This window comes from Sunxiuqinia elliptica, assembly GCF_900113005.1.
In the GTDB taxonomy this organism is placed as follows: Bacteria; Bacteroidota; Bacteroidia; order Bacteroidales; family Prolixibacteraceae; genus Sunxiuqinia; species Sunxiuqinia elliptica.
Map to the genome: position 1 here is coordinate 115,344 of NZ_FONW01000002.1, position 57,671 is coordinate 173,014.

41 protein-coding genes (2 of these 41 cut by a window edge) are annotated in these 57,671 nt (G+C 42.1%); 33 read left to right on the forward strand and 8 right to left on the reverse strand.

Annotated features, from left to right (window positions below):
* The 23 genes from BM156_RS05180 to BM156_RS05290 form a co-directional block, all read left to right on the forward strand.
* Positions 1–872, forward strand: the 3' portion of a protein-coding gene (locus BM156_RS05180) for a dihydrolipoamide acetyltransferase family protein (RefSeq protein WP_093918784.1). It extends 457 nt beyond the left edge of the window; the window shows 872 of its 1,329 coding nt (coding positions 458–1,329); the start codon falls outside the window, past its left edge; the stop codon is at positions 870–872.
* Between the two features lie 61 nt (positions 873–933).
* On the forward strand, positions 934–2,295 hold the full coding sequence (gene lpdA / locus BM156_RS05185; RefSeq protein ID WP_093918785.1) for a dihydrolipoyl dehydrogenase: 1,362 nt from the start codon (positions 934–936) through the stop codon (positions 2,293–2,295).
* A 34-nt stretch (positions 2,296–2,329) separates the two neighbouring features.
* Complete coding sequence (locus BM156_RS05190; protein WP_093918786.1) at positions 2,330–2,719, forward strand: four helix bundle protein; 390 nt, start codon at positions 2,330–2,332, stop codon at positions 2,717–2,719.
* A gap of 136 nt (positions 2,720–2,855) precedes the next feature.
* Positions 2,856–5,327 (forward strand): alpha-ketoacid dehydrogenase subunit alpha/beta, encoded by a 2,472-nt coding sequence (locus BM156_RS05195; protein WP_093918787.1) that lies wholly within the window; start codon positions 2,856–2,858, stop codon positions 5,325–5,327.
* 212 nt (positions 5,328–5,539) lie between these two features.
* The gene (locus tag BM156_RS05200; protein WP_093918788.1) at positions 5,540–6,070 is read left to right on the forward strand and encodes a hypothetical protein; all 531 of its coding nucleotides are present in this window, start codon (positions 5,540–5,542) and stop codon (positions 6,068–6,070) included.
* 85 nt (positions 6,071–6,155) lie between these two features.
* A complete protein-coding gene (locus BM156_RS05205) occupies positions 6,156–6,890 on the forward strand; it encodes a hypothetical protein (RefSeq protein WP_093918789.1) in 735 nt (244 codons plus the stop codon).
* A 323-nt stretch (positions 6,891–7,213) separates the two neighbouring features.
* Positions 7,214–7,666, forward strand: coding sequence for a hypothetical protein (locus BM156_RS05210; protein WP_093918790.1), 453 nt, complete (start codon positions 7,214–7,216; stop codon positions 7,664–7,666).
* A gap of 91 nt (positions 7,667–7,757) precedes the next feature.
* Complete coding sequence (locus BM156_RS05215; RefSeq protein WP_093918791.1) at positions 7,758–8,486, forward strand: aspartate/glutamate racemase family protein; 729 nt, start codon at positions 7,758–7,760, stop codon at positions 8,484–8,486.
* A gap of 78 nt (positions 8,487–8,564) precedes the next feature.
* Entirely contained in the window at positions 8,565–9,581 is a 1,017-nt protein-coding gene (locus tag BM156_RS05220; protein WP_212733424.1) for an adenosine deaminase, read from the forward strand.
* 135 nt (positions 9,582–9,716) lie between these two features.
* Positions 9,717–10,979 carry a DUF438 domain-containing protein gene (locus tag BM156_RS05225; protein WP_093918792.1) on the forward strand — a complete coding sequence of 421 codons (1,263 nt, stop codon included), beginning with the start codon at positions 9,717–9,719 and terminating at the stop codon, positions 10,977–10,979.
* Complete coding sequence (locus tag BM156_RS05230) at positions 10,972–11,496, forward strand: DUF1858 domain-containing protein (protein WP_093918793.1); 525 nt, start codon at positions 10,972–10,974, stop codon at positions 11,494–11,496. Before BM156_RS05225 ends, BM156_RS05230 begins: the two co-directional genes overlap by 8 nt.
* 112 nt (positions 11,497–11,608) lie before the next feature.
* Entirely contained in the window at positions 11,609–12,838 is a 1,230-nt protein-coding gene (locus BM156_RS05235; protein WP_212733425.1) for a PHP domain-containing protein, read from the forward strand.
* 138 nt (positions 12,839–12,976) lie between these two features.
* Positions 12,977–14,944, forward strand: coding sequence for an SDR family NAD(P)-dependent oxidoreductase (locus tag BM156_RS05240; RefSeq protein WP_093918794.1), 1,968 nt, complete (start codon positions 12,977–12,979; stop codon positions 14,942–14,944).
* A gap of 82 nt (positions 14,945–15,026) precedes the next feature.
* Entirely contained in the window at positions 15,027–16,298 is a 1,272-nt protein-coding gene (locus BM156_RS05245; RefSeq protein ID WP_093918795.1) for a zinc-binding dehydrogenase, read from the forward strand.
* Between the two features lie 81 nt (positions 16,299–16,379).
* Positions 16,380–17,045: a transaldolase family protein gene (locus tag BM156_RS05250; protein ID WP_093918796.1), complete on the forward strand. Its 666-nt coding sequence runs from the start codon at positions 16,380–16,382 to the stop codon at positions 17,043–17,045.
* Between the two features lie 278 nt (positions 17,046–17,323).
* Positions 17,324–17,902: an RNA polymerase sigma factor gene (locus BM156_RS05255; RefSeq protein ID WP_093918797.1), complete on the forward strand. Its 579-nt coding sequence runs from the start codon at positions 17,324–17,326 to the stop codon at positions 17,900–17,902.
* Positions 17,903–17,930: 28 nt separating this feature from the next.
* A complete protein-coding gene (locus BM156_RS05260) occupies positions 17,931–19,100 on the forward strand; it encodes a FecR family protein (protein ID WP_093918798.1) in 1,170 nt (389 codons plus the stop codon).
* Positions 19,101–19,252: 152 nt separating this feature from the next.
* A complete protein-coding gene (locus BM156_RS05265; RefSeq protein ID WP_170846869.1) occupies positions 19,253–22,462 on the forward strand; it encodes a SusC/RagA family TonB-linked outer membrane protein in 3,210 nt (1,069 codons plus the stop codon).
* A gap of 205 nt (positions 22,463–22,667) precedes the next feature.
* The gene (locus BM156_RS05270) at positions 22,668–23,834 is read left to right on the forward strand and encodes a FecR family protein (protein ID WP_170846870.1); all 1,167 of its coding nucleotides are present in this window, start codon (positions 22,668–22,670) and stop codon (positions 23,832–23,834) included.
* 164 nt (positions 23,835–23,998) lie between these two features.
* Positions 23,999–27,046, forward strand: coding sequence for a SusC/RagA family TonB-linked outer membrane protein (locus BM156_RS05275; protein ID WP_166642779.1), 3,048 nt, complete (start codon positions 23,999–24,001; stop codon positions 27,044–27,046).
* Positions 27,047–27,058: 12 nt separating this feature from the next.
* The gene (locus BM156_RS05280) at positions 27,059–28,630 is read left to right on the forward strand and encodes a SusD/RagB family nutrient-binding outer membrane lipoprotein (protein WP_093918802.1); all 1,572 of its coding nucleotides are present in this window, start codon (positions 27,059–27,061) and stop codon (positions 28,628–28,630) included.
* Between the two features lie 339 nt (positions 28,631–28,969).
* Positions 28,970–30,616: an OmpP1/FadL family transporter gene (locus tag BM156_RS05285; RefSeq protein ID WP_139218217.1), complete on the forward strand. Its 1,647-nt coding sequence runs from the start codon at positions 28,970–28,972 to the stop codon at positions 30,614–30,616.
* Positions 30,617–30,734: 118 nt separating this feature from the next.
* Positions 30,735–32,105 (forward strand): C1 family peptidase, encoded by a 1,371-nt coding sequence (locus tag BM156_RS05290; protein WP_093918804.1) that lies wholly within the window; start codon positions 30,735–30,737, stop codon positions 32,103–32,105.
* Between the two features lie 88 nt (positions 32,106–32,193).
* Here BM156_RS05290 and BM156_RS05295 read toward each other — a convergent pair whose 3' ends face one another.
* From BM156_RS05295 to BM156_RS05305, 3 genes are read right to left on the reverse strand one after another with little or no spacing between them, the layout of a single operon-like run.
* Entirely contained in the window at positions 32,194–32,748 is a 555-nt protein-coding gene (locus BM156_RS05295) for a hypothetical protein (RefSeq protein ID WP_093918805.1), read from the reverse strand.
* Positions 32,741–33,415 (reverse strand): hypothetical protein, encoded by a 675-nt coding sequence (locus BM156_RS05300; RefSeq protein WP_093918806.1) that lies wholly within the window; start codon positions 33,413–33,415, stop codon positions 32,741–32,743. Before BM156_RS05300 ends, BM156_RS05295 begins: the two co-directional genes overlap by 8 nt.
* Positions 33,408–34,652 carry a serpin family protein gene (locus BM156_RS05305; protein ID WP_093918807.1) on the reverse strand — a complete coding sequence of 415 codons (1,245 nt, stop codon included), beginning with the start codon at positions 34,650–34,652 and terminating at the stop codon, positions 33,408–33,410. The genes BM156_RS05300 and BM156_RS05305 overlap by 8 nt, the downstream gene beginning before the upstream one ends.
* Positions 34,653–34,883: 231 nt before the next feature.
* Between BM156_RS05305 and BM156_RS05310 the strand changes: the two genes are divergently transcribed.
* Together BM156_RS05310 and BM156_RS05315 are read left to right on the forward strand one after the other, a co-directional pair.
* Positions 34,884–35,438 (forward strand): RNA polymerase sigma factor, encoded by a 555-nt coding sequence (locus tag BM156_RS05310; RefSeq protein WP_243745369.1) that lies wholly within the window; start codon positions 34,884–34,886, stop codon positions 35,436–35,438.
* Positions 35,435–36,883 (forward strand): outer membrane beta-barrel protein, encoded by a 1,449-nt coding sequence (locus BM156_RS05315; protein WP_093918808.1) that lies wholly within the window; start codon positions 35,435–35,437, stop codon positions 36,881–36,883. Before BM156_RS05310 ends, BM156_RS05315 begins: the two co-directional genes overlap by 4 nt.
* A 126-nt stretch (positions 36,884–37,009) precedes the next feature.
* Here the strand turns inward: BM156_RS05315 and BM156_RS05320 are convergent, their stop codons facing one another.
* On the reverse strand, positions 37,010–38,833 hold the full coding sequence (locus tag BM156_RS05320; RefSeq protein WP_093918809.1) for a fasciclin domain-containing protein: 1,824 nt from the start codon (positions 38,831–38,833) through the stop codon (positions 37,010–37,012).
* Positions 38,834–39,113: 280 nt separating this feature from the next.
* Between BM156_RS05320 and BM156_RS05325 the strand changes: the two genes are divergently transcribed.
* Positions 39,114–40,643, forward strand: a complete 1,530-nt coding sequence (locus BM156_RS05325; RefSeq protein ID WP_093918810.1) for a carbon-nitrogen hydrolase family protein — start codon at positions 39,114–39,116, stop codon at positions 40,641–40,643.
* Between the two features lie 2 nt (positions 40,644–40,645).
* On the opposite strand, the gene BM156_RS05330 is transcribed toward BM156_RS05325, so the two are convergent.
* Positions 40,646–41,266, reverse strand: coding sequence for a hypothetical protein (locus tag BM156_RS05330; RefSeq protein ID WP_093918811.1), 621 nt, complete (start codon positions 41,264–41,266; stop codon positions 40,646–40,648).
* A 465-nt stretch (positions 41,267–41,731) separates the two neighbouring features.
* Between BM156_RS05330 and BM156_RS05335 the strand changes: the two genes are divergently transcribed.
* The 4 genes from BM156_RS05335 to BM156_RS05355 all read left to right on the forward strand — a co-directional run bounded on the left by BM156_RS05335 (position 41,732) and on the right by BM156_RS05355 (position 48,593).
* A complete protein-coding gene (locus tag BM156_RS05335) occupies positions 41,732–43,510 on the forward strand; it encodes an SH3 domain-containing protein (protein WP_093918812.1) in 1,779 nt (592 codons plus the stop codon).
* Positions 43,511–43,555: 45 nt separating this feature from the next.
* A complete protein-coding gene (locus BM156_RS05340) occupies positions 43,556–46,114 on the forward strand; it encodes an NHL repeat-containing protein (RefSeq protein WP_093918813.1) in 2,559 nt (852 codons plus the stop codon).
* A gap of 423 nt (positions 46,115–46,537) precedes the next feature.
* Positions 46,538–47,287, forward strand: coding sequence for a hypothetical protein (locus BM156_RS05350; protein ID WP_093918815.1), 750 nt, complete (start codon positions 46,538–46,540; stop codon positions 47,285–47,287).
* Positions 47,288–47,300: 13 nt separating this feature from the next.
* On the forward strand, positions 47,301–48,593 hold the full coding sequence (locus BM156_RS05355; protein WP_093918816.1) for an LVIVD repeat-containing protein: 1,293 nt from the start codon (positions 47,301–47,303) through the stop codon (positions 48,591–48,593).
* 93 nt (positions 48,594–48,686) lie between these two features.
* On the opposite strand, the gene BM156_RS05360 is transcribed toward BM156_RS05355, so the two are convergent.
* From BM156_RS05360 to BM156_RS05370, 3 genes are read right to left on the reverse strand one after another with little or no spacing between them, the layout of a single operon-like run.
* Positions 48,687–49,655: a glycoside hydrolase family 130 protein gene (locus tag BM156_RS05360; protein WP_093918817.1), complete on the reverse strand. Its 969-nt coding sequence runs from the start codon at positions 49,653–49,655 to the stop codon at positions 48,687–48,689.
* A 35-nt stretch (positions 49,656–49,690) separates the two neighbouring features.
* A complete protein-coding gene (locus BM156_RS05365; RefSeq protein WP_093918818.1) occupies positions 49,691–50,989 on the reverse strand; it encodes an MFS transporter in 1,299 nt (432 codons plus the stop codon).
* Between the two features lie 24 nt (positions 50,990–51,013).
* A complete protein-coding gene (locus BM156_RS05370) occupies positions 51,014–53,263 on the reverse strand; it encodes a GH92 family glycosyl hydrolase (RefSeq protein ID WP_093918819.1) in 2,250 nt (749 codons plus the stop codon).
* Positions 53,264–53,693: 430 nt separating this feature from the next.
* Between BM156_RS05370 and BM156_RS05375 the strand changes: the two genes are divergently transcribed.
* The 3 genes in view from BM156_RS05375 to BM156_RS05385 are tightly spaced (at most 19 nt apart) and all read left to right on the forward strand, a layout consistent with a single transcriptional unit that may run on beyond the window.
* A complete protein-coding gene (locus tag BM156_RS05375) occupies positions 53,694–54,626 on the forward strand; it encodes a lytic transglycosylase domain-containing protein (protein ID WP_093918820.1) in 933 nt (310 codons plus the stop codon).
* Positions 54,627–54,631: 5 nt separating this feature from the next.
* Positions 54,632–57,496 (forward strand): excinuclease ABC subunit UvrA, encoded by a 2,865-nt coding sequence (gene uvrA, locus BM156_RS05380; RefSeq protein WP_093918821.1) that lies wholly within the window; start codon positions 54,632–54,634, stop codon positions 57,494–57,496.
* Between the two features lie 19 nt (positions 57,497–57,515).
* Positions 57,516–57,671: the 5' end (the start) of a nucleoside kinase gene (locus BM156_RS05385; RefSeq protein ID WP_244525712.1), read on the forward strand. The gene runs 1,560 nt beyond the window's last position; 156 of the gene's 1,716 nt are visible here — the first part of the coding sequence; its start codon is at positions 57,516–57,518; its stop codon lies off the right edge, out of view.

Genomic DNA, 57,671 nt, shown 5'->3' on the forward strand with positions numbered 1-57,671 from the left:
CTCAGGGACGCATCATTGCCCGTGATATTGAACAGGCAGCAGCAGCTCTGCCGCAGATGACTCGCTTGGCGCAAGAAAAGGCAGCGACGGAGAAATTGGTGGCTGGCGAGGCTGAAACAGGAATTGGCGGACGTATAGCAGCAGAAAACCTGGTCGAATATCAATCGGTTTATGGCGATGATTTTGAAGTGAAAAAGCTGAGCAATATGCGGAAGCTGATTGCCAAATCGATGCATCAGTCGCTACAAAATTCAGCTCAGTTAACGCACCATATGAGTGCCGATGCTCGTCGTATCATGGCTCTGCGCAAGCAGCTTAAGGCGAAACTTGAAGCAGGTGAATTGAACCAAAATATCACCATCAATGACTTGGTGTGTTATGCCGTTATTCAGGCATTAAAGAAATTTCCACAAGTAAATACCCATTTCCTGGGAGACAGCATGCGCTGGTTTAAAAAGGTGCATTTGGGCTTGGCTGTTGATACGGACCGGGGACTGATGGTTCCTGCAATCCGGCAGGCCGATGACTTATCGCTGGAAGGACTTTCGTCTCAATTGGCTGCAGTGGCGGCTCAATGTCGTAAGGGGAATGTTAATCCTGAACTGTTGAAGCCGGAAGCTGCAAGTTTTACGGTTTCCAACTTGGGGAATTATGGGGTTGAAATGTTTACGCCAGTGATTAACCTGCCGCAGACGGCTATTTTGGGTGTTTGTACCATTGTGCCGCGTCCGAAAGATTTAGGTGATGGCGTGTACGGCTTTGTTCCGATGATGGGCTTGTCTTTAACCTACGACCACCAAGCATTGGATGGCGGCGAAGCAACCTTGTTCCTTCGCGAGGTAAAAGACCAAATTGAAAACCTGACTATTTAGATATTCGGATATCAGATGATCTGAGAATCCAGAAATCCAATAATCTAGACAATCTAAAACAATGAGTAATAAATTCGATATAGCCATTCTAGGGGGCGGTCCTGCGGGTTACGTTGCAGCCGAACGGGCAGGAGCCAAAGGAATGCGTGTAATACTATTTGATAAAAGAGCTTTAGGGGGAGTCTGTCTGAATGAAGGATGTATTCCTACCAAAACGTTGTTGAACTCGGCCAAGGTGTTGGAGAATGCGAAGGAGGCAAGTAAGTATGGGATTCAGCTCGAAGGCTCAATTATGGCCGACTTTGGTAAGATTATGAAGCGGAAAGATAAAGTTGTCCGCAAGCTTGTTGCCGGAGTCAAAGCCAAAATGAAGCATGCCAAGGCGGAAGTTGTTATGGCCGAAGCTGTTGTTAAAGAAAAGCGGGGAGATGTTATTACGCTCGTGGCTGATGGCAATGAATATCAGGCGACTCGTTTGCTGGTTTGTTCCGGTTCTGAGGCAGCTGTTCCGCCAATTCCAGGGCTGGATTCGAGCAATGTTCTGACGAATCGTGAGATCCTACAATTGAAAACCTTACCCCAAAGCCTGGTAATTATTGGTGGAGGGGTTATTGGATCTGAGTTTGCCGATTTCTTCAATGCAATGGGGACGAAAGTGACTGTGATTGAAATGTTGCCGGAGATTCTGACGGGAGTGGACGAGGATATTGCTGCTTTTGTTCGCAAAGAATTTACGCAGCGTGGAATTGACTACCACCTGAATGCTAAAGTAACCGAGTTAAAAGGCAAAGAAGTCTTTTTTGAAAAAGATGGAAAGCTGCAGTCCATCACTGGCGATGAGGTGTTGCTGTCGGTTGGACGCCGACCAAATGTGGCAGGTATTGGCTTGGAGAATATTGGCGTAGAGTTTACTCCTAAGGGAATTAAAATAGATGGAAACTGCCGCACAAACATTCCGAATATATATGCAGCAGGAGATGTTACCGGCTTTTCGTTGTTGGCTCACACGGCTAGTCGTGAGGCTGAAGTAGCGGTCAATCATATGCTGGGACGAAAAGATGTTATGCGTTACCAAGCCATTCCGGGAGTTGTTTACACCCATCCTGAAATTGCAGGTGTCGGACTGACGGAATCTGCTGCGAAGGCAAAAGGAATTGAAGTGGAAACCAGGCAGCTGCCCATGGCTTATGCCGGACGTTTTCTCGCAGAGAATGAAGGGAAGGATGGCTTTTGTAAAGTGATTGTCGGAAAGAAATACAAGGAAATCTTAGGAATCCACATGGTGGGCGGTGCCTGCTCTGAAATGATTTGGGGAGCTTGTGCCTTAATTGAAGCTCAATTCCGGGTTCAGGATGTTGAGGAAGTGGTGTTCCCACACCCAACAGTTAGTGAGATTATTAAAGAAACGATATTCCAGTTTTAGAGAGTTTTAAGTTCAATATTCCAAATTTCAAGTTATGGCGACGGTTGAACGTTTTGAAGACTTAAAAGTGTGGCAGTTGGCGCGTGAGTTTTGCAAGCTGATTCATCAGTTTACGTTGAACGATGAGTTCAGTAGCGACTTCAAGCTGGTAAGTCAAATTAGAGCTTCATCGGGCTCCATCATGGATAATATTGCGGAAGGATTTGAGCGGGATGGTAATAAAGAGTTCTGTCAATTTTTGTCTTTTTCGAAAGGTTCTTGCGGAGAAGCCCGTTCTCAGCTTTATCGTGCATTGGATGCTGGCTATATCTCAAAAGCCGGTTTTGATCAGGCTTATAATCAGGCTATGGAAATTCGCAAGATGCTGAGTGGGCTTATGTCCTATCTGAAAAAGTCTGATTTGAAAGGAAGGAAATTCAAATAATTGCCGAGCTTAACTTGGAACTTGGAACTTGAAACCTGGAACTTGAAATAAGAAGATAAAAGTATAAATGAGTCTTTGGTCAATAGGTTATTCAATTTTTGATAACTAAAAGCTAAAAACTGAAAACTAATTTAACATGCCTAAAGTACAATTTATTGATCCTAAGGAAGTGAGGAAGGCTGGAGAAGTTACCTTCAAGCCAATTCCTGTCAATCAATACAATAAAAGTGTTGAGGAGGAGAAAGCCAATTTCTCCAATGAGGATTTAGTTCGCATTTACCATGACATGGTTGTCATTCGGGAGTTTGAGACCATGCTTAACGATATAAAAACCAAGGGTGAATACAACGGGATTGCCTATAATCATCCGGGGCCAGCTCACTTGTCGATTGGGCAGGAAGCTGCAGCCGTGGGAATGGCTTACACACTTGGTGTTGAGGATTTTATTTTTGGTTCGCACCGTTCGCATGGCGAAATTCTGGCGAAAGGTTTGTCGGCAATTCACAAACTAACCGATGAGCAACTGACCGAAGTGATGGAAAATCACTTTGATGGAAAGACTTTTGCTCCGGTAAAAGCAAACTTTAAAGGAACGACCAAGGAGTTGGCAGTTCGGTTCCTGATTTATGGAACGTTGGCTGAGATTTTTGCCCGGGAAACTGGATTTAACCGCGGTCTGGGGGGCTCCATGCACGCTTTCTTTACCCCTTTTGGAGTGTATCCAAACAATGCGATTGTCGGAGGATCGGGTGATATTGCAGTTGGTGCTGCACTTTTCAAAAAGGTAAACCGGAAAGATGGAATTGTGGTAGCCAATATTGGTGATGCATCCATGGCCTGTGGCCCGGTTTGGGAAGGTTTGTCGTTCGCAACCATGGACCAGTTTAACCAACTGTGGGAAGGTGATATGAAAGGTGGTTTGCCGCTGATCATCAACATCATGAATAACCAGTATGGTATGGGAGGACAAACCTGTGGCGAAACGATGGGCTACCAGGTTGCAGCGCGTATTGGAGCTGGCTTGAATGATGACCAGCTGCATGCTGAGCGTGTGGATGGCTACAACCCATTGGCTGTTATTGATGCTTATCGTCGTAAACGCAAAATACTTGATGAAAAACGGGGGCCGGTGTTGCTCGACATTCTGACTTACCGGTTTAGCGGACACTCTCCGTCGGATGCTTCCTCTTACCGTTCAAAAGAAGAGATTGAAGCTTGGCAGGCTGTTGACTCAATTATCTGGTTTGGACAGGAGTTGGAAAAAGCAGGTGTTGCAGGTGCTGATGAGCTTAAAAAGATTCAATCAGATACAACAGACTTGATTTCATGGGGATTAAAGTTGTCGACTAACGATGAAGTTTCTCCTTTGATGGATATGGAAAAGTATCCGGAACTCATCGGTGAGATGATGTTCTCCGATGAGTCGGTTGATAGCATGGAGCCGGAAAGAACTCCGGAAGTTAATCATCCGATGGCGGAAAACCCAAGGGTTAAGCAGTTGGTTAAAAAAGAGCGTTTCGCTTTTGATGATCAAGGAAAACCATTTTCAAAGATTAAACAATATGGCTTGCGCGATGGCTTATTCGAAGCAATTGTCGACCGGTTTTATAAAGATCCAACCTTGATTGCCTATGGTGAGGAAAACCGCGATTGGGGAGGTGCTTTTGCCGTTTACCGCGGCCTGACAGAGGCATTGCCTTATCACCGTCTGTTTAATTCACCGATTGCCGAAGCTTCTATCGTAGGTACAGCCATTGGCTATGCCATGTGTGGTGGGCGTGTAATTCCGGAAATTATGTATTGCGATTTCCTGGGGCGCTCAGGGGATGAGGTGTTTAACCAGTTGCCCAAGTGGCAGGCAATGAGCGGTAATGTGATTAAAATGCCGGTGGTGCTTCGTGTGTCAGTTGGCTCTAAATATGGGGCTCAGCATTCGCAGGACTGGACTGCCTTGGCTGCTCACATTCCTGGTCTGAAGGTGGTGTTCCCAGCTACGCCCTACGATGCAAAAGGGCTGATGAATACGGCCTTGCAGGGAACGGACCCCGTTATCTTCTTTGAAAGTCAGCGTATTTATGATATTGGCGAGCAGTTCCATGAAGGTGGTGTGCCCGAAGGATACTACGAGATTCCATTTGGCGACCCGGATGTGAAACGAGAAGGGAGCGACGTAACGATTTTAAGTATCGGCGCCACCCTGTACCGTGCATTGGAAGCTGCTGATCAACTGCAGGATAAATATGCGATGAGTGCCGAGGTGATTGATGCCCGTTCTTTGGTGCCATTCAATTACGAGCCGGTGATCGAGTCGTTGAAAAAGACAGGACGACTTGTAATTACAGGTGATGCTTCGGCAAGAGGTTCATTTATGAAAGAAATGGCTTCTACAATTACCGAATTGGCTTTCGATGAGCTGGATGCTCCACCGGTGGTGGTTGGTTCTCGCAACTGGATTACCCCAGCTTATGAGCTTGAGGAACATTTCTTCCCCCAAGCCGATTGGATTATTGACGCCATTCATGAAAAGATTGTTCCGATTAAGGGACATGTTGTCAGCAATAATTTTACTACAACTGAATTGCTCCGCCGGAATAAAAACGGCATTTAATTGGTGCTTTTTCAGAGCTTTGGACCCCGTGCTGTTGCATGGGGTTTTTTGTTTTGAGGCGAAGTCATTCCTCTTTTCAATGATTTTTCTAAATTCATAGTCGAAATAGCTACTTAAAAATAGATCGGCTATCTTCCAGACTTTGGGTGCTAATTTTAAAGTTGTCTGGAAGTCCGAGTATCTGAAAATCGAATGCCTTAAATCTTAAAACGATGAATAATCTAGCAGTAGGAACAAGGGTGTCGCACCCGGTATATGGCGAAGGAATCATTGCTCGCTCCCATTTGACAATCTATGAGATTTTCTTCGAGCGTGGAGGAAAGTCGGAAATGAGTAAATACAACGAGGATCTGGAGGTGCTCGAAACGCCGGAAACTGAGCCTCGCACTGGATTGTCGCTCGATGAAATTGAAGAAGTGATGAGCTTTGTGCTGGAAAAATACCAGGGAATTACGCACACGGTGAAAATTGGAGAGAAATGGAAAGACGGCGTGATCGAATTAAAGCCCGGAAATCCGGAGTTGCAAGCGAAGGAAATTCCCATCGACACCTTCTTTCATAAGATTGTTATGCTGCGCGACCGGCTGCGGGTACTGGAGCAAAACATCAACAGCCACCCCAAGTTGGATGACGCGGACAAAGTCCAACTGCAACAATACATCTCGCGAGCCTATGGAAGTTTAACAACTTTTAATGTGTTGTTTGCCGAAAAGCAGGATTACTTCAAAGGGCAGGGGAAATAGTTCAACTCAAGAGCGAATCTCATTTGTTGTGCGTTGTGTTCTGTTTTCTTAACTTGAGAATTCATTCACATCAATAAATAAACTTATGGCTAGTTTTCAACCAACGCCCATTCAGATTGAAGATTTGCAGGCCATCTCGATCGAATCATTTAAGCGTCCGGCAATGCCTGTTTCGACTTATTTACAGGAAGCAAACGATTTGTATGTCTGGAGTCAGGATGATCGGGAAAAATTGTTGAGGTTTGATTTGTCTCCGACAATCTTTGATGAGTTAGTGCTTGGAATCAACTTGCTGAGTTATTATCAGGGAGAATGGACGAAAGAGCAGGGGCTAGTCAATCCGACGGTTGAGGCATTCGCAGCTAAAAAGCAGGAGGCGCGAGAGTTGCAACAGCATGTCGTTGCCAGTTTGCGCTTTGCTTTTAGGCGCCATCCCAGTTTGTTACAAAAGCTAAGTTTATCAGTGAGAAGAACACCTTACTCGGCCTGGTATCAATCGTTGAATGATTTGGCGGTCTTAGGAGAGGCTGAATCAGACCTTCTTCTGTCCATTGGTTTTAATCTAGATGAACTGGGGGTGTTACGGCAGTTGGCAACAGAGCTACCGGAATGGCATGCTTTGGCTTCGAAACAAGTTGCCCCATCCAAAGAGCTTCGCGATCGCGCTTACTGTTACCTGAAAAAGCGGGTGGATGACTTGCGTACTTGTGGAAAGTATGTCTTTCGTGAGGATCCTTCCAGGAGGGTCGGTTATGTTAGTCAGTTTATGAGAAGGAAATCCCAGGCTCAAAAACGATCCAGAAGTAATCAAGATAGGTAAGCAGAACGTTTTTTTTTGGCTGAGGAATCATTTTTTTATAAAGAAGAACCATTCTGCATTGCTAAATTTCTATTCTTCATTATGAAAAAAACGTTCTGCATATCGAAAAATGATGCAGGCCAACTTTTTCCTTTGCTGGGGGAGATGTTCCTAAAGCAAGTCTTTGGTTGACTTCAGGAAACTGCTTTCCCTCTGGTAAGTTACGATCCCCAAAATCATCTTTTCTCTAAAATTTAAGCTTGTTTTTACAAACAATTCGAATAAGAGGATGTTTATGTCCTCTAAAAGGGCTTGTGTTTTTTTAAAGAGCAAAATCAAGAGTTATGCAAAAGAGGGGAGCCGCATTTATTTTAGTGTTTTGGGCCGGTTTTGTCAGTGCAATCAGCTTTTTAGAGGCTTGGCTGAAGTTTAAGGCGCCTGGAATTACCCTGCCTTTGGGCTTGGGAATTGGGAAATTGGTATTTGCAGCAATGAATCGTACCGAGTGGGTTTTTTTGCTGCTCTTTGTGGTGGCTGTCGTTTGGTCTCGAAGATCGCCAAGGAAGATTAATCGAACCCAGTTGAGTTTGTTTGTAGGTTTGGTTGTGGTGTTGGCTGTGCAAACTTTTTGGTTGTTGCCGGTGCTTAATCACCGGGCCGATCTGATCATTGCAGGTCAGGTGCCGGGCGGATCGTTGGTGCATATTTTTTACGGAGTTGCAGAGATCTTAAAAGTCGTAAGCTTGTTTGTCTTGGCATTTGTTCTAACAAGGCAAAAAGCAGAAACACATAGATGAGTCGAATAATACTGTAACCAAAATTGCTGAAACTGAAAAAGGATAGTAGGATTTTATTGATCAGTAACCGGTAATTCTAAAATATTAACAGATGAAAACCATTGGAATTTTGGGTGGATTGGGCCCCGAAGCAACAGTCGGCTATTACAAGGAAATCATTAAGGGAGTAAATGAGCAAAGGAATGATGGGAGCTTGAATTACCCGGAAATGGTGATTTACAGTGTGAATATGGCCCGATTTATAGGTTTGCTGGAAAGTGGTAGGCAGGAAGAAGCCGCTGATTATCTGGCTGCTTGTATTAACAAGTTAGGCCATGCGCAAGTCGATTTTGCGGCGATGAGCGCCAATACTCCGCACCTGTTGTTTGAAAATATTCAGTCGAAGGTTACCTTGCCTTTGGTGAGTATTGTTGAGGCTTGCGCGCAAAAAGCAAAGGCTACAGGGGTAAAACGCTGCGGCTTAATTGGCACCCGATTCACGATGGAAGCCGGCTTCTTTTCCGATACTTTCAAGAAATACGACCTGGAAGTTGTTGTTCCCAAGGAGGCTGAACAACAGTTGATCCATGAAAAGCTATTTACCGAGCTGGAGCTGGGCATTTTTAAAGAGGAAACCAAGCTGAAGTTGTTAGCGGTAGTGCAGGAAATGATCGCACGGGATGATATTGATGCGTTGATTTTGGGATGTACAGAATTCCCGGTGATATTTACGGACGATTCATATTTAGGCATTCCGTTTTTGAATACCACAAAAATTCATGTTGATAAACTGTTGGCACTTTGTTACAACGAGGATGATTCGTATTTTACAAAAGCTTAAACCCGAATTTTCCGCTTGCTGTATGCCGATTATTCATAAAAAGAATCAGACCTTTGTAGCAACATTAAAACAGACGAAATGATTACACCATCAGAGTTTATAAAGGGATTGCCCAAAGCAGAATTACATTTGCACATTGAAGGAACACTCGAGCCGGAGCTGTTGTTTGAGCTGGCCGAACGGAACAAAATTCAATTGAAATATGAGTCCGTAGAAGCCTTGAAGGAAGTCTATAATTTTTCCAATTTGCAGGAGTTTCTGGATTTGTATTACGAAGGTGCAAATGTTCTTTTAACAGAGGCTGACTTTTATGATCTCACTTGGGCTTACCTGTTGAAATGCAAGGAACAGCATGTTGATCACACCGAAATCTTTTTTGATCCGCAAACGCATACCGATCGGGGTGTCCTTTTTGCAACAGTCATCAACGGAATTAACCGGGCCTTGCAAGATGGACAAGAGCAGTTGGGAATCAGCTATCGTTTAATCATGTGTTTTTTACGCCACCTCAGCGAAGCATCAGCTTTTGAAAGCTTGAAAGAAGCTTTAGACTACAAAGACCTGATCAGTGGCATTGGGCTTGATTCGTCGGAAAAAGGAAATCCACCAGCCAAATTTGAACGGGTATTTGCACAGGCACGTGCTGAAGGTTTTGATCTTGTAGCACATGCAGGAGAAGAAGGCCCAGCAGCTTATGTCAGCGATGCTTTGAACCTGCTGCAGGTAAAACGCGTTGACCACGGGATTGCCTCAATTAACGATCCGGCGCTAGTTGCTGAACTGGCTAAAACCAAAGTGCCTCTAACGGTGTGTCCGCTATCAAACCTAGCGTTGAAGGCTGTCGATCGATTGGAAGACCATCCGCTAAAAAAATTGATGGACCAAGGTGTGCTAGTTACTATTAATTCAGATGACCCGGCCTACTTTGGAGGATATATGAACGAAAACTACCAGGCTTCGGCTGAGGCGCTTGGGCTGAATAATATGGAGCTGTGTCAGCTAGCCAGAAATTCGTTTGAAGCCAGCTGGTTACCCGAGGAGGAAAAGTCAAAGCATATTCAGGCGGTTGAGCAGTATTGTCGGGAGAATGCTTAGTTGAATAAGAGTCAAGTTGCGGCTCTGGATTGAAGGGGTTTATTGGTTTTGATTTCGTAGGCTCTGAAGCGAGTTCCAAAAATAAACGTTCGCTTCGGAAGAAATGGTATTGAGAATCTTTTTAACAACAATACAATGAGTGAACTGATTAACAATTCCCGTTATCGTAAAGAGCGATTGAAAGAGCTGATTTTAAAGTTACATGAAGGAGAGTCGGCTGCAACAGTAAGAGCAGAGTTGGTCGCTACCCTAAAACACATCCCTTACGGAGAAGTGGTTGAGGTAGAGCAAGAATTGATTCAGGAAGGTTTGCCTGAACAGGAAGTGTTGAAGTTGTGTGATGTGCATGGTGAAGTATTGGAAGGGCACATTGACCTGAGTGCAGCACAGGAAATCCCGGATGGTCATCCGGTTGATGTTTTTATTCAGGAGAATAAAGAGTTGCTGGCCGTTTGCGTACAAGCAACGGAGTGGCTTAATCGCCTGGATGAAGTTGCGGATGCTTCATTTGATGAATACCGTATTCAATTACTGGCTTACTTCAATATGTTGATGGATGTTGATAAGCACTACCAACGCAAAGAATACCTGGTTTTTCCTTATCTTGAAAAGAACGAAATAACAGGACCTCCAAAAGTTATGTGGGGAAAACATGATGAGATCAGGGGACAGTTGAAAGGCTGCATTGATCTTTTACGCATGCCAGAATTAACGAAAGCGGATTTGAGTGACGCTTTGGATTTACTTTTCTTACCCGTATTGAAAGCTTTGACGGATATGGTTCAAAAAGAAGAGGAAATCCTTTTCCCGATGTGTATGGATGTACTGACAACTGAGGATTGGTGGAACATTCATAAGCAAACCTTAGAAATTGGATTTACCTTGTACGATCCTCAGGAAGAGTGGATCCCCGAGGGAATTGAATTGGCTGATGATGCCGGAAGTGCTGGCTCCTTAATGACTGACGGAACGATTCAATTGCCATCAGGTAGTTTCTCGGCGAAAGAGATCATGACAATTCTAAACACTATTTCGGCTGATATGACTTTTGTTGATAAAAACGATAAAGTCAAATATTTTACGCAAGGCAAGCACCGCATTTTTACCCGTAGTCGTTCCATTATTAACCGCGATGTTCGCTTATGTCATCCTCCGGGAAGTGTGCATATTATTGAAAAGATTCTGGAGGACTTTAAGTCGGGAAAGGCTTCTCATGCGCCGTTCTGGATTCAAATGAAAGGTAAATTTATTCATATTGAATATCATGCTTTACGGGATGAAAAAGGAGAATACCTTGGGACATTGGAAGTATCTCAAGATTTAACGCACCTTCGTGAGTTGGAGGGTGAACAACGGATTTTATCATATACTGACCAAAACAAAGAAGCTCATGAGTAAACTTACCATTACCCCAAAAACAAAGATCTATGATTTGTTGGATGCTTATCCGGAGCTGGAAGATGTATTGATTGGTTTGGCTCCACAATTTAAAAAATTGAAGAATCCGGTATTGCGGAAGACAATCACGAAAATTACAAGTCTCAGTCAGGCAGCAACAATTGGCGGATTGAACGTAGAAGAGATGATTAATGTCTTGCGGAAGGAAGTTGGACAAGAGGAAATTGGTTCCTTAACAGAATCAGGGGCAACTTATCAAACAGAGCAGCCCGGCTGGTTCGATGCGACAAAAGTAACTCAATCCATTGATATACGAGAAATGCTGCATGCCGGCGAACAGCCGGTTCATGAAGTGCTTTCAGCAGTTAAGAAATTAAAAGACAAGGAAATCCTGGAGGTCATTGCTCCTTTTATTCCGGCTCCCTTGTTGGACAAGTCGTTGAGCATGAATTATCAGCATTGGTTGAAGAAAGAATCCGCTGAAAAGGTGGTGATCTATTTTGCTAAAATTGACTAGATCGTTTTTGAGACTTGGCGCCTGATTGTTCATACAGGATACCCAAGGATGGCTTTTGTTTGGGATTGTTCTTCTTTTGTCGTAGAATCAAAATACGTAAACAAAGCGATTTATGGACGAATCAATTTTCGATAAATTTCCCGAAGAGCAAAAGTTGTTGGCCAATGCAAAAGAAGCTGACCAAGCTCTTTTGAATGTGAATGGGCATTTTCATACCCCGTATTCTTTCAGTGCTTTTACCGAAATCCGCCAAGTTTTTGAAATGGCCCGTGAGGAGCAAGTAAGCGTGCTGGGAATTAATGATTTCTACACGACTGATGGCTATTCCGAATTCAATGAGTTGGCAAGCAAGTTTAAGGTTTTTCCGCTATTCAACATTGAGTTTATGGGTTTGCAGAAGGATTTACAAGCTGAGGGAGTTCGGGTAAATGACCCCAACAACCCGGGGCGGACCTACTTTAGCGGAAAGGGCTTGAAGTTTCCGGTTGAATTGAATGCCGAGATGGTGGATCGCTTGCTGCGAGTGCAGGATGAGAGCAACCGCCAAACCGGGGAGATGATCGAAAAATTGAATCACTGGCTGAAAGAGTTGGGCGAAGACTTGTCGTTTTCATTTGACCAAATGAAAGCAGATTACGCCAAAAACTTGCTTCGCGAGCGGCATATCGCCAAAGCATTGCGCGAAGCTGTTGCTGCTAAATACCCACAAGCAGAGGACCAGAAAGCATGTTTTGAAAAGATATTTGAAGGGAAAGCACCAAAATCAGAAATGGCTGACTTTGCCGGCTTGGAAAATGAGATCAGGGGGAACTTGTTGAAATCAGGAGGAAAGGCTTTTGTTCCTGAAGATGATCAGGCTTTCCTGAGCTTGGAGCAAGTGATCGAGTTGATCGTTCGGGCAGGAGGAATTCCATGTTACCCCGTGTTGCTCGATAATCCAAAAGGAGAATTTACTGATTTTGAAGGCGATTACAATAAACTGTATGAAAGCCTGCTTGCTAAAAATGTGTATTCAATTGAGCTGATTCCAGGACGAAACAAGCCTGAGATTTTAGAGGAATTTGTCAATTTCTTTAATGAAAGAGGCTTTGTTATCACATTTGGGACAGAGCACAATACACCCAAGTTGGATCCAATTACTGTTTTTGACGGTAATGGACAAGCGCTAAATGCAAACTTGAAGCAAATTGGTTATGAAGGTACCTGCATTGTGGCAGCCCATCAGTATTTAAAAGCTTCAGGCGAAGAGGGCTTCCTGGATGCAGCTGGTAAAGCCAAGCTGGATCAACGTGCCGAATTTATTGCTCTTGGAAATGCCGTGATTCGTCATTTTGTAGATTAGTCAGGGAATTAATGGCTTGAAGATAAGAGTTAAGAACCAAGATGATAGACTTTCGAATTTTCAGACTTTGGACAATTTTGAAACAACATCAAACTTGGAACTTGAAACTCGGAACTTAGAATTTGAAACTTGAACGAAATGGAACAAGGAATAAAAGATCTTATCGAAGTATCGAAGTTTTATGGGCAACAAAAAGATTATGTGTTGGCCGGCGGCGGAAATACTTCTTATAAAAATGATAAATACCTGTGGGTAAAGGCCAGTGGCTTTGGTTTGGCTACCATTGATGAAGCTGGCTTTGCCAAGCTTGACCGCGCACAGTTGGCTGAAATGAATACGAAGACGTATTCGGAGGATTCACTGCAGCGCGAAGCTGAAATTGTAACTGATTTGATGAGAAGCCGGGTAGAGCCTGAAAAAGGGCAGCGTCCTTCGGTGGAGACTTCATTTCACAATTTGATGGACTTTTCGTTGGTGGTGCATACCCACTCAACCAAGGTCAATGGGCTGATGTGTAGCCAGCAGGCTGCTGAGAAAACGGCTGAGCTGTTTGGAGACAGCGTGCTTTACATTCCTTATGAAGACCCGGGTTATATTTTATTTAAAGTGGTTGAACAAGCCGTTTTAAACTACCGGAGCGAGAAAGGTCAGGAGCCAGCAATCATTTTCCTGCAAAACCACGGTGTTTTTGTTGGTGGAAATACGATTGAGGAAATCCACAAGAACTATAATTTGATTGAAGAAACGCTGGATGCTGTTTATGGTGGAGAGCCAGCCAATGAGGCGTTGGAACTTGCCAGCGAGGCAGACCAAATTGTCCCAGCCATCCGGATGATGGTGTCAGGCGATGAACTGAAAACGGTTCGTTTGGTAAACAGCAGCCTACTTAATAAATACTTGCAGCAAGAGAACCAGCAAGCCATTGCATCTCCTTTTACGCCCGATGGAATTGTTTATGCTAACTCATCTTTTTTGCATGTTGATTTTGCGGGTAATGTTGAAACGTTTCTAACTACTGTAAAAGAAGAAATTCAAAAATATACCGCAGAGAAAGGTAAAGCTCCAAAAGTAATTTTTGCTTCCGGATTGGGCGTGTTGGTTATTGCCGATCATGCTGAAGGAGCTGAAATTTTGGTTGATGTTGTGACGGACCATTGTCGGATTGCTCAATTTGCTGAGTCTTTTGGAGGACAGCATCCCATGACTTCAGCACAAATCGCTTTTATTGAAAGCTGGGAAGTGGAGCAATATCGTTCTAAGGTATCTTTAGGAGCTACTGCTGGAAGAGCTGATCGCAAGGTGATTGTTGTGACTGGTGGAGCGCAAGGTTTTGGTGCTGGAATTGTTGAGCAGCTGATGGAGCATGGTGCCAATGTGGTGATTGCTGATTTGAATGCTGAAAAAGGACAGGCCTTTGCCAATGAGTTGAATGACGTTAAGCGAAAAAACAAAGCGCTTTTTGTTGCCGTCGACGTTTCCAAGGCAGAGTCGGTTCAAAATCTGATTCGCGAAACAGTTACCTATTTTGGAGGGCTGGATACGTTTATCAGTAACGCCGGAATTCTTCGGGCTGGCGGTTTGGATGAAATGACTCCGGAAACTTTTGAGCTGATGACGAAAGTGAATTATTCAGCTTATTTCATTTGCTCCAAGTATGCATCGGCCGTGATGAAACTACAAAATCGCTTCAAACCCGATCATTTTGCAGATATCATTCAAATTAATTCAAAATCAGGTTTGAAAGGAAGTAATAAAAACTTTGCTTACGCCGGAGGTAAATTTGGAGGAATTGGCCTGACACAGTCGTTTGCCTTGGAATTGATGCCTTTTAATGTTAAGGTGAACTCTATTTGTCCGGGTAACTTTTTCGACGGTCCGTTATGGGCTGATCCCGAAAATGGCTTGTTTGTACAATACCTGCGGGCTGGGAAGGTGCCAGGCGCGAAAACGCTGGAAGATGTAAAACAGTTTTACGAAGCACAGGTGCCGGCTGGTCGTGGTTGTACTCCCTTGGATGTGATGCGGGCTATTTTCTACGTCATGGAACAAGAGTACGAAACCGGACAAGCTGTTCCGGTAACCGGTGGGCAAAATATGCTGAATTAAGGCCTTCTTTTTAGGATTATTCAGTAGATCGATTTCGAAATAAAATCGGAATCAATGGATTATAAAAATGAAAGGATAAAATATGAAGACAAAAGCAGTTCGATTATACGGAAAAAAGGATTTGCGACTGGAAGAGTTTGACCTTCCGGCAATCCGGGAAGATGAAGTATTGGCAAAGGTTGTCTCTGACAGTATTTGCATGTCGTCCTACAAAGCAGCGACTCAGGGAACCGACCATAAGCGTATTCCTAACGATGTTGCCGAGAATCCAATCATTATCGGGCATGAATTTGCCGGCGAATTGGTTGAGGTTGGCGTAAAATGGCAGGATAAATTTAAGGCCGGGCAAAAGTTCTCCATTCAGCCGGCGATTTATTATGCTGATGGCCCTGTGGGCGTATTGAGTGCACCAGGTTATTCGTATCCTCATATTGGGGGAGATGCCACTTACGTAATCATTCCCAAGGATGTGCTGGAGCAAGATTGTTTGTTGGTTTATGATGGCCCCGGTTATTACCCGGCTTCGTTGGCCGAGCCTTTGAGCTGTGTGATTGGTGCGATGCATGCCAACTACCACACTACTCCTGGTTCCTACAAGCACGATATGGAGATTGTTGATGGCGGGAAAATGGCAATTCTGGCCGGTGTTGGCCCAATGGGATTGGCTGCGATCAATTATGTGATTATGCGCGAAGATCGGAAGCCTTCTTTGATGGTGGTGACTGATATTGATCAGGATCGCTTGGATCGTGCTGCTTCAATTTATCCGGTTGAATGGGCAAAGTCCAAAGGAATTGAGTTGGTTTATTTGAATACCAGTGGCGATGATCCGGTGGCTAAAATGCGTGGACTAACCGACGATGAAGGTTACAATGATGTTTTTGTGTTTGCTCCGGTGCCAGCTGTCATTGAGCAGGGTGATGCAATTCTTGCGAATGATGGTTGTTTGAACTTCTTTGCAGGACCAAGCAATGCTGATTTCAGTGCTAAGATGAACTTTTACAATGTTCACTATGCCTCGACGCACATTGTGGGAACCTCTGGAGGAAATAATGACGACATGGTCGAATCTTTGGAGATGTTTGAAAAAGGATTGGATCCTGCAGGCTTGGTTACGCATATTGGTGGCCTGAATGCAGTGATTGATACCACCTTGAACTTGCCAGCCATTCCGGGAGGTAAAAAGTTGATTTACACACATAAATCAATTCCGTTGACAGCGATTAGTGAATTTGAAGAAAAAGGTAAATCTGATCCGTTGTTTGCTGAATTACACCAGATCTGTAAAAAGAATAACGACCTTTGGTCGGTCGAAGCAGAGCAGTACTTGTTAGCCCATGCTGAAGATATTTAGTGAGAGAAAGAGATGCATGATCAGTGGGAATTGCTGAATGGTTCCCTCTGATCGATAAAAAACCAGAAATAAAAGAAAAGCATGATTTACATGGCAGACACGGCCGACCTTTCGGCCTTGAAAGAATTGTATGATTTTTTCCCTTTGGAGGGAGTAACAACGAACCCTACAATTTTGAAATTAAGCGGAATGAAGCTTTCCGCAGCAGTTGACGAACTGAAAAAGATTGTGGGCGAAGGCATGTTGCACGTGCAGGTGATGAGCCAAACATGTGAGGACATTGTGCGCGAAGCAAAAAAATACAAATCGTATTTTGACTTGGGCGATAATTTTTATGCCAAAATTCCGGTAATGCCTGAAGGCTTTAAAGCGATGCGCATATTGAAGGATAGCGGTATTAAAGTAACTGCAACGGCTATTTTTACACAACAGCAAGCTTTGGTGGCTTCTAAGGCTGGAGCTGACTTTGTTGCTCCCTATGTGAGCCGCCTGGATAACATTTCATCGCATGGCATTGAAGTGGTAAGTGATATTGTGAAAAACATGAAGGAGTATGGTTTAAATACGAAGGTATTGGCGGCCAGTTTTAAAACCGTTGACCAAATTCATCGGGTAAGCATGCATGGTTCACATTCGGCTACAATTGGACCTGATTTGTTAATGCAGCTGATCAAACACCCGATGACCGATATCAGTATTGATAAGTTCACCGAGGATGGAGAGGGCTTATATGATATTGAATTTTAGAAAAGAAATTGGACAAGATTGTTCACAATAGATGCTATTGAGAGCATTAAATCGAAATCGAAGGGGCTTTATTAGCCCCTTTTTTTATGCCATTAATGTTTTGTTTTTACAGATTGAAAGATTGCTTACTTTTATGAGTCCCTTTTTGTCGGATAGGAATGGAGACTAAGACACATGAGTCTTTTTCTCAGATACTTCCCTGTTTTATAATTCATGGATGAATTTGTATGATATCTAATAAAAATGGTAATTTTGGTGCGTAGATTATTGGACTACTTATGCGTAAAGAGATCAATGCTGATTATCTTTTGTGGGAAAGGTTGAAGAAAGGGGATACTTCTGCGTTTAACGAATTGTATGGAAAGTATGCTGATATTCTTTTTTCGTTTGGGATGGTATACTCTGGCGATAAGGAATATGTGAAGGACTGTATACATGATTTATTTTTTGAGCTTTTTAAGTATCGGAAAAATCTTTCAGAAACAAATAGTATTAGGAATTACTTGTTTAAATCCTTAAAAAGAAAGGTACGTTCTAAACAAAAAGGGCGGTTACAATTGATATATACTGCTGAATCGCTGGAATGGAATGATAGCGGTGAGGGCGATGGTGGGGAGGATCTGTTGCAGGATGATATTCAAAAGTTAGCAAAAGCCATTCAGCAATTGCCTGAGCGACAACAAGAGGCACTGAATTTACGTTTTATCGTTGAGTTACCTTATTCCGAGGTGGCCAGTATTATGGATATTTCCTTGGAGTCAGTTCGTACCTTGGTGTACCGTTCGGTTAAAACGTTAAGAGAAGACCTAAAAGATAACCAGATAACTGTTTTGTTTTATGTAATGCGCAGCTATTGATATGATGATATAATCTACTAAACCTAAGATGACCAATAAAACCTCTAAAAAACGAGCTGAAGATATATTGATTGATGATGATTTGCTGAGTCACCCGAAAGGCCTTCAGGCTATCCCGGAGCTTGATGAAGCTGAACTGTTATTCGCAAACAATATTCGGAAGGCACTAAAAACACAGCGAAAGAGGATAGATGAGAGGGAGCAAAACGAACTTCAGGATCGACTAAATAGATCCATAAGACAGCACCAAAAGAGGCGACGTATCGGGCAAATTTCTTCAATTGCAGCGATTTTGCTGATTGCTCTTGCCGTTGTTTCGTTGGTGGAAACCAATCGCTCCGAGTTTTTGCGTTTCGCTTCCAACTTTTCTGTTGATCCCCAAGCGGGGCAAACAAAGCTTATTCTTGAAAAAGGGAATGACCTTAAGATTACGGATAAAGAAGCGAGCATTAAATATTCCTCGATAACGAACTCCATTGAGGTAAACTCGATTCAGCAAAACACAAAAACGACTCTTGCTGCCGAGATGAATCTTCATACCTTGCTGGTGCCTTTTGGAAAACGAACCAAAATTACACTTTCCGATAGCAGTATTGTTTGGGTGAATTCAGGTTCAAAACTCGTTTATCCTTCGCGGTTTGATGATAATAAACGGGAGGTTTATCTGGAGGGAGCCGCAATTTTCGATGTCAGTCACCGAGCAGATCAGCCCTTCTATGTTTATACGGATGATTTGGATGTTCGGGTTTTAGGAACCATGTTTGCCGTTAGTGCCTATCCGGATGATGAGACGGTCAACACCGTTCTTGAGCGCGGAAAGGTGGAACTGAAATACAAAGGAACAAGGCTGATTGGTTATGAGAAAGACATTCTTACTCCGGGAACCAAGGCGAGTTATTCGCCAGAGGATGGTGCCATGAATCACAGCCAGGTAAATACCCGCAATTACACATCATGGAAGGATGGTTATGTGTTTTTAGAAAAGAAAACACTGGGGTATATTGTGAAAAAAATAGCGAGGTATTACAACGTTGAAATTCATGTTGAAGATGAACAGCTGGCCTCGGAAACTTTCTCTGGATTATTGGATTTACGAAATAATGCCAATCAAATACTTGAAATAATCTCAGAAGTCATTAATATTGACGTTGAAAAGGACCATGATCGGATTATAATTAAACGAAAGCAGAAACAGTAGCAGGAGGAGAAACCTGAAATAACTTAGGGCTGGAAACTTTTAAGAATAAATGGGAATTTTTTTCGGGTGAAGAATACATGAGGGGGAAAAAACATATTCTGTTATTCATTTTAATTTGCTTGTGTGCTGTAGGAAGAGCTCAAGATGAGAAGATGACTATTCGCTTAAAAAAGACATCTTTAGGGGCTGTTTTTGAGCTTATTCAGCAGCAGAGTGAATACATCTTTTTCTATAAAGACGATCAGGTCGATGTAGATGTTAAGGTTACGGTTGATGCTGAAAATCAATCGATCGACAACATTCTTGACCAAGCCTTGGTCGGAACCGATTTAAAGTATAAAATTTTCGATCGCCAAATTATCATTATTCCCAAACATGAGGTGGGAGATGAGGAAAATGTCTTTATGAAAATCCGGCTTGGATCCGGAAAGAGAACGATTACTGGCACCGTCTCTGATGATGAAGGGAGCCCTATCCCAGGAGTTTCAATCATTGTAAAGGGGAAATATACGGGGACAACAACCGATGATAATGGCACTTACTCTTTCGAAATACCGGAGAATAGCCATCGCTTGGTTTTTCACTACATCGGCATGCAGACGAAAGAAGTGACGCTTGGTGAAAGCGATGAAGTTAATGTAACGCTCAATTCGGAGGTGTTTGACGTGAATGAGGTGATCATATCAGCGTTGGGAATTAAACGAGCGGAGAAGTCGCTGACTTACGCGATGCAAACGATTAGTGGCGAAGAGTTGACCAAAAGTCAGGAATACAACTATGTAAGTTTGCTTACAGGAAAAATATCGGGAATTGAAATCACCAAAAGTGCTGCCGGAGCCGGAGGTTCAACGAAAGTGATCCTTCGGGGAAATAAATCATTAAGTACGACCAGCGAACCTCTTTTTGTTATTGATGGAATTCCGATGGCCAATCACAAAGGCCGTCAATTGGGAATGTTTGGGGGGAAAGACGGAGGAGATGGTTTATCTCAGTTGAATGCAGAAGATATTGAAAGTATCAGCATTCTGAAAGGAGCCAATGCCGCTGCTCTGTACGGTAGTCAGGGGGCCAACGGGGTTGTTCTGGTAACCACACGAAGTGGGCACAAAGGACATTCTGAGGTTACTTTTAGCACAAGTTGTGGCGTGGAAACGATTCTTGAATTACCCAAACTTCAGTATAAATATGGAAGTTTTGGTGGGGCCAAGGAAAGTTGGTCTTACACGCCGGGAGACTATTCTGATCGGTTTATACGCGACTTTTTTAAACCGGGTATAAACCTGGTAAATACGGTGTCGGCAAGTGGTGGAAACGATAATTCAGTGGTGTACTTTTCTCTTTCAAATACCAACATTAGCGGGATTATTCCGGAAAATGAATACAATAAGACCAACTTGACGTTGAAACAGTCCACCTCATTGATTGATGGTTTGTTGGATTTTAGTTCCAACGTCATGTTATCCAATGAGATTGTGAATAACAAGAATGTTGCTGGCTACTACCTGAACCCGTTAACTGGGCTTTATTTCTTCCCTCGAGATTTGAACTATCAGAGCTATGCTGAAAATTACCAGGTGTTCGATCCTTTAAGGAACATGTATTTGCAGAACTGGTTTGTGGAAGACCATTTTCAATCCAACCCAGAGTGGATCATTCAGAATCAGAAGAATGAAGATCATGTTCGGCGTGGGATTGTTAACGCCATGCTCGATTTTCAATTTAGTCGACGGCTGAATCTACTCGTGCGAGGTAATTATGATTATGCGGTACGCACACACGAACAAAAAAATAAGGCTGGTTCAAATGGGACTAATGTGCATCCGAATGGATCGTGGGAATACGAGAAGTTTTCGGATGAATTGGTTTATGTTGATGCCATTCTTTCATACCATACAAAAATAGGGAAGTTCAGGTTTGATGCGATGCTTGGAGGAACCTACCAGCAGCACAAGTATGGTTTGGGAACGAGTGTAAATACCGGACTGGATGGTTTGAAATATCCAAATGAATTTTTCTTTCAAAACATTGCAGATAATGTGATGATCAACTCAATTTTGCAAAGTAGCTTGATTAAAGAGGCTGTTTTTGGGAACTTCCAACTATCGTATAAAGAAAAGATATTCTTGGAGTTTTCAGGGCGTAACGATTGGGCTTCGAGCTTATATGGAACGGGGAATGATTCTTATTTTTATCCATCGGCAGGAATTGCCGTGTTGATGAATGAGCTCGTTGATCTTCCGGATTTTATCAGCTATGCCAAATTAAGATCATCGTATGCGATGGTGGCTAACGAAGTTCCTTTCAATTCAGTCAGTCCCAACAACACCATTTCACAGATAGGTGTTGAAATCAATACCCGGAGGCCATTTACGAATTTGAAACCGGAGATGATCCGAAGTATTGAGTTTGGAGGAGATTGGCGTTTCTTTGGTGGACGATTTGGTGTGGACCTAACCTACTACAACATCAACAGTCGGGATCAGTTTATTGCTTTGCCTGCTCCATACGGGTCAGGTTATACCGAATACTTTGTGAATGCAGGAGAGGTTGTTAACTCCGGTTTGGAGATGTCTCTGAATACCGAGATAATCAAAACGAAAAAGTTAGGCTGGAGGTCGCGATTGAATTATTCTCACAACCGAAATCAGATTGTGGCTTTGCATCCGAGACTAACAAATCCAATTAGTTTGTCTGATAATGAAGGGTATCAGTTGATTATTCAGGAAGGTGGATCGTTCGGCGACTTGTATGTTTATAAGTTTAAGCGTGACGATCAGGGACGAATCATGCTTGATAAGAATGGAAATATCATGAAGTCCGGTAATAAAGAATACATTGGTAACTCAAATCCTGACTGGAGCTTGGGCTGGAACAATACGCTTCATTATAAAAATGTTTCTTTTAGCTTTCTGTTTTCAGGGAAGTTTGGCGGGAAGGTCATCAGCCAGACCGAAGCAATGCTTGATGGATATGGTGTTAGTAAACGAACAGCCGATGCTCGAGATAACGGAGGCGTTGCCATTAATGCTGTTGCTTACGACGGCACTGCGGTAACCAGTATGGATCCAAAGAAATATTATACCTACATTGGCGATCGTAACGGAATTAAGGAAGCTTATACTTACGATCGTACCAATATTCGACTTAGCCAGGTGAACCTTTCCTACCAATTTGACTTACCACATTCGCGTTTGAAAAAGGTCGCTGTTTCGTTGACCGGACAAAACCTTTTCTTTTTGTATAAAGATGCTCCGTTCGATCCGGAAATTACCTTGAACACCAAAAATACGGACCAAGCGCTGGATAATTTTAGCTTACCAATTACCCGAACCATTGGTGCTGCCGTAAAATTTACTTTCTAGCCAGTCTTCAGCTTCAGGACAAAATCATTCAACTAGTAGCTTTTATTTAGAAAAAAATAGCTCTTGTCAAAGTGTTGTTTTTTAGTGTCTTATCTGTTTGTTGCAGAGAAAAGTGAAAAAAAGTTTCTTCTGAGCGTCTATATTTTTCAAAAACTGTCCTTATGGTTTTTGAATTAGCACCACGATAAGAGTAATGGGAAGATTTATGAGTAGGAAGAAACACGAAAGAGGGAAATTGATTATCAAGGGAAATGAGACTCAAAAAGAAAGAGTAGGCGATACTTACTTATCGGGTGCTGATACTTTTTCAGAAGATGAGCTGAAGAGCGCTGAAGCCTTGTTGAAAGACCTCTCCAGCCTGCGCAAAGGCTTCCCAAAAGAAGAAAAGAAACAACTCGGGAATCAATTAAATCAAAGTATTCAGAATTATCAAAGAAAAAGACGTTGGAGTCAGTTGGGAATTGCTGCGTCTATTTTGCTTATCATAGGTTTTGCTGCAACATTTCAAATGGAGCAATTATCCGATTTTAGAACGTATGTAGAAGATATAACTCCCGTTGAAGAAAGTGCTTCAACGCGCTTGTTCCTTTCCGGAGCTCAAGAGATTGTGATCGATTCGGAAGAATCAAAAATTGAGTATACCACAGCCGGAGACCAAGTGAAAATTGATGCGACTCAATCGGTTGATCAGCAGTTGACTGATAAAAAAATGGCTTTTAATACGGTGGTGGTTCCTTATGGAAAACGCACCATGCTTCGCTTGTCCGACAGCAGCCGTGTTTGGCTAAATTCTGGCTCTCGTTTGGTTTATCCAGCTCGCTTTGAGTCGGATAAGAGAGAAGTCTACCTGGAAGGAGAAGCTGTTTTTGAGGTCAGTCATAATGCCGCTCATCCTTTTCATGTTATTACCCAAAATTTGGAAGTGAAAGTTTTGGGAACCGTCTTTAACCTAACGGCTTATCCTGATGAGCAAATCACACAAACGGTGTTGGAAAGTGGCTCCGTTGAACTGCAATTTGATGGAGATGAGTTATGGGGAAAATCAAAAACGGTCATTGAGCCGGGTACATTGGCGGTTTATGATTTGGAAAGCAAGCTGATGGAACAAAAGCAAGTAAATACCAAGTGCTATACTTCATGGCGAGAGGGCTTTTTGTTTGTTGAGCATTTGGCATTGAAAGATATTCTCAAGAAGGTGGCCCGCTACTATAATGCGGACATCCGGATTGCAGAGTCTGCCTTGGAAGAGGAAACCTTCTCGGGCTATTTAGATCTCAGAAGCTCAGTAGGGCAAGTGCTGGAAGTGATTGCTGAGTTTATGGAAATTAAAGTGAAGGAGGAAAACGAGCAAATTATTATATCAAGAATATAAAAAAAGCCGGAAAGTGCTGCAACACCGCCCGGCATGAGTGAATAACATCGTACAAACATTATTAACCCAAAAACTTCAAATTTATGAAAAAAATGAAGCAAAGTGTACCGTCTGTCCCTTTGAGGATAGTTCGGAGCCGAAAATTTAAACTTCAGAAAATTTTCGTGCTAGCGCTATGTGTACTAGGATGCTCTACCTTGTTGGGAACAGCAAACGCTACGGCAGCTTCCCCTAATTCTGATCTGTTCCAGGTGGAGCAACAGAAAAAAACGGTGAAGGGAGTTGTTACTGATGATACCGGAGAACCTATTCCAGGCGTATCGGTGTTGGTTAAAGGAACAACAATTGGTCAGATTACCAATTTTGATGGTCAATATGTGCTTGATGTGCCAGCCGATAACGATACGATTGTATTTTCATTCGTAGGTTTGAAAACACTGGAAGAAGTTGTTGGCAATCGCACGGAGATTAATGTGATGTTGGAAAGCGATGCCGTTGATGTTGACGAAGTTGTTGTAACTGCTTTGGGTATCCGTCGTGATAAAAAGACATTGACTTACGCTTCTCAACAGGTTTCAGGTGAAGAGCTTCTAAAATCGAAAGATATTAACTTCATGAACAGCCTGAGTGGTAAGACTGCCGGTCTGGAAATCAGAAAAAGTAGTTCTGGTGCTGGTGGTTCTACACGTACGGTATTGCGTGGTAGCCGTTCTGTAAGTGGGCTGACCGAACCGTTATATGTAATTGATGGTATTCCAATGGTTAACCACAAAGGCGGGCAGCCAGGTATGTGGGGAGGAACTGACCAAGGTGACGGTTTGTCTCAGATTAACCCGGAAGATATCGAAAGCATCAACATTTTGAAAGGAGCAAATGCTGCCGTTCTTTATGGTAGCCAGGGAGCAAACGGTGTTGTGATCATTACCACTAAAAAAGCAAAAGAAGGCCGTGTTGATGTAACCTTTAGTTCCAGTGCTGTTTTCGAGAGCATCATGGCAGCTCCTGAGTTGCAGTTTGACTATGGTAGTGAAGCTGGAGCAAAAGAAAGCTGGTCTTATACAAAAGGAAATTATGACAGCGACTATGTTGATGATTTCTTCCAAACAGGGCACAACCTGGTGAATAACCTTTCAATTAATGGTGGAAATAACAGGACATCAGTTTATTTCTCTTACGGAAATACGAGCTCATCAGGTATTGTTCCTAACAACGACTATCAAAAACACAATGTGATGTTTAAGCAATCAACGAAGTTGTTTAACGACAAGGTTCGGGTGAGCTCTAACGTGATGTTGGTTTCTGAAAAAACAGACAACCGGAACACAGCTGGTTATTACTTGAACCCGCTAACTGGTTTGTATCTTTTCCCACGCGACAAAGATTTCCAATCTTATAAAGATAATTACGAGGTGTTCAACACTGACCGGAACATGTATTTGCAAAACTGGTTTGTAGAAGATCACTTTCAGTCAAATCCTTACTGGGTAATCAACAAAGAACCTAAAACGGACTTGTCTAAGCGTTTGATTGCAAGTGCAACTTTAGAGTATTTCATTACTGACAAATTAAAGTTCCAAGCTCGTGGAAACGTTGATTATGCTGTGAAGTCGTACGAACAACAACATGCTGCGGGTTCTAACCCAACCAACGTGTCTGCAAACGGAAGATGGCAGTATCAGAAGTATGAAGATAAGTCAGTTTATACCGATGGAATCTTTACTTACCAAAATGATTTTGGTGCATTTAGTTTAGATGCAACCTTGGGAGCTAGTTACCAGGAAACCGTTCTGGGAGACGGAATTGCTGTTGACAATGGAACCAATGATTTACTTTATCCAAATGAATTTTTCTTCCAAAACCTACCTTTTAATGTTCAGGTACGTTCAATCTATGCTGGGAAAGTGATTAAGCAAGGTGTTTTTGGTAACTTCCAATTAGGATTCAAAGAGATGTTGTTCTTAGACCTGTCAGGAAGAAATGACTGGGCTTCAACTTTGGCCGGAACCGGAAACGATTCTTATTTCTATCCAGCAATTGGTCTTACTGGTATCGTTAGCGAAATGGTGACCCTACCAGACTTCATCAGCTTCGGAAAAGTGCGTGCATCAAGTACAACCGTAGCGAACGAAGTACCTTTCAATAAAATTAATCCTCAGCACAGCATTAACAGTGGTGGCGGTGTTGACCGAAACACGCAACAACCATTTAGAACATTGAAACCTGAAATGCAAACCAGTATCGAGTTGGGTACTGACTGGAGATTCTTCAATGGCCGTTTTGGATTCGACTTCACTTACTACCATGTAGATAGTAAAGATCAATTCATTCCTCTTCCTGCTCCATCAGGTTCAGGATACACCACTTATTTCATCAATGCTGGTAAAATTGTGAATAAAGGGGTTGAATTAACGGTTAATACCATTCCGGTAAAAACCAGAAACTTTACCTGGAACTCAACTTTCAACTACAGTAAAAACAACAGTGAAGTAGAAGAACTGGTTCCTGAATTTGAAGATAAGAGAATTGACTTAGGAAGCTCTGAAGGTTATTCAACTTACTTGTTGGCAGGAGGTTCTTTCTATGATTTGTATGGTTATAAATTCCAAAGAAATGAGCAAGGGCAAATTATTTTGGATGAAAAAACTGGAAAACCTCAAAAAACGACTGAACGTGAGTATCTTGGTAACCTGGAACCAGAGTGGAGTTTAGGTTGGAATAATAGCATGAGATACAAAAATGTTTCATTGAGCTTCTTGATTAACGCTAAAGTTGGAGGAAAAGTAGTTAGCCAGACAGAATCAATGCTGGATGGATACGGAGTAAGCAAACGTACGGGCGATGCTCGTGACAATGGTGGTGTGGTTGCAATCAATGCCATCCAAGGAACAACTCCTGTAACCGAAATCGATGCTAAAACATACTATACAACAATAGGTGACCGTAATGGTATTTTGGAAGCTTATGTGTATGATCGTACCAACGTTCGTTTAAGCCAGTTGGCGCTGACTTACGATTTTGATATGACGAAACTTAGCTTGCCATTGAAAGCAGCTTCTGTATCGTTAGTTGGTCAGAACTTGTTCTTCATCTACAAGGATGCTCCTTATGATCCAGAATTGGCCATGAATACAGGCTTGGGATCGCAATCGTTGGATAACTTCAACTTGCCTTCTACTAGAACGTATGGTTTTAACCTAAAAATTACATTTTAACAATTCGCAACTATGAAAAAGATATTTTTTACAATGATGCTGGCTCTTGCTTTAGGAGCTTGCACCGATCAATTTGAAGATGCGAACACCAATCCCTATGAAATTAGTGGAGAGTCGCTGAAACAGGATTTCAACCATGTTGGGGCATATTTCTCTTCGATGTTGGGGAATATTTTTGGACACCAGATTGAAGAAAACCTGGTTGCTGAATCATTTGCCGATTATATGGCAACTCCAACTCCTTTTGTGAGTGGTGTTAATAATACGACTTACTACATTCGTTGGAATACCTACTGGAACCGAATTTATAATTCTCTGATGGCGCCATCAAAACAAGTGATTGAAATTGCTGAAGAAGATGGTTACGAGGTGTTCGCTCAATGGGCACGCTTGGTGCGTATTCTTGGAGTATCACGTTTGACAACTTATCACGGTCCGGTTATCTATTCAAATTATGGTTCTTCTGAATCAACAGTTTTCTACGATAGCGAACCTGACTTGTACAATACGTTCTTTACTGAGTTGGACAAAATTCAGGAAGTATTCAGAGCGAATGAAGATTATGCTGGAATGAAGAAGTTTGATGCTAGCTATAATGGAGATGTAGGCCAGTGGATGAAGTTGGTCAACTCTTTGCGTTTGCGTTTGGCAATTCGTATTTCAAAAGTAGCTCCCGAGCTGGCAAAAGCTGAAGGCGAAAAAGCCATTAACGACCCTGCTGGCTTGATTATGAGCAATGACGATAACTTCACGATTTCATTGTATGGTAGCAAATTGTATTTGGCCATTATCTGTTTCGAATGGAATGATACCAGAATGTCTGCAGCCATGGAATCTTTCTTGGTTGGTTTGAAAGACAGTCGTATTGACAAGTTCTTCCAACCTGCAACTGACAATAGCTTGTACCCAGATCATCCTGAATATCCTTTCAAAGGGATTCGCAATGGTGCTGAGTTAGTTGCTAAAGACGATCGTACTTCTTTCTCCATGATTAACGAAAGCTTCAAGTCAATTACTAAGAGAAACTATTTGGAAGCTGCTGAAGTTTACTTCGACTTGGCTGAAGCAAGCTTGCGTGGTTGGGACGGCGCTGGTAATGCACAAGAAAACTATGAAAACGGAGTTCGTGCTTCTTTTGCAAATTGGGGTGCCGGTGGTGTTGACGAGTATTTGGCAGATGACACAAGTACACCAATTGACTACAATGACCCAAAAGCGTCGGGTGATGTTAACGACTTTGTTGCTCGTTCTACAGTAACCGTAAAATGGAATGAGGCAGACTCTGATGAGTTGAAGTTGGAAAAAATCATTACTCAAAAGTGGATTGCTGGATTCTTTAACCCGAACGAACCTTGGGCTGACTTCCGCAGAACTGGCTATCCTAAAATCCCAACAGTTTATAAGAACGACAGTAGTTCTGACTGGGGTGTGATTCCTGAAGGCGAATGGATTAAACGGATGCCATTTGTTGAGGCAGAAAGAACCGGAAATGAGGAAGGTATTGCTGATGCTACTCAAAAATTAGGTGGTGCAGATGATATCAGTACTCGCTTGTGGTGGGATACAGGTGGCCCTAACTTTTAATCAGTCTTTTTAGAGATATTGCTATTTTGACATTGAAGAGGTGTTCCATTTTTAGGAACACCTCTTTCTTTTTGGTCAAGTTTGATGAGCTTGTTTTTTTTTTATTTCGTACAAATAAATCTGAAATTCTTGTACGTTTTATTGTTGTTCGATTTTTATTTAGAAGCTTGATTTTCACCTGTTAAAAGTGACATTTGTTAGGATTGAATCGCATTTTTAACTTTTAGACTAAAAGACTTTTTTCGTCTAAAGTTTTGTAAATATCTGATTTACAGCATGAATGCTTTGTTCAAGAACAAAAAATTTTACTTTTGTCGGCTGGAACTAATGAATTTTTTTATGAAAAGAACAACTTTATTAACCGTTGTGTGCTTTTTATTGTTACCAGCTGCTTGGGCAGGTGGAGTATTGACCAATGCGAACCAAAGTGCGCAATACATCCGGATGCTTTCCAGGAACGCATCAACTGATATTGATGCTGTTTATTTCAATCCTGCCGGATTAATCAAAATGGAAGATGGCTGGCATTTTGCGTTCTACAGTCAAACAATTTTTCAAAACAAAACAGTGGACAGTCAATTCCCGCTGCTAAATGATGGCTTGTATGAGGGAGAGGTGACCATTCCGGTTTTTCCAACAGCTTTTGCTGTTTACAAAAAGAATGATTGGGCTTTTTCCTTTGGTTTAGGACCCAACTCGGGTGGTGGAACTGCTGATTTCGATCGGGGACTGGCTTCGTTTGAAATTCCGATTTCGAAAGTTGTACCCGCTTTGGCTGGTTTAAAACAGCTTGATCCAGCCTTGGATGTGCAAGGCTACAATGCCGATTTGTCTTTTGAAGGGAGCTCGGTGTTCTGGGGGATTCAGTTGGGAGCAACCTATAAAGTAAACGAGGTGTTATCAGTTTATGGCGGTTTGCGCTATTTGCCTTCAACGAACGATTATTCCGGCACCATTCGGAATATTCAAGTCAATGTTGGCGGCAATATGACTCCGGCTGCTGCATTCCTGACACAAACAAGTGGCATGCTGAGTGTAAAATCCGATCAGTTGGCAGGTGCAGCACAAGGTTTACAGCCATTGATTGACAATGGAGCAGGAAGCTTCACCCTTGATCAACTGGAGCAAAACGGCTACATCGATGCAACTCAGCGTACTCAAATTGAAGGAGGCTTGATGTCGTTGGGGTACAGCCAGGAGCAAATTGATGTTCTGAATGTTAACCAGGCGCAAACGGGTTTCAGTCAGACGTCGGCTGTATTGGCCGGAACTGCAACAAGTTTAGGCGAAAAAGCAGGTGATTTGGAAGATAAGGAAGTGGATACAAAGCAAAAGGGAACGGGCTTTACACCAATGATTGGCGTAAATATTTCTCCGATTGAGAATTTGAATATTGCCGTTCGCTATGAAATGAAAACAACCCTTAAGTTGACCAATGAAACTGAAGTTGACGATCTGGGCTTATTCCCTGATGGAGCAGAAAGCCGTAGCGATATTCCTGCTGTTTTGGCTTTGGGCGTAGGGTATAAGGCGAAGGATTGGCTTGAAGCACAGCTTTCGTACAGCCGTTATTTTGATGATCAAGTCGGTTGGGGACACAATGTGCGTGATTTGGCTATTTGGAAAGATGTTGACCCAACGAAGATCCGTAACCGGGAGATTGATCACAACTACTGGGAATTAGCGCTGGGCTTGCAGTTCAACCTGAGCGATAAATTTGCTGTAAGTGTTGGAGGTATGCGCTCCAATGCCGGAATTGCTCCTTCATGGCAAAGTGATTTTGGATTTAGTAATCCATCACATACGGGAGCTTTTGGTATCAGCTGGAAACTTGCTGACCGGTTGACCTTGGATGCCGGATTCTCTAACACGTTCTACGAAGATCAAGAGGTAACCTTTACCGATCCTGATTTACCTGATTATAACGACATCTACAAGAAAACAACCACCAATGTTGCGGTTGGATTGTCATACAGTATTTTTTAGGTGCTAAAAACGCATCATCGGATGAGGCATTGTTTGGACACAGTGCCTCATTTTTTTTGCGATGAATAATGGTTATTTTAGCCCATCTCAATCGATTTTAAAAAACAAAAACACATTTATGAAGAAGTGGAGTTTACTTTTTGGCTTGTTAATGCCATTTTTTGTTGTAGGCCAGTCGGTTAGTTTAGAGGAGTTGGAAACGATTCGAGCTGGTTTTGAGAAAAGTAATTATACGAAGGCAATGCAAAATGCGCTTTCGTCGAATCCGATCACTGACTTGGCGTGGAGCCGGGAAAATGAGGGAACAACAGATCATTATTTTACCTACCGGGTGGATGTATCTGGAATTACAAATCAGAAGAAATCAGGACGTTGTTGGTTATTTACCTCGTTGAATATTTTCCGTCCAATGGCCCGGGAGCATTTCAATGTTAAAAGTTTCGAGTTCTCGGAGAATTACCTGTATTTCTGGGATTTGTTCGAGAAATCAAATTTGTTTTTGAGCAATATGATTGCCACTGCTGATTTGGAGCTTGATGATCAAAAAGTACGGTGGTACTTCCGTTCACCGGTGGACGATGGCGGGCAATGGATCAATTTTGTCAATCTGGCCAATAAGTACGGTATGGTTCCACGCGAGGCCATGGAAGAAACTTATTCCAGCGAGAATACCAGTTGGATGACTCGCCTGCTGAAACGAAAATTGCGCGAGCAAGGCTTAGAACTTAGAAAATTGAAAGAAAATGGAGCCAGCAAGAAAGAGTTGCAGGCGACTAAAGTGGAGCAGCTGGCAGTTATTTATCGGATGTTGGTGTTAAACCTGGGCGAACCTCCAGTAGAATTTGACTACCGTTACCAGGATAAAACGGGAAATTTGGTTGATGCAAAAACCTATACCCCGCAACTTTTTATGAAAGAAGTGTTGGGCGACATTCAGTTGAATGACTACGTAATGTTGATGAATGATCCATCGCGTCCATACTGGAAGCACTACGAAATTGAAAATTACCGGAATGTGCAGGAGGGTGAGAACTGGCACTATGTCAACCTTCCAAACGAAGATATTAAGTCATTCTGTATTGAGTCGATCAAGAACAATGAGGCCATGTACGCTTCTTGCGATGTTGGCAAGCAGCTTCGACGCGACTATGGCGTGTTGGATGTGGATAACTTTGATTTTGACGCCGTATATGATGTACCATTTACAATGAATAAAACTGAGCGAATTCAAAGTAGCGATAGTGGATCGAGCCATGGTATGTCTTTGATTGCTGTTGAGGTAGATGAGAACGAAAAACCGTTGAAGTGGCAATTTGAAAATAGCTGGGGTGAAAAATCAGGCGAGAAAGGATACTTGACTTTTACCGATAAATGGTTTGACGAATACATGTTTCGCGTTGTGGTGCATAAGAAATTCGTAAGCCAGAAAGTGTTGGATATTTATAGCAAAAAAGCAGAAATGCTTCCACCTTGGGATCCAATGTTCTAAGAGAAGACGTTAAAAAAATAAGCCGGCCACATCATTCAGTTAATGTGGCCGGCTGTTTTTATTGGATTATTTAAAAACGGTTGATTGGTCATTCAAAATGTTCATCGGTATAGCCCTCTTCTCCCCTTATCGTAATAAGCCAGTTCACGATTTCATCCGATGCCTTGGAGGTGTTCTTTTGATAGAAATCACCTCGGTTTTGAAGTAGGTATCTGGTTAATTCTCCCGAATCTTCATCAGCTAAATAAATCGCATAACTTTCTACTCCTGCATCAGCCATTACGTGTTTGGCTTCAGAAAGTGAACCATTTTTGGCACTTAAAGCCTTAATTTCCATTTGGCGAAGTTCATTGAGCTTGACCTCCGTAAGACGCACCTCAGCCTTTTTTAGGTTTGCGTTGAATAAGTCTCTGCTTATTTTGTCTTCACTTGGCCAGTTCCAATTTTCGGGTTGGCTGTATTCATAAATATTTCCCGCCTGGTCAATGATAAATCCCTGGTGAGCGTATCCCCAGGCATGATTGACATATTCAAATTGGAAATAGACGGTGGTGCCCAGTTGTTCAGTCACTTCATTGGTATTGGTGCAAGCCGAATTCCAAAGAAAGGGTAGAACGAGCAGTAGTAGTTTCAACTTATTCATAGTTGTAAATTAAGTTGGTGTGAAAGTAGTCATCGCCATAGCCACTGGCTGAAAACGATATTTTTACCGGACTTTCATTGCCCTCCTGAAGTCGGCTAATATCAAATTGGTACGTTTTACTGATCCAGGCTTCGCAGTCGTCATTGTTTGCATCGTGACGAATTTGAAAGGAAGGAGGTGGAATTGGTGGCGTGGCGCACCAGCCATGCACGCGAACTAAGTTGATCGAATGCTCTGTGCATCCTCCGCCATAACTCAGTTCAACAATCAGCTTATCATCTTCAATATAAGCTTTGGAGACCGTAACTGGATCATTTTTCAGACTGTCATAATTAGAAACGTAAAGATCAATGTAGTCTGGAGCTTCCAGAGATGCGTTTTTGATCACAGATACATTTGTTAGCAAACAATTGGAGCCTCCACAGCGATTATTCTCACCAATAATTCGGTAGTCGATTTCAACTTCATCACCTGAAACAAGTTTAAAATCAGTCCAATTTTGAGGGAGAAGAAGATCGCCATTTTCAAGCTCAATTTGAACACTGCAATCCAGGGTTCCGAGGATCGCTACGGTTCCTTTGCTACGCTGATCTTCTTTAAAGTCTGACTGATTACAGCCAACGAAGATTAGCGCCAATAGGGCGATAAAGTATAAACTTTTACTCATGAAGCAGTGGATTATTGACTTTCCCTAAAAATAGCATCGCATTGGTATCTTTCTCGCGAATAGCGAAAACAAAAGGACGATTAATGTTGAAAACAGGATCGGGACCAACAGAAGTAACTTCTACTGTGACTGCCGTTACGGCTGCAGCTTCAGTTCCTTTTTCATCAACCTTGATATAGGTTTTATGTTTTACCTCAGATATGGAAAGCCCTGATTGATCAGATATTCCAGCGAAATTTGCACTGCTTGGGCTAAAGGCATCAGTCATCCCCAATGTTTGAAGGTTGTCAACCAAGCTGTTTTCATACTTGAATTCAAATTTGGGAAGAAATACCTTCAGGTTCCGAGAATGTAAGTTGTCAACCCATTCATCCAATTGCTCCTGATTCATCTGCTGAATGATGTCGTTGATGGTGTAAGCGTCGTTGGGCAGGAAGATCAGCATGCTGTATTTTTTACCGCCATAAGGGAGTTCCAACAGTTGAAATGAATCGGTATTGGAGTAATTAAGTGTTGTCTTATCCAGTTGCATGGTGGAAACCTGAATTTCGCTGCCATCTGAAGTGTAAAAAGTGCGATCAGAAGTTGCTTGCTTGTCAAACTGGAAAGTCCATTCTCCGTTGAAGTAGATGGCGTTAATCAGATACATGATATCTTCAGGATTGACGGCTTGTATGATTTCTTCAATTTTGTTGTTGGTTTTATCCCGCACCCACCCATTCACTTGATCGCGTGTTGCTTTTTCTGCTTCAAAGTTGAGGCCTTTAACTTCAGCATTGTAATAGGTTTGGTTGGTTGAAATAAACGTTGGCTTTATACTGAACCCATTGCGATAAAAAATGGCGTTGCTAATTGACAGATCTACCCTGGAATCGTGACTAGTTAGAGCGTTGACCAGGTTTTGGTAAGATTCATTGATTTGTTGAGGCGTAAAGCCACTTTTGTGCAAAACGGCTTCCATTTCAGTTTTTGTGTTTCCTTCTGCTCCATTATAAGTCATCGCTAATGCTTGCGAAATACTTAATGGTGATAGCATAAGGTTTTTCCCTGCTTCCTGTTCCTTGTTTAATTCCTTAAATAACTCCAATCCAAAGGCATTGTCAGCTTTCACAAGTTGAGCTGACTTGTCATTCAGCTGTATATCACTGATTTCGTGTTCAGTAATGTCTTCGCTGGAGCAACTGATCAGAGAACTCATTAGAAATGATAGACCAAATAGAAAGAAGAACTGTTTCATCGCTTTAAGGTTTTGCTTGATTGTCTGTTACATTAGATTGATAACCCCTGGAATTGGTTGCGTCAGATACTCAGAAAAAATCATTTTTTTGTTACGCAACCTTTTGGTGGTTTTGTCCATCTCTAGATTGAAATCACCCATGAGGTCTGTTTGCAGGCCTTGATAATTGAAGCAACAAGCAGAAAGTTAGGCATTTTCTGTTAATTTTGATCTGGACCAATTGCAAAGACATTGAAAGACCTCAGGCAACTCATTATCGATAGTGCTGCTGGTAAAGCGAAAGCGCAGGCTAAGCTGTATCAGCTTTTGGCACCCAAAATGTTTGGGGTTTGTCTGCGGTATTCCAAAGATGAAACCGAGGCAGAAGATAATCTGCAGGAAGGTTTTCTAAAGGTCTTTGAAAAAATTGGGTCCTATCGTCATGAAGGTTCTTTTGAGGGCTGGGTACGACGAATTATGGTGAATGTGGCGCTGGAAAGATACCGGAAAAACCATGTAATGCATCCCGTGGAAGATATGGCAGCTTATGAGGTTCCAGAGTTTGATGACCGGATTATTTCGGACATTTCAGCAAAGGACTTGATGAAGTTGATTCATGAGCTTCCTCCGCGTTACCGGATGGTTTTTAACCTGTATGTTTTTGAAGGGATGAATCACAAGGAGATTGCCAAGGAAATGAAAATTTCGGTTGGCACTTCGAAGTCGAACCTGGCCAGAGCCAGGGGAATTTTGCAAGAGAAGGTGGTGAAAGTTTTTGGTGAAATAGAAAATAATTATTCTGCATGATCAAGGATAATGAAAAAATGGACGAGTTGTTCCGTTCAAAATTGGAAGGTTTTGAGCAAGATCCGCCATCCTATGTGTGGGATCGGATTCGCGAACAACAAGCTGGCAAAAGGCGCAATGTTTTCTTCCTGTATCTGAAGGGAACAGGAGTTGCTGCGGCCGTATTGCTGGCTTTTATATTGGGATGGCAGTGGCAGTTGGATAGACAGGAGGAAATCCCAACCCTAATGTCAGAGAAACAGGAAATTGTTGCTCCGAATCAGCAAGCTGAAGGGCAAGATCAAGCTGCCGCAGCGGTTGAGGAGCTGACTGCAGAGGCGCAGGTGGCTGAAAGTAAACAGCCTGAGCTAATTGAGCGTGAAACTGAAGCTAAGCCAGTGGTTCGCGAAAAGCAAATCGAGCCCTTGGTGGCAGCGGCAAGGAATGTTACCCAGCAAGTTACTCAAGATGAGATAGCCAGAGAACAGGAATCATTTAGTTTGTTGAACCTGCTGGATATTCAGTTGGATGAAGTCTTCCCGGAAGAGAATCAGTTGGCAGCAATTAATCAGAAGAAAATAACGACAAACGAAGCTTTGTTAAGCTCTGTGGATCAATCCCGAATTCAGGAAAATGCTCGTTTGCTTGCAGCGAATCGTGAAGCTAAACAGAGTGGAAGTTGGCAGGTTGGCGCCATGGTAACTCCTGTCTATGCGATTAGCAATAACTCGCAGAGTAACAACTATGCGCGGGATATGGCAATTGCCAATAATAACAGTGATCTGAATCTGGGCGGCGGAATTTCGGTGGAGTACAAAACTGCCAGTAAGTGGAGTGTTCAGAGTGGAGTTTACTATTCGAAGTTGGAACAAAATTCGTCGAATCAACCCTATCGGGCAGAGAATATTTATGCCGATGCTGCTCCGCCATCTTCCGATATCCAAGATGAACTGGCTTATTTTAATACAGCCGTTGCTGTAAGGTCGGGAGAAATGTTGATGAACACGGCTGCGGGGGTTGTTGCTCTTGACAACTTGCCGAGTAATGCTAAGTTGAGCAATAGTTTTGAATCTCCTTCTTCACAAGATGGAATTCTGCTTACTGCAACGGAGTTTGAACAGGCGTTTGATTACATCGAGATTCCATTGATCGTACGCTACCAATTGTTGGATGCAGCTTTTGATATTCAGCTGCTGGGAGGGATCAATACCAGTGTGCTGGTAGCGAATAATGCCTATGCCCGAAGTCAGTTTGGACGCGAACACATTGGCGAAACCCGCGATATGAACACTTTCAATTACAGTACGAGTATTGGTGTTGGCGTTGGGTACGGAATTACGAATAAAATTAGCATTCATGTTGAACCCCAGTTGAAGTACTTCTTGGGTTCGTTAAATGATAATCCGGATGTTAGTTTCAAACCATACACAATTGGTGTTTCTACGGGTTTGAGCTATCATTTTTAAGGATAAAAGAAACGCATTTTCTACCCTTAATATTTAAGTCTATTAACGTTAGGAAAAAAGAAGGCTGTCCCTTTGAAAGGGCAGCCTTTGTTGTTTTCTGCTTATCTGTTTTTGCTTCGATTTTTTTTATGGAAGAATAACGTTGTCAATTACATGGATGACTCCGTTGGTCGCTTGAACATTCAATAAATTTGCAACAAGCGATGAAGTCCGGTCATTGGCGTCTGTAAGTTCCAGTGTACTAACATCAATTGTGAACGAACCATTTAAGGTAGTAACAGTCCCAGATTCAAGATCGCTGGAATATACACGTCCTTCAACAACATGGTATTTAAGAACATTGGCTAGCGTTGTTGCGTCTAAATCATCAAGGCCTCCTACTTCAAGTTCTTCAAAAAGTGCTTCGAATGCAGCATTGGTTGGCGCAAAGACGGTAAATGGACCTCCTTCGGCAAGGGTACTTGTAAGTTCAGCCTTGATTACAGCATCAACCAAGATTGAAAACTCCGGATTGAAGCTGATAGCCTTTTCGACCAAGTTCATGGATGGTGGCAAAATCACTTGATCAATAACATGAATCACCCCATTAGACGCTTCTACATCAGCTTGAGCTACGTTGGCATTATTAATCATGACCCCGGAGCTTAAGTCAACCTCGATGGCTGCTCCATTCAAGGTTGGAACAAAGCCATTTGCAAGATCTGTGGACATTACTTTGCCTGCAACAACATGGTACAGAAGAATTGGGGTGAGCTGTTCTGCTGTCAGTGCATCGACACCACTTACGCCAAGCGTACTAAATAAGGTTTCGAAAGCGGCATTAGTTGGTGTGAACACGGTAAATGGCCCTTCCCCCGACAATGCATCAGCTAAATCTGCTTTAACAACAGCATCAACCAAAATTGAAAACTCAGGATCGAACCCAATTGCTGTTTCTACAATGTTTTTAGGGGGAAGGAGTACTTTATCTAGAACATGGATGACGCCGTTGGTTGCTTGAACGTCCGCAGTAACTACCATGGCATCGTTAATCATTACTCCGCCAGTCAGGTCAACTTCAATTTCTTTTCCGTTGAGCGTCATGACACTGCCATTGCTTAAATCCATGGAAAAAACCTTTGCTCCTACAACATGGTAAAGCAAAATAGGCGTAAGCTGCTCTGCAGTTAAGTCAGCGACTCCGCTAACTCCCATTTCGGCGAATAGTGCTTCGAATGCCGCATTGGTTGGCGCAAAAACGGTGAATGGGCCTTCGCCGGAAAGTGTTTCGGCCAAATCAGCTTTGACAACCGCGTCAACCAAAATTGAAAACTCGGGGTTGAAACTGATTGCTTTTTCAACAATATTCATTGACGGAGGCAATAAAACTTGGTCAATAATGTGGATAACTCCATTAAGAGCAGTCAGGTCTGCAATTTCAACTTTGGCGTCATTCACCATGACTCCATTGTTTACATCAATGTTTAAATAGGCGCCGTTAACTGTTTTCACCAAGCCTGTTGATAAGTCCGAGGACATCACTTTCCCGGCAATAACATGGTAAAGTAAGATTGGCGTTAATTGTTCGGCAGTAAGGTCATCAATGCTTTCAATTCCTAATGTTGTAAACAATTGTTGAAAAGCTTCATCAGTCGGAGCGAAAACTGTCAGCTCACTTTGCGCAACGGTGCTTACCAAATTTGATTTTGCCAAGGCTTTGATCAGCGCTGTAAACTTGGGTTTCTTTTCCTTCATTGTTTGCTTTTTCAATTCTGAAACATTACCGGAATAGGAGTCCGGATCGTCTGAAATTTGTTGCAAGGAGGTTGCGATATTTTCAGGAGAAGGGTTTTCAGGAACCATAGGGTCGTCGTCGTCATTGCAGCTAACCAGTGCAACCGATGCAAATAAAAACAAAGCAACAGTTAGATGCTTCAATAGATTCGATTTTAAGTTTTCACGTGTTTTCATGATGGTTAAATTTTGAGTTACAACTATAAAACATGATCGCTTGAATGTTTGTTTAATTCTTTTGGTTTAAGAATAAACAAAAATAGATCTTTATTCATGCAGTACCCGTATTTATTGAATATTCATTGTTTGTTAATAATTGTTAATAAATTGTTTTTATTGAATGTTTAGGCTTGATTATCTATTGCTGTCTTAACAAGATTATATTTTTTTATTTGCCGACTCAGTTTTAACTTTAGCCATTACTCACTTGTTATTGAAATGAACTAAGAGAGAAGCTATGATTAATACCAATGAAATTGAGAATATAGAGCTGAGTTATTTACAGTTGAAGGACTATGAGGAGTTAAAGCAGGCTTTGATTGAGTCCTATCCAGAGATGCCGGATTCCTATTGGTTGCGCCCTCAGCTTAAAACATTAATTAACCGGTTTCCTGAAGGACAGGTTGTTGTTAAAGTTAACGGGCAAATTGCTGGTTGTGCATTTTCAATCATTGTTGACTTTAGCAAATATGTTACCCGACACACGTATAAGCGCATTACCGGAAACTATACGTTTAATACGCACACTCCGGATGGGGATATGCTCTATGGAATTGAAATCTTTATCCGCCCTGAGTATCGGGGATTGCGTTTGGGCCGGAGATTATACGACTATCGAAAGGAGCTTTGTGAGCGTTTAAACTTGAAAGGTGTGGCATTTGGAGGACGGATTCCGAATTACCATAAGTATGCCGATCAGATGTCGCCTAAAGAATACATTGCCAAAGTGAGGATGAAGGAGATTGATGATCCTGTATTGAACTTCCAGATTTCAAACGACTTTTATCCTTCGAAGATTTTGAAGAATTACCTCGAAGGAGATGAAGCTTCAAATGATTATGCCGTTTTGCTGAAGTGGGACAACATCTATTACGAAGAAGAAGCTAAGCAGCCTGTAATTACGAAGAAAATTGTTCGTCTTGGCTTGGTACAGTGGCAAATGAGGCCATACAATAACCTGGACGATGTGATGAATCAGGCAGAATATTTTATTGATGCAGTTTCTGGTTATCGATCCGACTTTGCTCTTTTTCCTGAATTTTTCATGGCGCCTCTTATGGCTGAGAACAATCACTTAAGCGAGCCCGAAGCAATTCGGGAACTGGCTAAACACAGTGAAGCAATTAACCAGCGTTTTTCAGAGTTGGCAATAACCTATAATATCAACATCATTACAGGGAGTATGCCTGAAATCCGGGATGATCGTTTGTATAATGCCGGCTATGTTTGTAAGCGTGATGGTTCGGTTGAGCGTTTTGAAAAATTACATGTGACTCCGGATGAAGCTAAAGTTTGGGGTATGCAGGGAGGAGCCGAGTTAAAAGCGATTGAAACCGATTGTGGCAAAATTGGTGTGTTGATCTGTTACGATATAGAGTTTCCGGAATTGGGGCGTTTGTTGGCTGACGAAGGTGTTGATATTTTATTTGTTCCGTTTCTGACGGATACCCAGAATGGCTATTCTCGCGTGCGAAATTGTGCCATGGCCCGGGCCATTGAAAATGAATGCTATGTGGCTATTGCCGGAGGCGTGGGTAATCTCCCAAAGGTGCATAATATGGATATCCAGTATGCGCAGTCGATGGTTTTTACGCCCTGTGATTTTTCCTTTCCAATGAATGGAATTAAGGCAGAAGCAACTCCCAATACCGAAATGATTGTGATTGCTGACGTGGATATTGACCTGCTTCGGGAGTTGAATCAGTTTGGAAGTGTGCGAAACCTGAAAGACCGGCGTAGTGATATTTTCCAAGTTAAACGATCCTAGTGTCAATAGTTAGCTACTTTAACTGTGGGGGCCGGTTGTTCTAAGGAGCCAATAATATAAAATGGGTCGCGGCTGATGGCTACAAACTTTCCAGACCAACTGACCTTTGCTGTTTGTTCGGTACTTCGGATGATGTGGTTTTGTGTATTGCCTCCTTGGATGCTGATTACGTGTGGGCTTTTGTTAATAATTGACAGCGAAAAACTGGCAGCTAGTTTTTCCGCCCCTTGAATTTGAATTTCAAAATCGACTGGTCTTTTTAGTGGTTTTGGAGTTTTGTCGAAATCCATCTGTTGCTTGACTACGCGAACAGGGAGAAACAGCGATTGGTTATTGCCTTCATCGACGATGATTAACTCAAAATTTCCATAGGTATCCGGGATTTTTATCAGGAGCTTGTTTTTGCTTTCAATAATTGGGGAAACCGAAAAACTTTGGGTGTTTCTATTTTCAAAACGGATAATCGTGTTGCTGCCATCTCCATCAAAAGGGCCTTGAATGTAGCACTCAGCTTCGGCTACAAAATAAGCAGGTACAATAAATTTTTTCTGAGTGGCTTGCCCTTGTGTTAGAATTGGTGCAAATGCCAGAAAAAATAAAAGAAGTTGCTTGAAATAAGCCATGATTTTAAGTATTGATTTAGTAAAAGAAAGGTATAAATAAATACTTATTTCTCTTGTGGTGTCTGGCTTCTTTGTTGCAAGTACCATATTGAACATACAAAAAAGATGGCATCATGAGCACATGTGCAAAATGACTAGTTGCCTGCTATTTAAAATAATAAGCCGTAATAAATATTGAAAGTTAATCTTTAATTTGAACTAAGGTTTGTATTTATGATTGGTTTATTTCCTCTTTTAATAGGTGCTTTAGGTATTTAATTGTTTGGTAGGTAGTTCAGTCTATGTCTTCACTAGCCGAAAGTGCAAGGATGATAAATAAAGAAGAAATAAATGTAATTAGATGTATGCATTTAAGGGAAAATCTCCCATATTTAACGTAGAATTTTAGCTCTGAGCGAACAAAAATTATGGCGCATTTTACCATATACTAATCAAAAAAACAAAACCTAATAGCTTCCTAAAACCATGAAAGGCGTAATCTCTTTATTTCTAATTCTCTTATTCACATCATTGAGTTTATCTGCAACAAACTACACTGTAACTGCAAACCAATTAAATGTCAGACGGTACCCTTCAGCTGAAAGCATATCCCTTGGAATGTTAGAAAAAGGTGATACGATACTTGCCTTATTAGGGAACCCTGAGTGGACAAAAATTGAATACAAAGATCAGCATGCTTATGTTAGTAGTAAATACCTGAAAAAAGTTGAAGTTCCTGTGATAAAGGAAAAAACAAAAGAAAACTCTAAAACGAGCAACGCAAACACTCGGAGTATCATTCTGTGGATTGTGACAGTTGTTTTTAGCACTTTCTTTGTTCGAAAAGCTCAAACAGCAGGCGAAAAACGATGGGATCGATCGTCGGTTAGGAAACATGCCATCTTAACAATAATCGTTTATTCAGGTATATTTTATGTGTTTTTTAATTATTTCTCGAGTATATCGAGCCATTTACTTTCGGTTGAGTCCTATGTAAAGTATCTAAATATACTCTGTCTCCAGATTATTTTATTGGTCGCATTTTATAATTTGATAGCTCTACGAAAAATAATGAATTACAATAGTTGGAAAGAATCAAAAGCTACTTTTTCCATTATTGCTACGATTTCTGTTGTTATCTTGAGCTATGTATTTGTTCTGATTTTTATCGATAGCCATCCTAAACTTGCGCGAGGCTTTATTGTAGGATCTCCTATTTTTCTAGCAGCAGGGCTTATTATACAGATTATGGGTAATGAGATTCATGGAGCTAACAAGTATACTTTACCTATCGCTTTTGTAATTAACGCTGTATCTTTATTTGCTGTTGGTTTGGCAAGTTCACTTATTGCAGGTATTGAATTTACGCTACCAACCTTTTTATTGGTTCTGCTTTATCATTACAATTTACTGAAGGTTCCATCATCTAAGCGGCTCAAAAAGATAGTAAGCAAACCCGATCAAGAAGCTATCGAAAGAGAAAGGGAAGCCGCGATGTTGGATACTGCGATTGATAATATGATTCAAGAAGAAATGGAAAGACTTGATGCAAAAATTGCGGCAAGCGAAGCCATGGATGAATCAGATAATGAATTGATCGAGGAGGAAAGCATAGAAAATGAGGATGTAATTGATATTTCAGATTTACACAAAGAAGAGAAAGCACTTTATTTAGCCTATGTAAATTTAATACAGTCTGTCAATCAAGTTTGTTCCGTGTTATCAATAAAACCACTTCAGTTACTTTTAACTCCGGATCAACTTCGTCCAAGGTTTAAACCTGCGACAGGTGAGTTAATAAAATCAGAGCTGCCGAAAATTTGGAAGGTGTTGGTGCAAAGATACCCAGTTCAATTAGAGGGAGTAAAGCATGATGCGAATGATGACGTATTTTTAGGTATTGTAGAAGAGACCCAGCATGAGACGCTTCAGCATGCATTGTGTTACTATGTTGAAACTTTAATTGAACTGGAAGCTTGTGAACTGGCGATTGAAAAAAATGCACCGGAAAAATCTAAACAAGGATCAATACAAAAACAACCCACAACCAAGCAAAAACCAAAATCGCAACCGGTTGCTAGACCAAAGATTCAGAAAGGCATAAAAGCACGAAGGGAAATTATTTCCGAAGGAGATGTAAAACATATTGGGTTTCGTCTTTTAACCTATAGAAATGGTGTGTGGATCGATGAAAATGGAGCCCCGTGGAAGGAATATGCATCAGGAAGGTTTAGACCTTTGAGAAAATTCATGATTCATAATTAGTCCTGTCTTTATCACAAACACAATCTAACTTTAAAAAATAGCACCATGACTATATCACCGTCAAAAATCATAAAATTTCCATCGAATAACGATATTTCTGAATTGGAGAGAAGAGACCAAAAAAGGTTTATTGCATTAAACTATAAATTTATAAAATCCGCTAATAGTAAGTTTTTTGCCGTTTTTGCCCGTAAAGAAAAACTTTGTGCTTGGATTTATCAACTGGATGACACCGGTTCTTATCGTGAAAAATATAAGATTGATGAGTTTCCATTTGAGTTCGATTTACGAGATTTTAATAATATCGCAATCGATAATGAAGGAAAGCACATATATCTTGTCTCCACCGAAGATGATAGAAGAACTGTTTACTGTTTTACTACTCGGTTTTGTTCTTCTGTTGAATATCGACAGCAGTGGTCTGTAAGCCTCCCTGATAAAATTGTAGACCCTGGTAATGCCCCATATCCTGTAATCTTAGTAGATAACAGAAAAAATATATTTGTCTCTGATGGAAATGGTAAAGTGTTCACGTTCAATCATCTTTTGCCTGAAAATCATACGGAGATATTGATGGAGCAATATGTTGATCGCGTGCATGATATGATCCTGGCTAAAGGGGGTAGCCTGTTGTTTGTTTTGGGATACAAGGGGGAAATGATGAATGTTGGGACAATTGTATCGGTTGATTTAAGAACTATCCATATCAACTATGCCTTTCAAGCCAATATATTTCGTGATGGCTATACGATAGCCAATATGTTTTGTTCATCAACGAATCTTTTCTATCTGGACAATAAGGGGGTTCTACATCTTCATAATATAGATTCAGGGGTAGAGACGTTTAAAACAAAAGCTTTAGATGAACATATTGACCTGCTAAATACTGATTATGAAATTTTTTATAAGAACAAACACCTTTTTATTAGTCAGGATAGTCGAGTTTTCATATTTACTCTAAAAGGAGAATTAATTAGCGAAATCTTCATCAGGGGTTGGACTGGGTCAAAGGTTTTAGATTTTAGTAATGAGAAGGTTCTGTTTGTTCTGGACCGAATAGGAGTTCGCCATTATGATTTAGAATTAAATACCAAGGCGAAAAGTAGTTTGGATTATAAATTGACTAAGGACGAATTGGATTGTGAGGTATACGGTTTCCGGGACATAAGCTACTATCCTGATCAGGAGCAGCTGCACCTAATAAGCGATAGGAAGGAAATTATTATCGATATTGCTTCGGGCAAGTGGAAACAAGTAGAGAACGATGAGGCGTATGGCACAAAATATTTATCCAAGTATTTAACAAGGGATAAGTATCTGTTGGCGGAATTTGATGAGGAGCATGTTTTTATAAGAAATCTAATTAATGGATCAAACTTTGAGTTGGAGTTTGATTTTGATGTGGATGATAATGCTCATTCCGAATTTTTTGTTCCTTATTTCTCACCCGATCAAAGATTCTTTGGCTTATTTATCGACAATCATATAAAAATATTTGACCTGGAAAGGAGGCAGCAACTGGAGGATAGCGCTACTCCTGTTTATGTTAGGAATGATACTTTATCATTATCGCCTTGCAGGTCTATTGCTGCTTGTCATAGGATCGAATCTAACAGTTTAAAGCTCTTTGTGTGGGATTTAAGCAATGGGCAAGTTCTTTTTTCAAAAAACTATTCGGAGTTCAAAGAGCATGATATGGAAGGATGTGTTCATGCTTTTAGCCCATGTGGTAAATATGTGCTTGTTGTTTTGGCAGATTCAATCTATCAGTATGATTTGAAAGGGGATTTGATTCTCAAGCGTAAAAATACAGGAAATAAGGGTAGCTCTACTTCCGGAAGTATCTATTTCATTTCGGAGGATGGCTATTTTGTAACAGGTGCCTATGAATCACAGGTTTGGCATGTTGATAAAGAAGAACCGTTGTTTAATATGCAGCAGGACTATACCTATCAAAAGATGATTCGATTGAATAATAACAGATTCGTTTTTTGGGATAAACACGACATAAGCGTCATCAGTACTTCAGTGAATACGACTCCTGCTTTTGGCTCAAATGAGGCTACTCCGGATTGGCATAACCGAAATGCAATTAAGCAGGCCAATGAACTAGAAGTGACGTATATCCGGAAAGAAGTGCTTGACAGACAGCAGGAGCGGGAAGTTGCGCAAAGAAGGGGCTTAGAAGAGGAAAGGCTAGAAAGCAGAAGAGCAGAAGAAAAACGGGAAGAGGAGAGAGCACGTGCAGCTTATAGGAGAGAAGAAGAGGAGCGGGAGGAAGAGCAAAGAAGGCAAAGAGAAAGAGAGGAAGCTGAAGCGAGAAGAAGGGAAGAGGAGGAAGAAGCCGAGAGGTTACGCAAGGAAAGAGAAGAACGAGAAAGAACATACACTCTGGAAGAAATTTGGAGTCAATCAGCCGGAAGTGTTAGAATGAACGCGTTATATGCTTGTTATTATCATCAAGCAGATGGTCGATGTAGCTATCGGGAACAAGATGATTGGTGTACGGCTAATGGTGACCATTCTTATAGTACCTGTTGGGATACCGATAGCCTAGATTACTGCATTAAATCAGAAATTGGAGATAAGCCAAGACAGTACTAACATAAACACCCCACGCGGCAGTGCAGAAAATGGAGCCGTTGCACTAAAAACCATTCAGAAATGGGAGAAAACCTGGGTTGAGCCCATTTCTGAATGGGTTGATCACTTTCCTGGCTGGTAATTTTCATTTCCGGGCGGTTGGGGCTTAATTCGGTGTGGTTTGATTGCAGTTTTAGCTGGTAGGTGGTAATTCTGTCTGGTAGGATTCAACCCCGCTTGATCTTGTTTTAATAAAGGAGGCTGGTATCAACTTTAGCCTTTCCGCCAAATGTTACTGTCATTTCCACCAAAAGGCTTTTGAATGTAATTTTGTACGCTTCCTGTACCTGGTTTCTTGTTGTATGTACCAGAAAAAGAATCTTCTCACGCAACCTTTTTTTGCCAACAAACATCTTAAAGGCAAACAAACACCAAAATAAACTTATGAAACAATTAGTCTGTTTGCTTGCTTTTTTATTGGCAATGGGTGCGGCTCAAGCTCAAAAAAAAGAAGTGATCTACCTCAAAAATGGGACGGTTCTGAAAGGACAACAAATCCCGGTTGATGATGAAAAAGTGGTTATTCGCTCGGGCAAGGATACCTGGGTTTTTCAGACCTCAGAAATTGACTCTGTAGGTACAAAATTCTCCTCTGCGATTTTAAGCGGTCAGAAAGCTTACTTCATCAAAACGACCGGCGGTTTGCTTATCGGTAGTTCTTCCAACGATAAATCAAAGCCCTTTTCATTCGACGCATCTTTCAACTTAAAAGTTTTGCCGAACTGGTATGCAGGCGTGGGTACTGGTGTCGATTTTCTGGAGGAGTCGTACTTGCCTGTTTTTGGGAACCTGGAGTACCATTTTCGTGAGTCGATGTTTACGCCTTTTGTCGGACTTAAAGCTGGTTATCTTTTGCCTCTTGATGATAATATAATGGTGGGCTCCAATCATTACTATGATATTATTGTGCCATGGTCAAGCTCTTATTATGCCACCCAAAAGTTGGATTGTAAAGGTGGATTTATGCTTAGTCCTAGCTTTGGCATGGTGAATCAGCTTAATGAAAACCTGGCCTTGATGATGTCATTTGGCTATCGTTTTCACCAAGTGAGTTTTGAGGGTGGAAAAGACGAGTATAAGTTGGAGCGTGAGTATAATCGCCTGACGATACGGATAGGTATTCTGTTTAACTAGTAAATTGATAGAAATGAATGCAAAATGGATATACAGTTGCCTGTTGTTTGTTGCGGTAGTATTTGCAGGCTGCGAAGATAAAATTGTTGAAACTTATTTGGGAAACTCGCCGGTTTACATGAGTTATGAAGACTTGCGCAATGCGGTAAAAATGGAAAGCGCCCGGGATATTGAAAACCCAGGGAAGATCTATTTTAAAGACAACTACATCTTCATTAACGAGGTGATGAAAGGAGTTCACGTGGTTGATGTGTCAGACCCTGCAAGTCCAAATTCGATTGGATTTATTGCAATTCCCGGAAATGTGGACATTGCAATTAAAGAGAATGTTTTGTATGCCGATAGTTATATTGATTTGGTTGCTGTGGATGTGTCTGATTTAGCTTCGGTGAAGGAAGTGGGACGCGTGGAAGATATTTTCCCCTACATGCTGCCTGAGTACGATCCGGAATACCGTCTGGGAGAAGTGGATGATGAATTGGGCGTTGTTGTAGATTGGGACATAAAGAAAGTCAAGCGCGAAATTGAGCGCAACTATTATCCCATTTATTATTACGATAGTTTCTCTGATCGTTTGGAAACAGGCGGCAGCTTTTTGACGAACTCTGGTGTTGGCGGAGGCAGTGGAACCACCTTTGGCGTTGGAGGATCAATGGCGCGCTTTGGCCTGTACAAGGATTTTCTTTATACGGTGGATAATAGTACCCTGTACACGTTCCGGATTACCGACCTGGAGAATCCGCTGGAATTAGGCTCGAGCAACATTGGGTGGAATGTTGAAACAATGTTTATTTATAATGATCATTTGTTTTTTGGAACAACCACAGGCATGTTAATATACAGCTTGGAAATTGAGCAGAGCCCCAAATATATTAATCGATATCAACATATTACAAGTTGTGATCCGGTAGTCGTGCAGGATGACCTAGCCTATGTTACGCTGCATGATGGCGGTGGCTGTGGACGATCAGTCAACCGGCTCGATGTTATTGAGATGAATGATGACTATTCGCAGTTGACACCCATTGCAAGTTATTCGATGGCCAATCCTCACGGCTTGGGGATCGACGACGATGTCCTGTTTATTTGTGATGGAGATGCTGGCTTAAAAGTTTTTGATGCATCGGATCCTTTACAAATTGGCTCTCATTTGTTGGCCGAGTTTGAGGATATCAACACCTATGATGTAATTCCCTTGAATAATTACCTGTTTATGGTTGGTGACGGAGGATTTTACTTGTATGATTATTCCGACCTTCAGGATATTCAATTGATTGCGACAATTCCCGTTTCAACCACAGATTAATAGATCTGTTAATTCAACAAAAAAATCCGGCTACAATTAGCCGGATTTTTTCATTGCTCCATTCACGATGTGATTGGAGTGACTGTTTAATAATTATAACGAGTTATTCTTGATGAAATCGATGATTTCTTGTTGATAACCAAAAGCCATTCCCACAACGGTGTCAGCAGCGCCGTAATAAACAGCAATTTTCTCGCCATCGTTTAAAGCAGCACATGGGAAAACCACGTTAGGCACATCGCCAGCCAATTCGTAAGGCGCAGCAGGAGCCAACAGGTAAGGTTGTGTCCGGTAAAGTACTTTGGATGGATCTTCCAAGTCAAGTAAAGCTGCTCCCATTGAATAACGGAATCCGTTGCAGGTGTTGATTACTCCGTGGTAGAACTCCAACCAGCCTTCTTCGGTTTTAATTGGTACTGATCCAGCTCCAATTTTAGTACACTGCCAAGCACTGTTTTCAAAAGGGCTAACTTTCATCACACAGCGGTGCTCGCCCCAGTATTTCATATCCGGGCTGTAGCTGATGTAGATGTCTCCAAAAGGCGTGTGTCCGTTATCACTTGGGCGGCTCAGCATGGCGTAGCGACCATTGATTTTTTCAGGGAAAAGCACGCCGTTGCGGTTGAAAGGCAAGAAGGCATTTTCGCACTGGTGGAATGTTTTAAAATCGAAGGTGTAAGCGATTCCGATTGTTGGTCCGTGGTAGCCATTACACCAAGTTACCCAATAACGATCTTCGATAAAAACGACCCGTGGATCGTATTTGTAATCGGAGTCAATCATTTTTGTGTTTCCAGCAACCATTTCAATGGGTTCGTGGTTGATGTCCCAGTTGATACCGTCTTTACTGAATCCAGCAAAAATGTTCATCTGAACCGCTTTGTTGTCGCAACGAAAAACGCCGGCAAAGCCATCTTCAAAAGGAACAACGGCACTGTTGAAAATACTGTTTGAGCTTGGAATGTGGTAACGTCCAATAACTGGATTTGCAGAATATCTCCACATGACCTCGGTTGAACCCTCTGGTCTGTTTTCCCATGGAATTGCAGGTTGTGTAGTCATTGTCTTGTATTTTTTTGAATGATTAAAGTTATGCTTTATTTTTCGATCTCTTTGGTTTCCGATTCTTTGTTGTCGGGATGAGTAAAAGGTACAAACTTGGCAGCAAAGAACGATGGAATCATGGCTACCAAAACAAATAAGAAGAAAGATTTATAGCCGATTGAATCGCTTAAGAAGCCACTAAGCATACCCGGCAGCATGAATCCTAGGTTCATAATACCCGAAGCAAAGGCGTAGTGAGCCATTTTATATTTTCCCGGAGCCACTTGTTGCATCATAAATAAGGTTAGTCCTACAAAGCCAAAGCCGTAGGCAAAATACTCAACAACAACGGCAGAGCCTATTAAATAGATGTTTGATGGACGAAAAACAGCCAGTAAGGCATATACGATAAACTGGAAGTTAAAGATGCAGATTAAGGAGAAGATTGACTTGCGCAACCCTTTGCCGGCAATAAAATAACCAGCAAGTAAAGACCCCAAAACAAAAGCTCCTGATCCAAATACACCATACAAAAGCCCAATTTCCGAAGTACTCAGTCCAAGCCCTCCGTCAGCAACTGCAGCTTTGAAAAACAGTGGAGCGATTTTCACGGCAAAGCCTTCGGCAAAGCGATAGATGATGATGAAGCCGATGTACCAGCCAATGTATTTCTTTTGGAAAAATGTTCTTAATACATCCCACAAGATTTGAAATCCTTCTTTCAGTGAATGTACTTCACCTGTGGCTGCTCCTCCGGATGGCAACATCCGTGTATGGTAAAAGGAAAGCAATAGCATGGTTGCTCCATAAACGATCATAATGATCATCCAGCCATGGAAAGCTCCTATTGTATTTTCAAGAACTCCGGCTAGATAAACCAGTCCCCCCGCTGTTAACACTTTGGCGATATTAAAGGCAGCCCCCTGCCAGCCAATATACCTCGCTTGGTCTTGGGAGGAAAGGACATTCATGTACACTCCGTCCGTTGCAATATCATGAGTGGATCCACTTAAGGCAACAATAGCCAAGAGGGCCACGGAGTAGGCAAAAAAGTCATTTAACTGTAATGAAAAGGCCACCATGGCAAACGTAACACCGGTTACAAACTGGGTTGCTACCACAAAGTGTTTCTTTGTTTTGAACATCTCCAGCACCGGGCTCCATAAAAATTTAAGCGTGTATGGGAGAAGGAGTAGTGAGGTCCAAAACGCAATCATGGAGTCACTAATCCCCAGACTTTCATACATCAATGGTGATGCTTGATTAATGGCAGCATAGGGAAGTCCCATGCCAAAATAAACAGTGGGAATCCAAGCCGCAGGGTGGATTTTTTTTAGTTGATTAAAACGCATGTTCGTTGGTATTTTTGTGTTTTTTTATTTCTCAATTTCCAAGACACCACCCGAAACAAGCTCTTTGTGGTTGATGAAATAACGATTTAGCTTTTTCCCGTCTTTGTTAATCTTGCGAATGTACTCTCCATCTCCTTTGGTACGAATGATGAGTTCTTTGCCGGGATAGAAGTTTTGATCCAGTTCTATTTTGACTTCGTCAAAAGCGGGTTGAGCAATGGAGTAATCTGTGTTACCCGGACAAACAGGGTAGAACCCCATCATGCTGTACACGGCCCAGGCTGAAAGTGTTCCACAGTCGTCGTTCCCCGGGATTCCCCCCGGAGCATTTTTATAATGCTCGTTCAGCAAGCGGCTCACTTCTTTTTGGGTGCGCCATTCTTCTCCTTTGACGTAGTTGAACAACCACGGATAATGGATGTCGGGTTCGTTAGCCACATCATAATGACCATCGTCAAAAATACCTTGCAGTTTTTTTGTGAATTTTTTCTTGCCACCCATCAATTTCATGAGTCCTTTAATGTCATGAGGAACGCAAAAGGTGTATTGGTAAGCATTTCCTTCGTGGAAACCAGGGCTTGGCTCAAAGTTCTCTCCTTGTTTTGGATCGAAATCTTTATAGAATGAGCCATCAGCCATTCTGGGACGAATCATCTGGAATTCATCCTTGTCGTAATATTCTTTGTAACGCAACGACTGAGCCAGAAAACGTTTATAGTCTGCATCTTTGCCCAAAGCTTTCGCAAATTGAGCCAGGTTCCAATCGGCAATGTAGTATTCCAGTGCATGCGATACTGAATTGTCAAAAGGTGTTGTGTAAGGCACATAACCTTTGGCCAGGTAGTCGTCAATGTCTGGGCGCAACTTGTTTTGGGCTCCTTCAGTGGTTGCCGACTTATACATGGCTTCATAAACAGATTCTGTATCAAAATCAGTTAGTCCGCGAAGATAAGTGTCAACAATTACCGGAATGGCAGGGTCACCTTCCATTACATGCGTTTCCGTGCTGTTAAGTTCCCATTTTGGAAGCCAGCCGCTTTCTTCGTACATGGCAATCATTGAGCGCACCATGTCCAGCTGTTGCTCGGGGTAAATCAAGCTCATTAGCGGATGAAAGTTCCGGTAAGTATCCCAAAGCGAGAAAACGGTGTAGCGGTCGCCTTCTTTAACTTCGCCAATTCCGTAGGACTCCATCAAAGGGTATTGACCGTTGACGTCATTGATTACGTTGGGGTGAATGTGCATGTGGTACAACGCGGTGTAGAAAATCGTCTTTTGATCATCCGTTCCGCCTTTTACCGATACGCGAGAGAGGGCTTCTTCCCAGTTGGTTTTGGCTGCTGCACGTGTTTGTTCAAAGTTGAAGCCGGGCATTTCCACTTCCATATTTTGTCGGGCATTTTCAATGCTGACGTACGAAACAGCCACTTTTACCAATACTTCTTCGTTACTTTCGGTATCGAATGTCATGTAAGCACCGATGCTGTCGCCGGCCATCTGTGCTTGAAATTCAGGATAGAACTTGAAGGCACTATCGGTTGAAGACCAAGCTGATTCGGCTGTCATTTGTGGCATCTTTTTCCAAGCTCCGAATGATTTGGCCGGCTTGCTAAAACGGGCTACAAAATAAACCGGACGTTCAGTCCCATCGTTATAACAAAATGTGCCGGTCATGCGCCAGCCTTCAATTTCACGGTTGTTTACAATGCGTAAAGCGGCTCCGCTTTCGTTGGTTAATCCCGTGCCAAGGTCCAACAGGATATTGGATTGTCCTTCGGGAAATTTGAACTTACTTAGTCCAACCCGGGCACTGGCTGTTACTTCTGTGGTAATGTCATATTTTTCCAAGTGATTGGAGTAAAAACCGGGTGAAGCTTTTTGCTCCGTCATTGGAGAACCATAAACCTTATTGCTGGCTTCCACTTTTCCGGTGGTTGGCATCAGCAGGATAACACCAAGCTCAGGACATCCTACGCCACTTAGGTTGACGTGAGAATAGCCGGTGAAAAAGTGGTTATCCCACGAGTAAGGAGTTGACCACCACTGGTTATCTTTGTCCCACTTGTTGCTTGCCGATCCACTAACATTGAAAGGCACTACTGAAACCATGCCTTGAGGAACAATGGCTCCTGGGTTGGTCGTACCATAATTGGTACTTCCAATGAATGGATTTACCCAATCCGTCGATTTTTTTTCTTGCGAATAAGCAGCGTCCAAGCTACTCAAAGCTAAAACAAAAGTCAGGATAGCTAATCGTAAAACGTTATTAGACATCGTAGTAGAATTTGAGAGTTTTAAAATCGCAAAGGTAGTCAATTCGCACTTGATCAGGATATTTTTAGGCTTCTGGAAAGCCTTGAAAACTTTTTTTCAAATGTTTTTTTAGAGTAAGTTTTTGTTTGATAATTGGTTGTGCGTGACTGTGATGATGACCTTTTTTAATTGCGATGCCTTTTCAGTGATCTAATTTTGTTCATTTTTAGGGAAGATTTGAAGGATTAAGAAACAGAAGGCTAAGGCTCTGTGTTATTCTTGTTGGATTCTTGTCTCATCGAGTGGTTCCTGTTTTTGTATAGCTAAAACTGACTGTTTTCGGGTGATAGCAAGCAGTTGCTGTGCTTTGTCGTTTTTTAGAATTAATTAAGTTGAAAGCCAGCTGCAAAAGCACTATTTTTGCCGTTTAGTAAAATTTGAATGTAGGATTATGAAGCGGATAGCAAGTCGATTATTGTATAGTTTTATTTTAGTGGTTCTGGTGTTGGGAGGTTATCAGTTTTTGGAGTCTTCAACCTATCCGGAACGGGCACCAGAGGCTCCGGCCAAGCATTATTATAGTTCTGTTGAAGTTCCGGATTCACTGACTTTTGCTGGAGAAAAAGTTCCTTTAGAATATTTCGATGTGTATGAAAGTCTGGACCGCGAGTTGTTGGTTAATTCCTATTTTCATTCACAAACCTTGCGGTTTATGAAAATGGCTCCGCGGTTCTTCTCTATTATTGAACCGATCTTGGAAGCAGACAGCATTCCGGAGGATTTTAAATACCTGGCTTTGGCTGAGAGTGGGTTTAACCCGAAGGCAGTATCTCCGGCAGGAGCCGTTGGCTTTTGGCAGTTTATGAAAGGAACGGCACGTGATTACGGCTTGGAGGTGAGTGGCGAGGTTGATGAACGTTATCACATTGAAAAGTCAACCCATGCGGCTTGTGCTTATCTGCACGAGTCCTATAAGAAGTATGGAAGCTGGACCTTGGTGGCTGCAACCTACAATGCCGGACGAAATTTCGTTGGCAGGCAGCTTGAACGTCAGCAAGAAACAGATTACTATGACTTGTTACTTGGTGAAGAAACCGGACGTTATGTATTTCGGATTTTAGCCTTAAAATTGGTAATGGAGAACCCACAAAAATATGGTTTTGATGTTCAGGAAGATGAACAATATTCGGTCTGGAATACGAAGACGGTTTCGATTTCTGGTCCGGTAGCCAACTTTGCTGATTTTGCTCAAGAGCATCAGACCAATTACAAAATTCTGAAAATGCTGAACCCATGGTTGCGTGAATCTTATCTGACAAACAAGAGTGGCAAAACCTATGGAATAAAATTGCCAGCAGAAGGTTTCAGAACAAATACAAAGTAAGCTAAATGCAGAAAACAGAAGCAGTAGTTCTGGAGGAAGAACTGATTGAAAACGAAGAAAAGGTTGTCGTGCACGGTGCTCGTGTGCATAACCTGCAAAATATTAATGTTGAAATTCCACGTAACCAGCTAACCGTAATTACCGGATTGAGTGGCAGTGGAAAGTCGTCATTGGCTTTTGATACAATTTATGCAGAAGGACAACGTCGCTATATTGAGACTTTTTCGGCTTATGCCCGTTCGTTTTTGGGGAATATGGAACGACCCGATGTGGATAAGATTACTGGCCTGAGCCCAGTGATCTCCATTGAGCAGAAAACGACCAACAAGAACCCTCGTTCTACCGTTGGAACCGTGACGGAAATCTATGATTTTCTGCGTTTGTTGTATGCCCGTGCCGGAGAAGCTTTTTCATATGAAACCGGTGAGAAGATGGTCAAATATACGGATGACCAAATTCTCAAACTGATTCAGGAACAATTCACTGGGAAGCGAATTTTGGTGATGGCACCTTTGGTGCGAGGCAGAAAAGGACATTATCGGGAACTGTTTGAGCAGTTCAGACGCAAGGGCTTTTTGTATGCTCGCATTGATGGTGAAGTCAAAGAACTGGTTCCCAACATGAAGGTTGATCGCTATAAAAATCACTTTATCGAAGTAGTGGTTGATCGTTTGGAGGTGGATGAAGGAAGCTTAAAACGCTTGAAAGAGTCGGTGCAGACAGCAATGAAGCAGGGACACGGAATTACCCTGATTATGGAACATGAGTCGGATCATATGAAGTACTACAGCCGCCAGCTGATGTGTCCAACAACCGGGATCTCGTATGCTGAGCCTGCTCCGCACAATTTCTCATTTAACTCACCGCAGGGAGCCTGTCCACGTTGTAATGGTCTTGGGCAAGTGGCTGAAATTGACTTGGATAAAATTATCCCGGAACCGGATAAAAGCATTGCCAAAGGAGGAATTGCTCCACTTGGATCGCAAAAGAATACCTTGATTTTCTGGCAGATTGAAGCATTGGGCGAGAAGTATGGGTTTACCCTGAAAACACCGGTTAAAGATATCCCTGAAGATGGATTGAAAGCCGTGCTGTATGGAACCAATGAGCGTATTCAGCTGAAAAATTCCCCCTTGGGAAGTTCGGTCAATTACATGATGACTTATGAGGGGGTGGTAAAGTACATCGATAACCAGCGGGAAGATAATCCGTCGAAAAAGGCGAAGAAGTGGGCTAATCAATTCATCAAAGAAAAAGCTTGCCCGGAATGTCAGGGCCATCGATTAAAAAAAGAGTCGCTTCATTTTAAGATTGACGGACGCAATATTTCCGAAATCGCACGAATGGACATTAGCGAACTGAGTGATTGGCTGGTTGGCTTGGAAGACCGACTGACAGACCGCCAGCGTAAGATCGGAGTGGAGGTCGTGAAAGAAATCAGGGATCGTGTAAGTTTCTTGATTGATGTTGGTTTGGAATACCTTTCGCTTGATCGCACCTCGCGGACCTTGTCTGGGGGAGAGTCGCAACGTATCCGCTTGGCGACACAAATTGGATCGCAGTTGGTCAACGTGTTGTATATTTTAGATGAACCGAGTATTGGTTTGCATCACCGCGATAACCTACGGCTTATCCATTCGTTACAAACGTTGCGCGATACAGGAAACTCTGTTATTGTTGTTGAGCACGATAAAGATATGATGTTGTCGGCTGATTATATTGTGGATATGGGGCCTTATGCGGGGCGACATGGCGGCGAGGTGGTTGGTGCAGGATCACCTGATGCCTTATTGAAAGCTGATACGTTAACCTCGAAGTATTTGCGTGGAGAACACACCATAGCCGTACCTGAAACCCGTCGTGAAGGAAATGGAAAAGCTTTAAAACTCAAAGGTTGTGTCGGAAATAACCTGAAAAAGGTTGATGTTGAGTTCCCTTTAGGCAAGTTGATTTGTGTCACAGGAGTTTCGGGTAGTGGTAAGTCAAGTTTAATCAATGGCACTTTGCAGCCAATCTTGAGTCAACACTTTTACAAGTCGGTGAAAGATCCGCTGACTTATGAAAAGATTGATGGTTTGAAATTGATTGATAAAGTGGTGCAGGTTGATCAATCGCCATTGGGGCGGACTCCTCGATCGAACCCGGTAACTTACACGGGGGTTTTCTCCGATATCAGAGCTTTATTTGCTCAGTTGCCGGAAGCCAAAATACGCGGCTACAAGCCTGGCCGTTTCTCTTTCAACGTAAAAGGAGGCCGGTGTGAAGATTGCCAGGGAGGAGGTTTGAAGCTGATTGAAATGAACTTCTTGCCAGATGTTTATGTGCATTGCGACACCTGCAATGGCAAACGCTATAACCGGGAAACATTGGAGGTTCGCTACAAAGGCAAATCCATTGGCGATGTGCTGGATATGACCATCAATCAAGGAGTCGAGTTTTTTGAGCACCTGCCGTCTATCGCACATAAGCTGAAAACGCTGCAGGAGGTTGGACTGGGCTACATTACCTTGGGGCAATCGTCAACAACCTTATCTGGCGGTGAATCTCAGCGGGTGAAACTGGCATCTGAGTTAGCCAAAAAGGACACAGGCAAAACGTTGTATATTTTAGATGAGCCGACGACTGGCCTGCATTTTGAGGATATCAGGGTATTGCTAGAGGTGCTGAATAAACTGGTCGATCGAGGCAATACGGTGATTGTGATTGAACACAATATGGATGTGATCAAAGTGGCGGATCATATTATTGACCTGGGGCCTGAAGGCGGTAAAGGTGGCGGACAGGTTTTATGTGTGGGAACACCTGAAGAGGTCATTAGAAATAAGAAATCGTATACGGCCCGGTATCTGAAAAAAGAGCTAGATTTATAGCAAATTATTTAAATAATGAATGTCGTTGGTAAAAGCCATTGCCAACGACATTGATTGGAGCCATGAGATTATGAAAATAGTTGAAATTTATTGCGAGAACACCAAGGAGAGGAAAGCCTATCCCTTGGGAACTACTTTGGAGGAGATTAAAGATGACCTTCAGATTAAGTTGAAA

What these genes read in the sequence shown, in the direction of transcription:
- BM156_RS05325 (WP_093918810.1), top strand. Translation starts at nt 39,114, where the DNA reads ATGATTAATACCAATGAAATTGAGAATATAGAGCTGAGTTATTTACAG.
- BM156_RS05295 (WP_093918805.1), bottom strand. Translation starts at nt 32,748, where the DNA reads ATGAATAAGTTGAAACTACTACTGCTCGTTCTACCCTTTCTTTGGAAT.
- BM156_RS05235 (WP_212733425.1), top strand. Translation starts at nt 11,609, where the DNA reads ATGGACGAATCAATTTTCGATAAATTTCCCGAAGAGCAAAAGTTGTTG.
- BM156_RS05320 (WP_093918809.1), bottom strand. Translation starts at nt 38,833, where the DNA reads ATGAAAACACGTGAAAACTTAAAATCGAATCTATTGAAGCATCTAACT.
- BM156_RS05215 (WP_093918791.1), top strand. Translation starts at nt 7,758, where the DNA reads ATGAAAACCATTGGAATTTTGGGTGGATTGGGCCCCGAAGCAACAGTC.
- BM156_RS05300 (WP_093918806.1), bottom strand. Translation starts at nt 33,415, where the DNA reads ATGAGTAAAAGTTTATACTTTATCGCCCTATTGGCGCTAATCTTCGTT.
- BM156_RS05365 (WP_093918818.1), bottom strand. Translation starts at nt 50,989, where the DNA reads ATGCGTTTTAATCAACTAAAAAAAATCCACCCTGCGGCTTGGATTCCC.
- BM156_RS05205 (WP_093918789.1), top strand. Translation starts at nt 6,156, where the DNA reads ATGGCTAGTTTTCAACCAACGCCCATTCAGATTGAAGATTTGCAGGCC.
- BM156_RS05305 (WP_093918807.1), bottom strand. Translation starts at nt 34,652, where the DNA reads ATGAAACAGTTCTTCTTTCTATTTGGTCTATCATTTCTAATGAGTTCT.
- lpdA (WP_093918785.1), top strand. Translation starts at nt 934, where the DNA reads ATGAGTAATAAATTCGATATAGCCATTCTAGGGGGCGGTCCTGCGGGT.
- uvrA (WP_093918821.1), top strand. Translation starts at nt 54,632, where the DNA reads ATGCAGAAAACAGAAGCAGTAGTTCTGGAGGAAGAACTGATTGAAAAC.
- BM156_RS05315 (WP_093918808.1), top strand. Translation starts at nt 35,435, where the DNA reads ATGATCAAGGATAATGAAAAAATGGACGAGTTGTTCCGTTCAAAATTG.
- BM156_RS05255 (WP_093918797.1), top strand. Translation starts at nt 17,324, where the DNA reads ATGCGTAAAGAGATCAATGCTGATTATCTTTTGTGGGAAAGGTTGAAG.
- BM156_RS05195 (WP_093918787.1), top strand. Translation starts at nt 2,856, where the DNA reads ATGCCTAAAGTACAATTTATTGATCCTAAGGAAGTGAGGAAGGCTGGA.
- BM156_RS05225 (WP_093918792.1), top strand. Translation starts at nt 9,717, where the DNA reads ATGAGTGAACTGATTAACAATTCCCGTTATCGTAAAGAGCGATTGAAA.
- BM156_RS05370 (WP_093918819.1), bottom strand. Translation starts at nt 53,263, where the DNA reads ATGTCTAATAACGTTTTACGATTAGCTATCCTGACTTTTGTTTTAGCT.
- BM156_RS05210 (WP_093918790.1), top strand. Translation starts at nt 7,214, where the DNA reads ATGCAAAAGAGGGGAGCCGCATTTATTTTAGTGTTTTGGGCCGGTTTT.
- BM156_RS05230 (WP_093918793.1), top strand. Translation starts at nt 10,972, where the DNA reads ATGAGTAAACTTACCATTACCCCAAAAACAAAGATCTATGATTTGTTG.
- BM156_RS05290 (WP_093918804.1), top strand. Translation starts at nt 30,735, where the DNA reads ATGAAGAAGTGGAGTTTACTTTTTGGCTTGTTAATGCCATTTTTTGTT.
- BM156_RS05240 (WP_093918794.1), top strand. Translation starts at nt 12,977, where the DNA reads ATGGAACAAGGAATAAAAGATCTTATCGAAGTATCGAAGTTTTATGGG.
- BM156_RS05220 (WP_212733424.1), top strand. Translation starts at nt 8,565, where the DNA reads ATGATTACACCATCAGAGTTTATAAAGGGATTGCCCAAAGCAGAATTA.
- BM156_RS05245 (WP_093918795.1), top strand. Translation starts at nt 15,027, where the DNA reads ATGAAGACAAAAGCAGTTCGATTATACGGAAAAAAGGATTTGCGACTG.
- BM156_RS05350 (WP_093918815.1), top strand. Translation starts at nt 46,538, where the DNA reads ATGAAACAATTAGTCTGTTTGCTTGCTTTTTTATTGGCAATGGGTGCG.
- BM156_RS05340 (WP_093918813.1), top strand. Translation starts at nt 43,556, where the DNA reads ATGACTATATCACCGTCAAAAATCATAAAATTTCCATCGAATAACGAT.
- BM156_RS05200 (WP_093918788.1), top strand. Translation starts at nt 5,540, where the DNA reads ATGAATAATCTAGCAGTAGGAACAAGGGTGTCGCACCCGGTATATGGC.
- BM156_RS05285 (WP_139218217.1), top strand. Translation starts at nt 28,970, where the DNA reads ATGAAAAGAACAACTTTATTAACCGTTGTGTGCTTTTTATTGTTACCA.
- BM156_RS05375 (WP_093918820.1), top strand. Translation starts at nt 53,694, where the DNA reads ATGAAGCGGATAGCAAGTCGATTATTGTATAGTTTTATTTTAGTGGTT.
- BM156_RS05360 (WP_093918817.1), bottom strand. Translation starts at nt 49,655, where the DNA reads ATGACTACACAACCTGCAATTCCATGGGAAAACAGACCAGAGGGTTCA.
- BM156_RS05335 (WP_093918812.1), top strand. Translation starts at nt 41,732, where the DNA reads ATGAAAGGCGTAATCTCTTTATTTCTAATTCTCTTATTCACATCATTG.
- BM156_RS05250 (WP_093918796.1), top strand. Translation starts at nt 16,380, where the DNA reads ATGATTTACATGGCAGACACGGCCGACCTTTCGGCCTTGAAAGAATTG.
- BM156_RS05260 (WP_093918798.1), top strand. Translation starts at nt 17,931, where the DNA reads ATGACCAATAAAACCTCTAAAAAACGAGCTGAAGATATATTGATTGAT.
- BM156_RS05330 (WP_093918811.1), bottom strand. Translation starts at nt 41,266, where the DNA reads ATGGCTTATTTCAAGCAACTTCTTTTATTTTTTCTGGCATTTGCACCA.
- BM156_RS05190 (WP_093918786.1), top strand. Translation starts at nt 2,330, where the DNA reads ATGGCGACGGTTGAACGTTTTGAAGACTTAAAAGTGTGGCAGTTGGCG.
- BM156_RS05355 (WP_093918816.1), top strand. Translation starts at nt 47,301, where the DNA reads ATGAATGCAAAATGGATATACAGTTGCCTGTTGTTTGTTGCGGTAGTA.
- BM156_RS05265 (WP_170846869.1), top strand. Translation starts at nt 19,253, where the DNA reads ATGACTATTCGCTTAAAAAAGACATCTTTAGGGGCTGTTTTTGAGCTT.
- BM156_RS05270 (WP_170846870.1), top strand. Translation starts at nt 22,668, where the DNA reads ATGAGTAGGAAGAAACACGAAAGAGGGAAATTGATTATCAAGGGAAAT.
- BM156_RS05280 (WP_093918802.1), top strand. Translation starts at nt 27,059, where the DNA reads ATGAAAAAGATATTTTTTACAATGATGCTGGCTCTTGCTTTAGGAGCT.